Genomic DNA, 57,671 nt, shown 5'->3' with positions numbered 1-57,671 from the left:
CTGGTGATGCCGAGGGCATCGTTGAGCAGGCGAATCAGGCGCACCAGCACCCCCATGGCGATGGGGTCCTGGCCGACGAACGGCTCGTCGTACATGAGAATCTGCGGGTCCAGGGCGATCGCGCGAGCCAATGCCACGCGGCGCTTCATGCCGCCGGACAGCTCATCCGGCATCAGCTCGACGGCGCCACGCAGGCCCACGGCCTGCAGCTTCATCAGCACGATGTCGCGAATCATCTCGTCGGACAGCTGGGTGTGCACGCGCAGCGGGAAGGCCACGTTCTCGAACACATCCAGGTCGGTGAACAGCGCTCCGCTCTGGAACAGCACGCCGAACTGCTTGCGCATGTCGAAAAGATCGCTGCGCGACAGGCTCGGCAGGTTCTGTCCGTTGACCCAGACCTCGCCGCTGGCGGGCTTGAGCTGAGCGGCAATCAGGCGCAGCAGCGTGGTCTTGCCACAGCCGGACGGCCCCATGATGCCGGTGACCTTGCCACGCGGTATGCGGATATCGACGTTGTCGAAGATGTTGCGCGCGCCACGTTTGAAGGTCAGCCCCTTCAACTCGACGGCATAGGCATTCTCGGCGCTCATCCAAACTCCTTGTTACACAGCCCTTCCTGGGTCAGACGCCATAACCCGCGACGGGGATACCTGGCGCCGCAGTCAGGGCCGAACAGGGCGCGGAATATAGCATCGGCGGGCCCTGCAGCCCAAGCCGCTGCAACCTTTTGTCACAAGATGCAGCGATCACAGCGCGCGTCAGGTGAGCCGAGGCGGCTTTGTCGTTATACTCGCTTCCTTTTATGTCGAGTCCCGCGAAGCATCCATGAGCCAGACCAGCGACCTGATCCAATCCGCGCAGCGCACCATCCGCCTCGAAGCCGAGGCCGTCGAGAGCCTGCTGACTCGCATCGACGCCGATTTCGTACGCGCCTGCGAAATGATCCTGACCTGCAAGGGCCGCGTCGTGGTGGTCGGCATGGGCAAGTCCGGGCACATCGGCAACAAGATCGCCGCCACCCTGGCCAGCACCGGCACGCCGGCCTTCTTCGTGCACCCGGCCGAGGCCAGCCACGGCGACATGGGCATGATCACCAAGGACGACGTGGTGCTGGCCCTGTCCAACTCCGGCTCCACCGCGGAAATCGTCACCCTGCTGCCGCTGATCAAGCGCCTCGGCATCCAGCTGATCAGCATGACTGGCAACCCGGAGTCGCCACTGGCCAAGGCCGCCGAAGTCAATCTGGACGCCCGCGTTGCCCAGGAAGCCTGCCCGCTGAACCTGGCACCGACCTCCTCCACCACCGTCTCCCTGGTAATCGGCGACGCCCTGGCCATTGCCCTGCTGGAAGCTCGCGGCTTCACCGCCGAAGACTTCGCTTTCTCCCACCCGGGCGGCGCCCTTGGCCGACGCCTGCTGCTCAAGGTGGAGAACGTGATGCACGCCGGCGCGCGTCTGCCGCTGGTGTCGCGCGGCACCTCGCTGCGCGATGCGCTGCTGGAAATGACCCGCAAGGGCCTGGGCATGACCGTGATCATCGAAGCCGACGGCAAACTGGCCGGCATCTTCACCGACGGCGACCTGCGCCGCACCCTGGACAAGAGCATCGACGTGCGCGAGGCCAGCATCGACCAGGTGATGACCCTGCACGGCAAGACCGCCCGCGCCGAGATGCTCGCCGCCGAGGCGCTGAAAATCATGGAAGACCACAAGATCAACGCGCTGGTGGTGGTCGATGACGAGGACAAGCCGGTTGGCGCCCTCAACATGCACGACCTGCTGCGCGCCGGAGTGATGTAAATGACTGCCAACCTACTGCAACGCGCCAAGGGCGTGAAACTGGCCATCTTCGACGTCGACGGCGTGCTCACCGACGGCCGCCTGTACTTCCTCACGGATGGCAGCGAGTTCAAGACCTTCAACACCCTCGACGGCCACGGCATCAAGATGCTGATCAACTCTGGGGTGCGCACCGCCATCATCAGCGGACGCAAGACCCCGGTGGTCGAACGCCGCGCGCAGAACCTGGGCATCCAGCACCTGTACCAGGGCCGCGAGGACAAGCTTGTCGTTCTGGATGAACTGCTCGGCGAGCTGGGCTTGTCCTATGAGCAGGTCGCGTATCTGGGTGACGATCTGCCCGATCTGCCGGTGATCCGTCGCGTCGGCCTGGGCATGGCCGTGGCCAGCGCCGACGACTTCGTCCGCCAGCACGCCCATGGCGTGACCGCCGCCCGCGGCGGCGAAGGCGCCGCCCGCGAATTCTGCGAGCTGATCATGCGCGCCCAGGGCACGCTGGAAGCCGCCCAGGCTGCCTACCTCTAGGAATCGCCCCATGAACGGCAAACTGCGCAATTACGTCATCGGCCTGCTGGCGGTAGCCCTGGTCGGTGCCCTTGGCTACTGGAACGTCCGCCCGGAAAGCTTCATGGAGCGCCAGGCGGCCGCCGAATCCGACACCACCATCGACTTCTACGTGGTCGGCGCCAGCGCCCAGCAGTTCCAGACAGACGGCCAACTGCAGTACGAAATGACCGCCACCAAGCTGGAGCACATCAAGGCCAGCGACATCACCCTGGTGGAAAAACCCGACCTGCAGCTGTACCGCGGCACCCAGTACCCCTGGCATGTGCGCAGCGACAAGGGCGAGGTCGCGCCGGAGGGCAAGCAGGTCGAACTGATCGATAACGTGCGCATCGCCCGCACCGATGCGCAGAACCGCCCCACCGTGATCACCACCAGCCGCGCCACCGTATTCCCAGACAAAGAATATGCGCAGACCCAGCAAGCCGTTAGAATCGAGGCCGCCAATGGGGTGACCACGGCACAGGGAATGAAAGCGTACATGAACGACGGCAAGATCGACTTGCTGTCCAACGTAAGAGGCCAGCATGAGGTTCGTTAAAACCTTCCCCCTACTGCTCAGCCTGGGCGCCGCGCTCGGAAGCGCCAGTGCCTGGGCCCTGCCCAGCGACCGCGACCAACCGATCCGGGTGCAGGCAGACAGCGCAGAACTGGACGACAAACAAGGCGTGGCGGTCTACCGCGGCGGCGTGGTGATCACTCAGGGCACCCTGAAGATCACCGGCGACACCGTGACCATCACCCAGGATGCCAATGGCGAAATCGAAGTCTTCACCTCGGTGGGCAAACCGGCCTATTACGAGCAGAAGCCTTCCGCCGACAAGGACATCGTCAAGGCCTACGGCCTGACCATCCAGTACTACGCGACCAACGAGCGCATCGTCCTGATCGACCAGGCCAAGGTGATCCAGCAGGGTAATACCTTCGAAGGCGAGAAGATCGTCTATGACACCCAGCGCCAGATCGTCAACGCCGGCCGCGCCACGGGCAGCAACGTCTCGATGCCGCGCCCGCGCATCGACATGATCCTGCAACCGCGCAAGAAAGACGGCCAAGCGGGGCAGGCGCAGTAATGGCGACCCTCAAAGCACAGCACCTGGCCAAGAGCTACAAGGGCCGCCAGGTGGTCCGCGACGTCAGCCTGTCCATCGACAGCGGCCAGATCGTCGGCCTGCTCGGCCCCAACGGCGCCGGCAAGACCACCTGCTTCTACATGATCGTCGGCCTGGTCCAGGCCGATCAGGGTCGCGTGCTGATCGACAGCCAGGACCTCAGCCACCAGCCCATGCACGGTCGCGCCCGCTCCGGCATCGGCTACCTGCCGCAGGAAGCCTCGATCTTCCGCAAGCTGTCGGTGGCCGACAACATCATGGCCATCCTCGAGACCCGCAAGGACCTCGACCGCGCCGGCCGGGAGAAGGCCCTGGAAGCCCTGCTGCAGGAATTCCACATCAGCCATATTCGCGACAGCCTGGGCATGAGCTTGTCCGGTGGCGAACGGCGCCGCGTGGAAATCGCCCGCGCCCTGGCCACCGAACCGAAGTTCATCCTGCTCGACGAACCCTTCGCCGGCGTCGACCCGATCTCGGTGGGCGACATCAAGCAGATCATCCACCACCTCAAGGCCAAGGGCATTGGCGTACTGATCACCGATCACAACGTGCGCGAGACCCTGGACATCTGCGAAACCGCCTACATCGTCAACGACGGTCAGCTGATCGCCGAAGGCGACGCCGAAACCATCCTGGCCAACCAGTTGGTCAAGGAAGTCTATCTGGGGCATGAATTCCGCCTGTGAGCCGAGCCCCGTGCGGGGCTTGCGCAAAGGGCTAGAATCATTCAAGGTCAGGCATATAATTTGCTTCCTAAGGCGGTTCGCCGCCCTGCAGTGGATGGCGCCGCGCGCCGGCAAGTGAACAAGGTACCCAGCCCCATACCATGAAACCGTCGCTAGTCCTCAAGATGGGCCAGCAGCTGACGATGACTCCGCAGCTGCAACAGGCTATCCGTCTCCTCCAGCTCTCCACCCTGGACCTGCAGCAGGAAATCCAGGAGGCTCTGGAATCCAACCCCATGCTGGAACGCCAGGAAGACGGCGAAGATTTCGACAACTCCGACCCGATGGCCGATGCCGCCGAACAGGCCGGAACCACTCAGCAGGACAATTCGAACTTCCAGGACAGCACGGTCGCGGTCAACAACAACGAAAGCGCCGAAGACGGCGACTGGCATGATCGCATCCCCAGCGAACTGCCCGTCGACACTGCCTGGGAAGACGTCTACCAGACCAGCGCCAGCAGCCTGCCCTCCAACGATGACGACGAGTGGGACTTCACCACCCGCACCTCCGCCGGCGAAAGCCTGCAGAGCCATCTGCTGTGGCAGCTCAACCTGGTGCCGATGTCCGACAAGGACAAGCTGATCGGCGTCACCATCATCGACTGCATCAACGACCAGGGTTACCTGGAAGAGAGCATCGACGAGATCGTCGAGTCCTTCGACCCGGAACTGGAGGTCGAGGCCGACGAGGTCGAGGCCGTGCTGCATCGCATCCAGCACTTCGAGCCGGCCGGCATCGGCGCCCGTGACCTACGCGAATGCCTGCTGCTGCAACTGCGCCAGCTACCCGCCAGCACGCCCTGGTTGAGCGAAGCACAGCGCCTGGCCAGCGAATACCTCGATGTCCTCGGCAGCCGCGACTACAGCCAGCTGCTGCGCCGCATGAAGCTCAAGGAAGACGAGCTCAGGCAGATCATCGAGCTCATTCAGAGCCTCAACCCGCGCCCGGGCTCGCAGATCGAGGCCAACGAACCCGAGTACGTGGTACCGGACGTCATCGTGCGCAAGCACAACGAGCGCTGGCTGGTCGAGCTGAACCAGGAGGCAGTGCCGCGCCTGCGCGTCAATCCGCAGTACGCCGGCTTCGTCAAACGCGCCGACTCCAGCGCCGACAACACCTTCATGCGCAACCAGCTGCAGGAAGCGCGCTGGTTCATCAAGAGCCTGCAGAGCCGCAACGAGACGCTGATGAAGGTGGCGACGCAGATCGTCGAGCACCAGCGTGGCTTCCTCGACTACGGCGACGAGGCGATGAAGCCGCTGGTCCTGCACGACATCGCCGAGGCGGTGGGCATGCACGAGTCGACCATCTCGCGCGTCACCACGCAGAAATTCATGCACACCCCGCGTGGCATCTACGAGCTGAAGTACTTCTTCTCCAGCCACGTCAGCACCTCCGAAGGCGGCGAATGCTCGTCCACCGCGATCCGCGCCATCATCAAGAAACTGGTGGCCGCGGAAAACGCGAAAAAGCCGTTGAGTGACAGCAAGATCGCTGGTTTACTGGAAGCACAGGGCATTCAGGTAGCCCGCCGCACTGTCGCCAAGTACCGCGAATCGCTCGGCATAGCGCCGTCCAGCGAACGCAAGCGACTGATGTAAGCGGCCCTGAGCGGAAGGCTTCTGCACCACCGTACCGAGCGCCAGATACCCTGCATGGGGGAAGCATGGCCCGCAGTGCACCAGCCCTTTCAGCCAACGTGTTACGGCGGCAGGCAAGCTAGTCTGTCTCTTACACCAGGCAACAAGGAGAAGCGGTATGCAAGTCAACATCAGTGGACATCAACTGGATGTGACCGACGCTCTGCGTGACTATGTCGGCGAGAAGTTGAGCCGGCTGGAACGCCATTTCGACAAGATCACCAATGTGCAGGTCATCATGGAGGTCGAGAAGCTGAAGCAGAAGATCGAAGCGACCCTGCACATTGCCGGCGGTGAAATCGTGGCCAACGCCGAGCACGAAGACATGTATGCGGCCATCGACCTGCTGACCGACAAACTCGACCGACAACTGATCAAGCACAAGGAAAAGCAGCTGGGTCGCCTGCAAGGCGCCACGGCTCGCTGACACCACCTCCCTCATGATCCGACTCGAAACCATTCTGACTCCCGCACGTTCCCTGGTGAACGTGCCGGGAGGCAGCAAGAAACGCGTACTCGAACAGATTGCCAACCTGGTTGCCCGCGATCTCACCGATCTGGACGCCCAGGACATCTTCGAAAACCTGATTGCCCGCGAGAAGCTCGGCTCCACCGGCTTCGGCAACGGCATCGCCATCCCCCACTGCCGCCTGCCGGGCTGCCAGGCGCCGATCAGCGCCGTGCTGCACCTGGATGCGGCGGTGGACTTCGACGCCATCGACGGCGCACCGGTCGACCTGCTGTTCGTCCTGCTGGTGCCGGAAGCGGCGACCGACGAGCACCTGGAGCTGCTGCGCCAGATCGCCAGCATGCTCGACCGCGCAGAGGTGCGCGAGCGGCTGCGCCAGGCGCAGAGCAACGAGGGCCTGTACCAGGTCGTGGTCGACGTCCAGAGCGGCCACTGAACACGGGGGCGTAATGCGTCTGATCATCGTCAGCGGTCGTTCCGGTTCGGGCAAGAGCACTGCCCTCGACGTGCTGGAAGACAACGGTTTCTACTGCATCGACAACCTGCCGGCCGGCCTGCTGCCGGACCTGGCCGAGCGCGCCCTGCTGCAGACCGAGCTGCTGCACCCGCAGGTCGCCGTGTCGGTGGACGCACGCAACCTGCCCAGCCAGCTCAAGCGTTTTCCCGAGCTGCTCGACGAGGTGCGCGCCCGCCATATCCAGTGCGACGTACTGTATCTCGATGCCGACGAGGAGACCCTGCTCAAGCGCTTCTCCGAGACCCGCCGGCGCCACCCGCTGACCAATGAAGATCGTGCCCTGGCCGAAGCCATCCGCGACGAGGCCCAGCTGCTGGCGCCGATCATCGATCTGGCCGACCTGAAGATCGACACCACCCACCTCAACCTCTACCAGCTGCGCGACAGCATCAAGCTGCGCCTGCTGAACAAGCCGGAACCGGGTACCGCCTTCCTGGTCGAATCGTTCGGCTTCAAGCGCGGCATGCCGGTCGACGCGGACCTGGTGTTCGATGTGCGCTGCCTGCCCAACCCCTATTGGAAGCCGGACCTGCGCGACATGTCCGGCCTGGAAGCCCCGGTGGCTGAGTATCTGGCGGCACAACCGGATGTCGAGGAGATGTACCAGGACATCCAGGCCTACCTGAACAAGTGGCTGCCGCGCTTCGCCGCCAGCAACCGGGCCTACGTGACCGTCGCCATCGGCTGTACCGGCGGCCACCATCGCTCGGTGTACCTGGCCAACCGCCTGGGCGAGGCCCTGAAACCCGTACTGAAGAACGTCCAGGTTCGCCATCGCGACCTCGGCTAAGGACTGCAATGCCCACCCGCGAGATCACCATCATCAACAAGCTCGGCCTGCACGCGCGCGCCGCCGCCAAGTTCGTCGGCGTGGCCAGCAGCTTCCCCTGCCAAGTCCGCGTGGGCCGCTCGCTGGAAGCGTTGGTGGACGGCAAGAGCATTATGGCGGTGATGATGCTGGCCGCCGGCAAGGGCACCAGCCTGCACCTGTCCAGCGAGGGCGAACAGGCCGAGCAGGCGCTGGACGCTCTGGTGGCACTGATCGACAACAAGTTCGACGAAGGCGAGTGAACGCCGACGCATGAAAAAAGGGGCCCACGGGCCCCTTTTTCGTTACGCAGCCGGTCAGCTACCGGCGACGGTCATGCGCTCGATCAGCACCGAGCCGGTGCGAATATTGCCGCGCAGTTCAAGGTCGCTGCCGACCGCGACGATCTGGCGGAACATGTCCTTGAGGTTGCCGGCGATGGTCACTTCCTGCACCGGGAACTGGATCTCGCCGTTCTCCACCCAGAAGCCGGCGGCGCCGCGCGAGTAGTCGCCAGTGACCAGGTTGAGCCCCTGCCCCATCAGCTCGGTGACCAGCAGGCCACGCCCCATACGCTTGATCAGGGCCTGCTGGTCCTCGTCGCCATGGCTGACGAACAGGTTGTGCACGCCCCCGGAATTGGCCGTGCTGGGCAGGCCCAGCTTGCGCCCGGAATAGGTACCGAGGACGTAGGAGACCAGCTCGCCACCGGCGACAAAGGGCTTGGCATAGGTGGCCAGACCATCGCCATCGAAGGTCGCGCTGCCCATGGCCCGCGGAATGTGCGGGCGCTCGTCGAGGTTCAGCCACTCGGGGAACAGGCGCAGGCCCAGCGCCCCTTCGAGGAACGAGGAATGGCGGTACAGGTTGCCGCCGGAAATGGCCGCGAGGAAATGCCCGAACAAGCCGGTGGCCAGCTCCGCGGCAAACAGTACCGGCACCTCGCACGTCGGCACCGGACGCGCCCCGAGGCGCGCCACGCTGCGCTCGGCGGCCTTGCGCCCGATCGACAACGGATCGGCGAGCAGCTCACCCTGGCGGTTGACGTCATACCAGTAGTCGCGCTGCATCTGCCCCTCGCCTTCGGCGATCATCACGCAACTGAGGCTGTGCCGGGTGCTGGCATAGCCGCCGACAAAGCCATGGCTGTTGCCATAGACGCGGCAGCCCTGATGGGTGCTGAGGCTGGTACCGTCGGCGTTGCTGATGCGCTTGTCGGTAGCGAAGGCTGCCGCCTCGCAGGCCAGGGCCAGTTCCACCGCCTGCTCCGGCGCGATGGCCCAGGGGTGATAGAGGTCCAGGTCCGGCAGTTCGCGCGCCATCAGCGCGGCGTCGGCGAGGCCGGCGCAATCGTCTTCCGAGGCATGCTTGGCGATGGCCAAGGCCGCCGCCACCGTTTCGCGAATGGCCGCCTCGCCGCTCGCCGAGGTGCTGGCCGAGCCCTTACGCTGGCCGACGTACAGGGTGATGCCGAAGCCCTGGTCGCGGTTGAACTCGACCGTCTCGACCTCGCCCTGGCGGACCGTGGTGGACAGGCCCTGCTCCATCGACACCGCCACTTCACAGGCGCTGGCGCCCTGGCGGCGCGCCTCGGCGATGATCTGCTCGACCTGCGCCTGCAGGTCCGGCAGGGCCTGCGGGCCCACTGCTTGTGCTGAACTCATGTTGCACTCCAACGACGGGAGGCCGGTCCGCTGCGGACAGGCTCCCCCTGACTGGTTATCATGACAGCGTTTCCATCCGGACCGCCCCCATGGCTGATTCATACGACGAAGACTTCTCCGGCGAGAAGAGCAAGACCCAGATCAAGCGCGAACTGCACGCCCTGCAGGATCTCGGCGCCCGCCTGACCACCCTCAAGCCCGAGCTGATCGCCAAGCTGCCGATCACCGACGGCCTGCGCAAGGCCCTGGCCGAGGCCCCGAAGCACACGGCCAATGCCGCCAAGAAACGCCACGTGCAGTTCATCGGCAAGCTTATGCGCGACCAGGACATCGACGCCATTCTGGCGCTGATCGACCAGGTCGACAGCTCCACCCGCGAATACAACGAGCGCTTCCACAATCTGGAGCGCTGGCGTGACCGCCTGATCACCGGCGACGACAGCACCCTGGAGAGTTTCGTCGCCGACTATCCGGAAGCCGACCGCCAGCACCTGCGCAGCCTGATCCGCCATGCCCAGCATGAAGCGGCCCACAACAAGCCGCCCGCCGCCGCGCGCAAAGTCTTCAAATACATCCGCGATCTGGACGAGGTCCAGCGCGGCCTGCGTTAACCGGGCGCGTCCCGCACCGGCGCCTCAGGCGCCGGTGCCGCCCACGGTGATCGCGTCGATTTTCAGGGTCGGCTGGCCGACGCCCACCGGCACCGACTGACCGTCCTTGCCGCAAGTGCCGACACCGCTATCCAGCGCCAGGTCGTTTCCGACCATCGATACCCGGCTCATCGCCTCCGGCCCGTTGCCGATCAGGGTCGCGCCTTTGACCGGCGCGGTGATCCTGCCGTCCTCGATCAGGTAGGCCTCGCTGGTGGAAAACACGAACTTGCCGCTGGTGATGTCGACCTGGCCGCCGCCGAGGTTGGCACAGTAGATGCCGCGTTTCACCGAGCGGATGATTTCTTCCGGATCGCTCTCGCCGGCCAGCATGTAGGTGTTGGTCATGCGCGGCATCGGCAGGTGCGCGTAGGACTCGCGCCGGCCGTTGCCGGTCGGCGCCACGCCCATCAGGCGTGCGTTCAGCTTGTCCTGCATGTAGCCCTTGAGCACGCCGTTCTCGATCAGCGTGGTGCACTGGGTCTGGGTGCCTTCGTCGTCCAGGCTCAGCGAGCCGCGACGGCCCGCCAGGGTGCCGTCGTCGACGATGGTGCACAGGCTCGACGCCACCCGCTCACCGACCTTGCCGCTGTAGGCCGAGCTGCCCTTGCGGTTGAAGTCACCCTCCAGACCATGACCGACCGCCTCGTGCAGCAGCACGCCGGACCAGCCGGCGCCCATCACCACCGGCAGAGTGCCGGCCGGCGCGGGAATCGCCTCCAGGTTGACCAGCGCCTGGCGCAGCGCCTCGCGGGCATAGCCCTTGGCACGCTCCTCGCCGTGGTGATCGAGTTCGAGGAAGTAGCGATAGTCGCTGCGCCCGCCACCACCGTGACCACCGCGCTCGCGGCGGCCGTTGTGCTCGACGATCACGCTGACGTTGAAACGCACCAGCGGACGGATGTCGGCGCCCAGGCTGCCATCGCTGGCGGCCACCAGCACATGGTCCCAGACTCCGGCCAGGCTCACGGTGACCTGCTTGATGCGCGGATCGAGGCTGCGAGTGAAGACGTCAATGCGCTTGAGCAGCTCGACCTTCTCGGCGCGCTCCAGCACTTCCAGCGGGTTGTCCTGAGCATACAGCGCCACCACCGCTGGGCTGGCGAAGGCCTGCACGCGGCCCTGCTGGCCGGCCCGGGCAATCGAGCGGGCGGCGCGCGCCGCCTGGCTCAGGGCCTCGGCATGGATGGCGTTGCTGTAGGCGAAACCGGTCTTCTCGCCGGACTGGGCGCGCACGCCCACGCCCTGGTCGAGGTTGAAGCTGCCTTCCTTGACGATGCCGTCCTCCAGCACCCAGGACTCGGAGACCTGGCTCTGGAAGTACAGATCGGCGGCGTCGATGCCGGGGCCGGCCAGTTCGCCGAGGATCGCCGGCAACTGCTCGATGGTCAGGTTGCCGGGGCTCAGCAGATGACCGCTGACGCGGCCGAGGATATCGCTCATGGTTGCTCCGTGGGCGCCGGACCGGGTTGTTCCGGCGCGATGAATCGTCTGTGAAGGGCCACCGGCATGCGCTGGCGGATCGCCGCCTGCTCGGCGGCATCGCGGCTGGCCAGTAGCACCGCCTCGCCCTGAGGCTGCTCGGCGAGCACACGGCCCCAGGGGTCGATGATCGCCGAGTGGCCGAACGTCTCACGGCCACCCGGGTGCGTACCACCCTGCCCCGCCGCCAGCACATAGCACTGGGTTTCGATGGCGCGCGCGCGGGTCAGCACCTGCCAATGCGCCGCGCCGGTAACGGCGGTGAAGGCCGCCGGGGCGCTGATCAGCTCGGCGCCCGCCTCGCGCAGGCGGCTATACAACTCGGGGAAACGCAGGTCGTAGCAGACCGTCAGGCCGAGTCGGCCGACCGGGGTGTCGGCCACCACCACGCGTCCACCGAAGGCATAGTCGTCCGATTCGCGATAGCGCCCGCGCGCATCGGCGACATCCACGTCGAACAGGTGCAGTTTGTCGTAGCGGGCGGCGCGCTCGCCGTGCTCATCGATCAGCAGGGAACAGGCATGTGCCTTGGCACTGGGCTGGCCGTCCGGCGGCAGGGGAATGGTGCCGGCGACTATCCACAGGCCCAGGTCGCGGGCGGTCTGCTGCAGCCAGGGCAGGATCGGCCCCCGGCCTTCCGCCTCGGCACGGCCGAGCGCGGCCAGGTCACGGCGACCCATGGCGGCGAAGTTTTCCGGCAGCACGGCAAGGCGCGCACCGGCCTCGGCGGCCTGCTGCAGCAGGCGGCGGGCGGCGGCCAGGTTGGCCAGGACATCGTCCTGGCTGACCATCTGGATTACGGCGAGGGACATGGAAACTTCCGTCCGGTTGATACCTGCATCCTACCGCAAGTCACTCAGCGCGGCTTCTCGAACGGTTTCTCGAAGCTGATCTCGGGCTCCTGCCAGGGCCCCTTGACCTTGTACTGCACGCTGGCGAAGCGGGCCACTCGATCCCCCAGCAGCTTGTCGGCAATGAACAGCGCACCACCGACGGCCGGCGCACCGACGATCAACGCGGCCAGCGGCAGGTTGTTGGTCACCGGCAGGGTCACCAGCAGCTTGGCGTCGATCTGCTCGCGCGCCATGTCCAGGGTACCGTTCAGCTCGAGGGTGCTGGACGGGCCGACCACGCGCAGCGGCTCGCGGGTATCGAACACGCCATCCTGGCCGACCAGCAGGGTCTTGGTGGTGTCGTAGCTGAAGCCCTTGCCAAGCAGGTCGGAGAAGTCCAGGCGCAGGCGACGGCTGATCGAGTTGAAGTTGAGCAGGCCGAACACGCGCAGGGCCGAGGCCGAGCCCTGCACCTCGACGAACTGGCCCTTGCGCAGGCTGGCATCCAGCCGGCCGGACAGCCGTTGCAGGCCGAACCAGGCGGGCGAGCCGGGCCAGCGGGTATCCATGTCCAGGCGGAAACGCTCGCTGGTGGCGCTCGGCGCGTAGCCCCAGGCGCTGAGGATATCGGCCAGATTCTTGCCCTCGATGCGCCCCTTGTACCAGCTGGCACTGCTCCCGGGAGCACCTTCCCAGCCCAGCTCGCCACCAACCTTGAGCCCCTTGAGGTCGAGCTTGAGTTCGCTGAAGCGCACGCCCTGCGCGGTGGGCCGGGCCTTGAGCGACCAGGCGCCGATCAGCGCATCGCCCTGCATCACCCTGGCGATGCGCACATCCACTGCCGGGATCTGCCGCGGGTCGACCGTCGCCAGCGGGTCCGATTTGTCCGGCACCGGCGCGCCAGCCTCGGGCGGCTGGGCCGGCGGGAAGCTGAGACGGGCCAGGTCGAGATCGATGGGCGCGCCTTTGGCATCGGGCAGGCCGACCCGGCCTTCCAGCAGGGCACTGCTCAGGTCGAGCTGCCAGCCACCCTGCACCGGCGCCAGCTTCACGCCCAGGTTCTCGATCTGCGTACCGAAGCCGCTGAAACGATCGATGCGCAGATCGGCACCGGCAAACAGCTTGCGATTCTGCCCGTCACCGGCCAGCGCCTGGTAGGGCTGCAGCGCCGCCTGCCAGGCGCTCCAGTCGAATGCAGCGAGACGCCCGCTGACCCGCAACCCCGCCGTGCTCGGCAGGCGCGCCGGATCGCCGCCCAGACGCAACTCGCCGCGACCATTGCCGAACTGCCCCGGCGGCGTGGCCAGCGCCAGGTTGGCCACGCCGCCATGGTCCAGCCAGTAGCGCCGTTCCGGGCCCTGCAGGGTCATACGCCAGCTGGTGCTGCGCTCAGCCGCGGCAGGCTTGGCGAAGGGAGCCGGCAGGTTCACCGCAAGCCCCTTGAGGTTGGAGTCGACGCGCAGCTGGCTGTCGCCGCCATCGAGGATCAGGCTCAGCTGATAGGGCAGCTCACCGCTGAGTGGCAGTGGCTGCGTCACACCAAGCCAGCTGCTCAGGCGATTCAACGCCACCCGGCCATTGACCTCGATGCGGGTCCGCGCGTTGCCACGCGCGCCCTGCGCCAGGGCCCGCCCACGCACCGCATGCCCGAGCACCTGGGCGCGGATATCCGGCGCACTGAGGCCACTGGCGCTGTTGAAGCGGAAGGCACCGGCGAGCCGGCTCAGCTCCAGTTCCGGGGTACTGATCTTCAGCTGTGCCCCCTGGGTGGCGAAGTCCACCTGGATCTGTGGCTTCTGCCCCTGGCTCAGGGGGATATCCAGTTTCAACTTGCCGCTCAGCGGTCCCTGCCCCTGCCAGCCGGCGAAGGTCTCGGCGGTGCCGATGGGCGCTTCCTGGAGAATCTTCAGGGCATCGGGCAGGCTGCTGTCCAGCTCACCCTCCAGCGCCAGGCGCGGCGACTGGCCGTTGGCGGCCTTGGGAATGCTGACCGTCACGTCGCGGACCCGGCTGTCGAGAATGCTGGCTGCCGGCACGCGCACATCGACACCATCGTCTTCGATCAGCACCTCGCCACGCGCCTCGCGCAGGCTCGGCCAGCCCGGCTGGAAAGCCAGCTCGGCACCGTCCACCAGGAAATACAGGCTGATGCTGCGAGCCGCGTCGTCGGCGCCCTTGGCCAGCGAGCCCTGGTACTGGAACCAGCCATCCTCGATATGCCCGGCACGGATCGCCGTCTGCAGCCAATCGGCCAGGGCCGGACTCAGGCCTGGCGAGCGGGTCGGCAGATACTTTTTAGCCTGCAGCGCGTCGCCGTCCTTGAGACCGACACGCAGGTCCATGTAGTCCTCCTGCGCCGGGTCCTTCTTCAGCCGGACCAGGAAGTCGCCCGCCACCCGGCCCTCGTCGCCCACCACCTGCAGGTACGGGCTCTGCAGGGTGAAACCCTCCTCGTCCAGCTCCCACAGCAGGCGCGCCCCCGCCTGGCGGTAGCGCCACATCTCGGGGAACAGGTTGGGGAAGTGCAGGCCGAAGTTTTCGCTGGCAGCCAGCCCTTCGCCGCTACCGAGGTCGCCGCGCACGCTGCCGCTGGCGTTTTCCACCGCTGGCGAGCCATGCCAGGCGCCAATGCTGACGCGCTCCAGGTTGGCCGAATAGCGCACCCGCGAGGCATCGCTCAGCTGCGGGCGGTAGTCGAGCTGCACGTTGCGCAGGGCACCACTTGGCCGCAGTGCTTCCAGAGCCTCGGTAGCGGCATCGGGCAGCGGTGCCAGGGCCAGAATCACCGGGCTCAGAGGCGTCAGGTCGAGGCGGTCGGCGCTGAGCGCCCAGCGCTGCACCTGCCCCTGGGCATCTAGCTGCTGGCTCAGGGCCAGTTGCACCTCGCCCCAGCGGGTATCACCCAGACTCAGCGCCAGGCCGTCCACCAGCAGATCGAAGCCGTCGGCGCGCCGCTCGAAATAGGCGCTCAGCGCCAGATCGCTGACCTGCACGGCCTTGCGCTTGGCGTAGGCACCGCGTACTTCCGGTGCGTGCAGGCGGGCCGCGCCGCGCTGTACCTGGCCGGCAACCCACTGCAGCCAGAATTCGCCGCCGGCCTGGGCGCGGTCCAGGTGCCAGTCGCGAGTGAGGCCGGCCGGCAACCAGGCGGCCCAGTCGCTCTGCGGCAGGCTCAGGTAGGCATCGGCCTTGCTCGCGCGCCAGTCCTGGCTGTCTAGCTGGACCTTGAGGTCGAAAGCCAGCGGCTGGCCATCGGGCAGCAGCAGGCGGCCATCGAGATGCTGGCGCACGCTGCCGCTGCGCAGCGTCAGGTCGATATAGGTCAGGCTGAGAGGTTCGCGCCCGCGCGGCTCCAGGGTCAGCTGGCTGCCCAGCAACGACACCTTGGTGACCATCTGCAGCGCATCGATCAGCTTCTGCGGCTGCGGCGTTGCGGCCGGCTCGCGCTGCGGCAGGCCCTCGACCGTCCAGCGCCCGTCCTCGGCCTGGCGCAGGCTGAGCTGCAGGCCCTCCAGCTGCAGGTTGGCGATACGCGGCTGGCGGGCCAGCAGGCTGGCGAGCATGTCCGGCACCACCCGCACCTGGTCCAGGCGCACCACAGCGGCGCCTTCGCCGAGCTGCACGTCATGCGCGGTGAGGATCGGGTCGAAGCCACTCCAGCCGCCTTCCAGATGGCCGATCGACAGCGGCATGCCCACTGCCGCCTGGGCACGGGCCTGAACCTCGTCGCGGTACTCGGCGACCAGCGGCACCAGCTCTCGCCCCAGGCTCACATAGAGCGCGGCAAGCACCAGCAGCAGGGCACAGAGACCGAGCGTCGCGCGCAGCAACCGAATCAGCAGGCCCATTCAGCGCAGCGCCTCAGAGCAGCACGACATCGTACTGCTCCTGGGAATACATGCTCTCCACCTGAAACTTGATGGTACGGCCGATGAAGGCCTCCAGATCGGCGACGTTGCCCGACTCCTCGTCCAGCAGGCGGTCGACCACCTTCTGCTCGGCCAGCACCAGATAGCCCTCGGCCTGGTAGGCGCGGGCTTCGCGGAGAATCTCGCGGAAGATTTCGTAGCAGATGGTTTCCGGCGTCTTCAGCTTGCCACGGCCCTGGCAGGCGCTGCAGGGCTCGCACAGCACCTGTTCGAGGCTCTCGCGGGTGCGCTTGCGGGTCATCTGCACCAGGCCCAGCTCGGTGATGCCGATGATGTTGGTCTTGGCGTGGTCGCGCTCCAGCTGCTTCTCCAGGGTGCGCAGCACCTGGCGCTGGTGTTCTTCATCTTCCATGTCGATGAAGTCGATGATGATGATCCCGCCGATGTTGCGCAGGCGCAGCTGGCGAGCAATGGCGGTGGCCGCCTCGAGGTTGGTCTTGAAGATAGTCTCTTCGAGGGTGCGGTGACCGACGAAGGCGCCGGTGTTGACGTCGATGGTGGTCATCGCCTCGGCCGGGTCGATGATCAGGTAGCCGCCGGACTTGAGCGGCACCTTGCGCTCCAGGGCACGCTGGATCTCGTCTTCGACACCATACAGGTCGAAGATCGGCCGCTCGCCGGGGTAGTGTTCTAGGCGATCGGCGATTTCCGGCATCAGCTCGTCGACGAACTGGGTGATCTTGCCGAAGGTTTCCCGCGAGTCGATGCGGATCTTCTCGATCTTCGGGTTGACCAGGTCACGCAAGGTGCGCAGCGCCAGGGACAGGTCTTCGTAGATCACCGTGGGGGTCGATGCGGTCTTCATCTGCGCAGCAATCTGCTCCCACAGGCGGCGCAGGTAGCGGATATCGACCAGGATCTCGTCCTTGCCGGCACCCTCGGCGGCGGTGCGCAGGATGAAACCACCAACCTCCTCGATGCCCTCGGCCGCCACGCAATCGGCCACCACCTGCTTGAGACGCTCGCGCTCGGCCTCGTCCTCGATCTTCAGGGAAATGCCGACATGCGCGGTACGCGGCATGTAGACCAGATAACGCGAAGGGATCGAGAGGTGGGTGGTCAGGCGCGCACCCTTGGTGCCGATCGGGTCCTTGGTCACCTGCACCACCAGGCTCTGGCCCTCGTGGACCAGGGCACCAATGGACTCCACGGCGCTACCCTCGCGATTGGAGATTTCCGCCGCATGAATGAAGGCCGCGCGCTCCAGGCCGATGTCGACGAAAGCGGCCTGCATGCCGGGCAGCACGCGCACCACCTTGCCCTTGTAGATGTTGCCGACGATGCCGCGCTTCTGCGTGCGCTCGACATGCACCTCCTGCAGCACACCGTTTTCCACCACCGCCACGCGCGACTCCATCGGCGTGATGTTGATCAGGATCTCTTCGCTCATGCGTCCTACTCTGCGCGCCGCGGCCTGGGGCCACCGCCATTCTCATTATTGTGGGCCGGCAGGTCAGGCCTGCCAGCACGGAATTCCGAACTCCCCCAGCAACTGCGCGGTTTCGCACAGCGGCAGGCCGACAACGGCCGAGTAACTGCCTTCGAGCTGGCTGACGAACACCGCCGCCAACCCCTGAATACCATAACTGCCGGCCTTGTCGCAGGGCTCACCAGTCGCCCAATAGGCCTCGGCCTCGCCCGCACGCAGCGGGCGGAAGCGCACACGGCTGGCCACCACCCGCGACTCGATGCGCTGCGCGCTGGCCAGCGCCACGGCGGTCAGCACCTGATGCTCGCGACCAGACAGTGCGGCCAGCGTGGCCAGGCACTCGGCCCGGTCGGCCGGCTTGCCCAGAATGCGCCCATCGAGCACCACGGCGGTATCGGCGCCCAGAACCACGGCATCTGTCGGGTCGCTGAGTGCGGCCAGCCCGGCCTGCGCCTTTTCCCTGGCCAGGCGCTCTACATAGCGCTCGGCGGGCTCACCGGGCAATGCCGTTTCATCGATGGAAGCGATTAGCGTGACGAAGGGCACACCGATCTGCGCCAGCAGCTCGCGCCGGCGGGGGGAAGCCGAGGCCAGATGAAGCGAGGCCATGCAGACATCTCCTGGTCTGGAGTAAGGAGGTGCGGCGCCTCAGTAAACCCCGAAGCGCCGTTGCAGCCCCCGCAGAATGGCGAACACCCAGGGCCAGAGCAAGGCGCTGATCAGCGCCGGCAGGACGAACGCCAAGGTCGGGGGACGATTGCCGGTGAGCGCGTTGAGCCATAGCTGCACCAGCTGGGCGATGCCGAACACCACCAGCAGTACCAGGCTCTGCTGCCAGGTGGGGAACATCTGCAGACGCCGCTGCAACGACAGCACCAGGAAGACGATCAGGGTGAGTATCAGGGCGTTCTGCCCCAGCAGCGTGCCATTGAGCACATCCACCACCAGTCCCAGGCACCAGGCAGTGAGCATGCCCACCCGCTGTGGCAGGACCAGCACCCAGTAGGACAGGAACAGGGCCAGCCACAGCGGCCGACCCAGTTCGAGGAAACGCAGCTGCGGATGCTCGCTGAACGGGATGGGCGCCACGCTGAACAGCAGCGCCAGCAGCAGACTGGCCCAGAGCACCCAGAAATTGCGCGGTTTGACCTGGACCATCACTGACTCCCTGCGGCAGCTGGAGCGACCGGCGTTGCCGGCGCCGGCACGGTAGCAGGCGGCACTGCCGGAGACTGCCCGGTGGCGGCCTCGGCTTTGCGGTCGGCGGCTTCCTGGGCCTCGGCGGCCTCGGTGGCGCGCTCTTCCGCCGTGCGGCCGTCGGTAAACACCAGCAGCATGTAACGACTGCGATTGAGCGCCGCGGTAGGTACGGCACGCACGATGGCGAACGGCTGGCCGGAGTCGTGAATCACCTCATTGACCGTGGCCACCGGATAGCCGGCCGGGAAGCGCTGGCCCATGCCGGAGCTGACCAGCAGATCGCCTTCCTTGATGTCCGCCGTGTCGGCCACATGGCGCAGCTCCAGGCGCTCCGGATTGCCAGTACCGACAGCAATGGCACGCAGACCGTTGCGATTGTCCTGCACCGGGATGCTGTGGTTGGTATCGGTGAGCAGCAACACCCGCGCGGTGTAGGGCATGACCTCGACCACCTGGCCCATCAGGCCACGGGCATCGAGCACCGGCTGGCCGAGGAACACGCCATCCTTCTCGCCCTTGTCGATCAGGATGCGGTGGGTGAAGGGGTTGGGGTCGACGCCGATCAGCTCGGTGACCAGCACCTTTTCTTCCACCAGCGCGGCGGAATTGAGCAGCTCGCGCAGGCGCACGTTCTGCTCGGTGAGGGTGGCCAGCTTCTGCAGGCGGCCCTGCATCAGCAGCGCTTCGGCCTTGAGCTTCTCGTTCTCCGCCACCAGCTCGCTGCGGCTGGCGATCTGCTGGGTCGCCTCCTCCCACAGCGTCATCGGCAGGCGGGCCACGCGGTAGGTCGGCTCGACGATCAGGCCGAGCTGCGAGCGCAGCGGCTGCAGCACCTCGAAGCGTGCATCCACCACCATCAGCACGGCCGACAGCACGACCAGAACCAGCAGTCGTACGCCCAGCGACGGTCCCTTGGCGAATAACGGTTTGATGACGGCTACCCTCGACTGACGGCTAGAAAACACAAAGCCGGAAGGACCAGCTTCCGGCTTCGGCTCACCCCTGGGGGGATCACTCGGTGGACAGCAGGTCCATGGAGTGACGATCCATCATTTCCAGGGCACGACCACCGCCACGCGCCACGCAGGTCAGCGGGTCCTCGGCGACGATCACCGGCAGGCCGGTTTCCTGGGCCAGCAGCTTGTCCAGGTCGCGCAGCAGCGCGCCACCGCCGGTCAGCACCAGGCCGCGCTCGGCAATGTCCGAGGCCAGCTCGGGCGGCGACTGCTCCAGGGCACTCTTGACCGCCTGCACGATGGTGGCCAGGGATTCCTGCAGCGCTTCCAGCACTTCGTTGGAGTTCAGGGTGAAGCTGCGCGGCACGCCTTCGGCCAGGTTACGGCCACGCACGTCGACTTCGCGCACGTCGCCGCCAGCGTAGGCGGTGCCGATTTCCTGCTTGATGCGCTCGGCGGTGGATTCGCCGATCAGCGAGCCGTAGTTGCGGCGCACGTAGGTGATGATGGCTTCGTCGAAGCGGTCGCCGCCGACGCGGACGGATTCAGCGTAGACCACGCCGTTCAGCGAGATCAGGGCGATTTCGGTGGTGCCGCCGCCGATGTCGACGACCATGGAGCCACGGGCCTCTTCAACCGGCAGGCCGGCACCGATGGCAGCAGCCATCGGCTCTTCGATCAGGAACACTTCACGGGCACCGGCGCCCAGGGCGGATTCGCGAATGGCGCGACGCTCGACCTGGGTAGATTTGCACGGCACGCAGATCAGCACGCGCGGCGACGGCTGCAGGAAGCTGTTCTCGTGAACCTTGTTGATGAAGTACTGCAGCATCTTCTCGCAGACGCTGAAGTCGGCGATCACGCCGTCCTTCATCGGACGAATGGCGGAGATGTTGCCCGGGGTACGGCCGAGCATGCGCTTGGCCTCAGTGCCGACGGCAACCACGGATTTCTGGTTGCCACTGCTACGAATGGCGACCACAGACGGCTCGTTGAGGACGATGCCACGCTCGCGGACATAGATCAGGGTATTGGCGGTGCCCAGGTCGATCGACAGATCGCTGGAAAACATGCCACGCAGTTTCTTGAACATGAGGAAGAAGCCCTAGACAGAGCGCGATCAAAACGCTGGGTAAAAAAGTGCGGCAAACTCTATCAACGAGCCGCCCTTTGGGCAAGGCGCCAGATATGCTAAATTGCCTGCTTTTCCGGGCCCGATGGCCCACAATTCGCGGCCTTTGACCGCCCCGCGCGGCATCCGTTCCCCGCCCGTTTTTCTGGAGACTCACGATGGCGCTCGAACGCTCCGACGTGGAAAAAATCGCCCATCTGGCCCGCCTGGGCCTGACCGAGAGCGAAATTCCGCAAACCACCGCCACCCTCAACAACATCCTCGGCCTGATCGACGCCATGCAGGCCGTCGACACCACCGGCATCGAGCCGCTGGCCCATCCGCTGGAAGCCACCCAGCGCCTGCGCGCCGACACTGTGACCGAGCAGAACCAGCGCGACGCCTACCAGGCCGTCGCCCCGGCCGTGGAAAACGGCCTGTTCCTCGTGCCGAAAGTCATCGAATAAAAGGAAAGGGTTCCCCATGCATCAACTGACCCTGGCCGAGATCGCCCGCGGCCTGAAGGACAAGACCTTCTCCTCCGCCGAGCTGACCGACGCCCTGCTGGCGCGCATTGCCCAGCTCGACCCGCAACTGAACAGCTTCATCACCGTGACCGCCGATCTGGCGCGGGACCAGGCCAAGGCCGCCGACGCCCGCCGTGCCGGTGGTGAAGACGGCGCCCTGCTCGGCGCACCGATCGCCCACAAGGACCTGTTCTGCACCCAGAACGTGCTGACCAGCTGCGGCTCGAAGATCCTCACCGGCTTCAAGGCGCCCTACAACGCCACCGTGGTCGAGAAGCTGGCTGCCGCCGGCACGGTCACCCTGGGCAAGCTGAACATGGACGAGTTCGCCATGGGCTCGGCCAACGAATCCAGCCACTACGGCCCGGTGAAGAACCCCTGGGACCTGACCCGCGTACCGGGCGGCTCATCCGGCGGCTCGGCCGCCGCCGTGGCCGCGCGCCTGCTGCCGGCTGCCACCGGCACCGACACCGGCGGCTCGATCCGCCAGCCAGCCGCGCTGACCAACCTCACCGGCATCAAGCCCACCTACGGCCGGGTCTCGCGCTGGGGCATGATCGCCTACGCCTCCAGCCTCGACCAGGGCGGCCCGCTGGCCCGCACCGCCGAGGACTGCGCCCTGCTGCTGGGCGCCATGGCCGGCTTCGATCCGAAGGACTCGACCAGCGTCGACCAGCCGATCGATGACTACCTGGCCGCATTGAGCCAGCCGTTGGCCGGCCTGCGCATCGGCCTGCCGCGCGAATACTTCGGCGCCGGCCTCGATGCACGCATCGGCGAGAAGGTCATGGCCGTGGTCGAGGAGCTGAAGAAGCTCGGCGCCACCGTCAAGGACATCTCGCTGCCGAACATGCAGCATGCGATTCCCGCCTACTACGTGATCGCCCCGGCGGAAGCCAGCTCCAACCTGTCGCGCTTCGACGGCGTGCGCTTCGGCTACCGCTGCGAGAACCCGGTCAACCTCGAAGACCTGTACAAGCGCTCGCGCGGCGAAGGCTTCGGCGCGGAAGTGAAGCGGCGCATCATGGTCGGCACCTACGCCCTGTCCGCCGGCTACTACGACGCCTACTACATCAAGGCCCAGCAGATCCGCCGGCTGATCAAGAACGACTTCGTCAGCGCCTTCGCGGAAGTCGACGTGATCCTCGGCCCGACCACGCCGAACCCGGCCTGGAAGCTCGGCGAGAAGAGCGCCGACCCGGTCTCGGCCTACCTGGAAGACATCTACACCATCACCGCCAACCTCGCCGGCATCCCGGGCCTGTCCATGCCCGCGGGCTTCGTCGACGGCCTGCCGGTCGGCGTGCAGCTGCTCGGCAACTACTTCCAGGAAGGTCGCCTGCTCAACGTCGCCCATCAGTACCAGCAGGTCACTGACTGGCACAAACAGGCACCCGCCGGATTCTAAGACATACCCTCCCCTCTCCCATTCATGAGAGAGGGGCCAGGGGAGAGGCTAAGCACCCAGCGCACTCTCCCCAACCCTCTCCCGCCAGCGGGACAGGGGGCAGCCCGCAACAGATTTGAGGGACATTCAAGATGCAATGGGAAACCGTGATCGGGCTGGAAATCCACGCCCAGCTCAGCACCCAATCGAAGATCTTCTCCGGCAGCGCCACCACCTTCGGCGCCGAGCCCAACACCCAGGCCAGCCTGGTTGACCTGGGCATGCCCGGCACCCTGCCGGTGCTGAATGCCGAGGCGGTGCGCATGGCCTGCAAGTTCGGCCTGGCGATCGACGCGCACATCGCGCCGCAGAACGTCTTCGCGCGCAAGAACTACTTCTACCCGGACCTGCCCAAGGGCTACCAGACCAGCCAGATGGACCACCCCATCGTCGGTAAAGGGCACCTGGACATCACCCTGGAAGACGGCACCGTCAAGCGCATCGGCATCACCCGCGCACACCTGGAAGAGGACGCCGGCAAGAGCCTGCACGAAGACTTCCACGGCATGAGCGGCATCGATCTCAACCGCGCCGGCACGCCGCTGCTGGAAATCGTCTCCGAGCCGGATATCCGCTCGGCCAAGGAAGCGGTGGCCTACGTGAAGGCCATCCACGCCCTGGTACGTTATCTGGGCATCTGCGACGGCAACATGGCCGAAGGCTCGCTGCGCTGCGACTGCAACGTCTCCATGCGCCCGAAAGGCCAGGAAGCCTTCGGCACCCGCGCCGAGATCAAGAACGTCAACTCCTTCCGCTTCATCGAGAAGGCGATCAACCACGAGATCCAGCGCCAGATCGAGCTGATCGAGGACGGCGGCAAGGTGGTCCAGGAAACCCGCCTGTACGACCCGAACAAGGACGAGACCCGCTCCATGCGCGGCAAGGAAGAAGCTAACGACTACCGTTACTTCCCCTGCCCCGACCTGCTGCCGGTGGTGATCGAGCAGAGCTTCCTCGACGAGGTGCGCAGCCAGCTGCCCGAACTGCCAACGCAGAAGCGCGAGCGCTTCGAGAGCCAGTACGCCCTGTCCGCCTACGACGCCAGCGTGCTGTCCGCCAGCCGCGAGCTGGCCGAGTACTTCGAGCAGGTGGCCAAGGTCTGCGGCGACGCCAAGCTGGCCGCCAACTGGGTGATGGGCGAGCTGTCCAGCCTGCTCAACAAGGACAACCTGGACATCGACCAGTCGCCGGTCTCCGCCGAGCAGCTGGGCGGCATGATCCTGCGCATCAAGGACAACACCATCAGCGGCAAGATCGCCAAGATGGTGTTCGAGGCCCTGGCCGCCGGCGAAGGCGCCAGCGCCGACGAGGTGATCGAGAAGAAAGGCCTCAAGCAGGTCACCGACTCGGGCGCCATCGAGGCCATGCTGGACGAAGTGCTGGCCGCCAACGCCGAGCAGGTCGAGCAGTACCGCGCCGCCGACGAGGCCAAGCGCGGCAAGATGTTCGGCTTCTTCGTCGGCCAGGCGATGAAGGCCTCCAAGGGCAAGGCCAACCCCGGCCAGGTCAACGAGCTGCTGAAGAAGAAGCTCGAAAACTAAGAGCGCAACGCCGGGGCAACCCGGCGTTCCTTTCTCCGGGAGCCGCCATGCACAAGATCGCGACTTTCATCCTGCCCCTGGCGCTGCTGGCCGGTTGCGCCAGCCAGCCAGAGGCGCAGCGACCCACGCCACCGGTATCGCCCCCCAAGACTGCTCCAGTGGTCAAGGCGCCGCAGCCGGCCGTCAAACCCAAGGCCGAGCCCAGCTACCAGGCCCAGGGCAAGGCCTCCTACTACGCCGCGCGCCACCATGGTCGGCGTACCGCCAGCGGCGAACGGCTGAACAACAATGCGCTCACCGCCGCGCACCGCGAACTGCCGTTCGGCACCCAGGTGAAGGTTACCAACCTGAGCAACGAGCGCTCGGTGGTGGTGCGTATCACCGACCGCGGCCCGCATGGCCGAGGCCGCCTGATCGACCTGTCACAGGCCGCCGCACGCCAGCTGGACATGCTGCGCGCCGGCGTGGCGCAGGTGCGCGTGGAAAGCCTGGACGACTGAAGCAAGGCGCAACACTCAGGGACTGCACGCAATACCCGCACTTGGCTATGCTCTGGCGATTTTGCGCAAGGAGCTCAGCATGACCCTGATGACGTTCGTCTACCTGATCGCCGGCCTGGTGCTGCTGGTGGCCGGCGCCGAAGTGCTGGTACGCGGTGCCGCCCGGCTGGCCGCCCAGTTCGGCATCCCGCCGCTGATCATCGGCCTTACCGTGGTGGCCTTCGGCACCAGCGCGCCAGAAACCGCGGTAAGCGTGCAGGCCGCCCTCGACGGCAGCGGTGATCTGGCCATCGGCAATGTGGTCGGCAGCAATATCGCCAACGTCCTGCTGATCCTCGGTGTCACCGCCCTGATCGCCCCGCTGCTGGTGTCGCGCCAGCTGATCCGCCTCGACGTGCCGATCATGATCGGCGCCAGCCTGGTGACCTGGGCCCTGGCCTGGGACGGCAGCCTGAGCCGCCTCGACGGCGCCCTGCTGTTCGCCGGCATCCTGGCCTACACGGCCTTCCTGATCATCAGCAGCCGCCGCGAGAAGAAGGCCGAGGCGAGTGACGAGTTCGAGGATGAGTACGGTCTGCACGAGGCGCCCAAGCCTTACGCCTGGGCCATCAACGCGGCACTGGTGATCGTTGGCCTGGCTCTGCTGGTCGGCGGCGCCAACTTCCTGGTCGAAGGCGCCGTGCAACTGGCCCGCGCCCTGGGCATGTCGGAGCTGGTGATCGGCCTGACCGTGGTCGCGGTGGGCACCTCGCTGCCGGAGCTGGCCACCTCGGTGATGGCCGCCATCAAGGGCGAGCGCGATATCGCCGTGGGCAACATCGTCGGCAGCAACATCTTCAACCTGCTCTGCGTGCTGGGCCTGGCTTCGCTGGTATCGCCCAATGCCATCCCGGTAGCAGCCAATGCCCTGGCCTTCGACTTCCCGGTGATGATTGCCGTGGCCATCGCCTGCCTGCCGATCTTCTTCAACGGTTACTCGATCAACCGTTGGGAAGGCGCGCTGTTCGTCGCCTATTACGCGCTCTACACCACCTACCTGATCTTCAACAGCAGCGGCGCGCCCTGGCTCGGCGCCTTCCAGCACGCCATGCTGACCTTCGTCCTGCCGCTGACCGCCGTGACCCTGGCGGTGATCGGCGCCCGCGCCTGGCACCGCCAGCGCTGATCTCCGGAGTACCGCGATGAGTGACAACCGCCAACAGGGCGAACAGGTGCGCCGCGAAGTGATGGGCGACGCCTTCGTCGACCGCGCGCTGAACAATGCCACCGACTTCACCCAGCCGCTGCAGGAGTTCGTCAACGAACACGCCTGGGGCGGGGTCTGGACCCGCGGCGTGCTGGAGCGCAAGACCCGCAGCCTGATCACCCTGGCCGCCCTCACCGCGCTGAAGTGCCCGCAGGAACTCAAAGGCCACGTACGCGGCGCGCTGAACAATGGCTGCACGGTGGCGGAAATCCGCGAGGCGCTGCTGCACTGCGCGGTCTATGCCGGTGTGCCGGCAGCTATCGACGCCTTCCGCGCGGCGCAGGAAGTGATCGATGCCTGGCAGGCGCCTGAGGCCTGAGCCGTAGGAGGGGTGCAACCCGCGTGCAATGCACCCTGGGTAACGCGGGTTGCACCCGCCCTACATCGTTCAGGGATAGCTGAAACGCTTTACCAGGGTCAGCTCGCCCGGCGCGCGCATGGGGATGAGGAAGGACTCCTGCTTCTCGTTGGAGCTGCCCTCGCCGCTGATCAGCGTCACCTGGGCCGTGGTCAGGTCCTGCGCCATGTTGCCCTCGGAACCCTGCCCGCCACCGTAGTAATTGACGTAAACCAGGTACTCGCCCTTGAGCGGGGTCGGCGAAGCGATCATCTCCGGGCCGAAGCCGCCGGTCACGTCCACGTCCAGCGCCGCGCCGTTGGCCAGGGCGCGCTCGCCATACCAGACATGGCCGCCATCGGGCGTCACCAGGTGCAGGTCGAGGTCGGTGTTGTCGCTGTCCCAGGACAGCACCACGCGCAGCTTGGCCGGCGTCTCGCCGCTGCCGTTGTTGTAGAACTGCACGCGGCGTACCTGCTGGCCATCCGGGCTGCGCACCTCGACGTTATTGCTGCCGGCCGGGAACACGAAGGGCCGGTCGAAACCACCGCCCTCCTGCACCTTGAGCGGCATGCTCAGGCCGTTGACCACCAGGCGCGCCGGCGCGCCGCTGGGCGCCTTGTCGGTGGCGCTGATCTGCCCGCGGATGCGTGCGCTGTCGCCCTGGTCGGGCGCGCTGTTGACCGCCGAGGCCGGGTAGTTGACCTCCTGCATGAAGTGCGCGCCCTCGTCCGAGCCGGTGCGCCAGCCGGCGCGCGGGGTGTCCAGGGTGATGCCGGCGAACGCGCCGAGCGGCATGGCGCAGGCCAGGAAGGCGACCGAGTAGAAACGATGAGTCATGGCTGAGCTTCCAGCAGCAGATGGCGGGCGAGGCCCTCGATATAGGTTTCATCCTGGCCGTTCGGATGAGCGTCGAAGGCCAGGTGCAGGTATTCGTGAGCCAGGTCGAGGCGATCCTGCAGCGACAGCAGGCCGCGCACGTAGATGCGCCGGCGCTCACGATCGACGTGCGGGTTGCCGCTGTACAGGCGGCACACGGCGAACTCGGCAGTCTCGGCATAGCCCGGTTCGCGGTCCAGCAGCTCGCGCCAGCTGCGGCGCTGCTTGTGCAGCCAGTCCTCGGCGGCGGGCAGCGGCTGGCAGGCGGCCACCGGCCGATCCCAACGGCTCAGGCTGGCACGCGGAAAGGCGCGGGCGAGGATGGCGTCGTAGCGCAGACCGGCCTGGGCCTGCTCGACGGCCTGACTCCAGGCCAGGCGATCCGCGCCAGGCTGGTCGGCGTGATAGGTGACGGGGCTGCCGGCCAGTACCAGATCGGCGGTCCAGGCGGCGATCGCGAGCGCGGCGGCGCTCGCCGGACGCGGCGCCATCCGCTGCTGGGCGCTGCTGTCGCGGATCGCCAGGCATTCGCCACGGCGCTCGCCGTTCTGCAGCAGGTAACTGCGGATGCTCACCGCCAGGGCCTTGGCCGCCTCGGCCGGCTGCGCCGTCGCCTCGCGGTCCAGCACCCGCGCCACGTATTCCTCGCGGCTCAGGCGCGCCACCAGGCGCGGCTGCTCGCCAGCGAGCAGGAACAGCTCACCAAGGCTCTCGATCTCCAGTTCATTGCCGTTGGCGAACGCCACCCGATAGTGCCCGCGCAACGCGCCGGACTGGCTCACCATGTCGCCATTCGCGCGACTGAGGCCGCGCAGCGGATAACGGTCGAACAGCGCCACCTCGACGCAGCCGCCCGGCTCCACCGGCCAGGGTGCCGGCAGCACCTTGCCGAGGGCCTCGGCATGACGCTTGAGCACGCCCTGACTGGTACCGGAGCCGCCGGCCCAGAGGGGCGTGCCATCGGCCAGCCAGCCGGCGAAGCCACCCTGGCGCGCCTGGGCGTCGCCATCGGCCAGCCAGCTCCAGGTCTTCACCCGCAGGCGCCCGCCGAGCGGGCCGAGCAGCGCGCCGTCGGCGGCGCTCACCGGAACATCGAGCAGCACGCGGCGCGCCTCGGCCTGGGCCGGCAGCGTGGCCAGGCTGTCGAGCAGTTCGCTCACCGCCAACCGCCGCTGTGGCTGCAGGCCGTCGAGATCGAGCAGCCAGTCCGGCGCGCGGCGCGCCTGCCAGTAGTCGCGCCACTCGCCGGCCTGCAGGCCGAGGCGCTGCGGCGCGAAGTACAGGCCGCAGGAACGCACCAGCGCCTGGTCGCGATCGATGCGCTCGCCGGCCTTGCAGCAGTACACCTCCTCGCGATCCTGGCCGGCGCAGGCGTAGCCCGGGTCGGGCAGGCCGCGATCGATCTGGTAGGCGTAGACGAACAGCTTCCACAGGCTGCCCAGCGGCGCTTCCAGACCGGCCGGCAACGGCTCGCGGGAGAGTAGCTGCTGCCCGTCCAGACGCAGCAGCTCGGCGCCCTGCGGCGTGTGCCAGGCCAGCTGCAACGGCGCCGGCCCGGCCGACGCCAGCAGCGGCGGCAACAGCGCCAGCCAGGCGAGCGCGCGCATCCTTACTCGACCTTCAGCTCGGCCAGTGCCGGCTTCTGCTCGAAGGCCTGGGCCTGCGGGTCATACATGCGCGAGTAGCGCGCCGGCGGCAGGTGGAACTCGCCCTTCTGCGAGAAGCGCACCAGGTGGCGCAGCACCAGCTTGCCCTGCAGGCTGTCCACCGGTACCGCGTAGAGCAGTTGGCCCGGCTCGTGACGGGCCTTCTCCAGCGGCGCCGCCTCTTCGGAATCCAGGCCACTGACCTGCAGGCCCCAGGTGGTGCGCTCGACGTCCGCCCCCGGCGGCAGCGGCACTTCCAGCAGACCGTAGCGGCGCGGCGTCTCCGCCTCGCTCTCCAGGGTGATCTCGTCGAGATACAGCTGATCGCCGGAGATCGGACCGTCGCCCACTTCCTCGGCACTGAAGCTGAATGCCGCCTCGCCCGGCACCAGACGCAGCAGGCGACGGCTGACCTTCACCTCCAGCGGGCCGCTCGGTGGGGTAGCGGCGCTGTCGTAGCTGAGTGCGGCGACCAGCGGGCTACCCAGCTCGGCCGGCAGTTCCAGAGTGCTCGGCGGCTGGCTGCCCGACCATTGCCACAGGGTTTCGCCGCTGACGCCCTCGCGAGCCTGCCAACCGGCACCGGGTTGCGGTACGGCAACCGCCGGGGCGTCACCCAGGCGGCGCTGCAGCCAGGTCAGCGCCAGGGCGCGCTCCAGAGTGGCCTGGGCCGGGGTCAGGCGCTGCAACAGCGCGTTGATCTGCAGCGGATCGACCGGACCGCGGGACAGGCGCACCGCCTCGGCGAACGGCTGGGTGCTGGCCGCCACACGCTCACGGGCAGCAGCCAGGCCGACGGCGAAGCGTGGCGGCAGGCCGATCTTGCTGCCGGCCATATCGGCGGCGAGCACGCGAGCCAGGTCCAGGCCCTGGCGCGAGTCCGGGTAGGCCATCACCAAACTGGTCTCGCCACTGTCGTCCAGCGCCACCTCCTGACCTTCGTCTGCGTTGGCCAGGTCTTCCAGCAGGCCCTTGAGCAGGGTCTCGGTGGGCAACTGCATCTCGCGGGCGAAGCCGAGGATCAGCGCACGTTGCAGCAGCGGCACACTCGGCGCCTGCGCGGCGTAGATATCCAGCACGCGCTGCCAGTGTTCCGGCGGCAGCTGCACGGCCAGGGCACGGCTGGCGTGCCAGTCGGCGTAGTAGGCATAGGCGGTGAGGAAGGCATCGGCGTTCTCGCCCTCGCCCCACCAGGTGAAGGTCGCTTCCGGGCCGGCCATCTGCACCAGGCGCAGGCGGCTGTTCTGCATGATCAGGCGCAGGCGTTCGCCGATGCGCGCCTCGCCCTGGGCCAGCGTCGGGTAGGCCAGGCTCAGCGGCAGCAGGCGGCTGGAGGTCTGCTCGACGCAGCCGTAGGGATATTCCAGCAGGTCGTCGAGGGCCGAGCGGAACAGTGCCTGAGTGCTGTCACCGAGGCGCAGGCGGATATTGCCGGCGTCCGCCGGCAGGTTCAGCGGGTTGCTGCCCGGGTTGAGCGCCATGTTCTGCACATGCAGGCGCTGCCAGCCTTCGCCGACGACGCGCAGGCCAACGGCCAGGGCGTCGATCCGCTTGCCGTCCCGCACCAGCTCGGCAGTCAGCTCGTCGGCAGCCAGGGCCGTCGGCGGCAGGGCCAGGTAGTTGGCGCCACGGGCCAGTTCCACCTTCTGCCGCTGCTCCTGGCCGGCGAAGCGGGTCACCAGCTCGGCCTCGGTCTCTTCTTCGCCCTGGTTGAAGGCGAACAGGCCCAGCTGCGGCTTGTCGCCGTCGCGGAACAGGGTCGGCCCGCTCCACTTCAGGTACAGCGGTTTCTCGGAGCGGATGAACTGCTTCTTCTGCCCGACTTCGCCGCTGTCGTTGACCGCACGCACGGTGATGCGCCAGCGGGTCAGCGAGTCGGGCATGCGGAAGCTGAAGCGCGCCTTGCCGTCGGCATCGGTGACCAGATCCGGCTGCCAGGCGGCGGTGTCGACTTCCTCGCGGCGCGGCCGCTCCAGCACCTTGACCCCGCGCTCGCTGCGGTTGGCCCGGCCCGGTGCAGTGGCGTCGCCCGGCAGGGCCACGTCGTAGCTGATAAACGACAGGCTGGCGCTGGTGCGCACGTTGTTGCGTCGCGGGTGGTAGAAGAACTGGTCGATGCCTGGGGCAATCTCCGGCTGCAGGGCGTAGATCATCTCGTCCACCACGCTCACGGTCAGGCGGCTGGCGGCCGGCTGGCCCTTGAACTGGGTAGAAAGGTCGACGGTGACCGTCTCGCCCGGCGCGTAGAGCTCCTTGTCGGTACTCACGGCGATCTCGATCTGCGCCTTGGCCACCTTGATCCCGGCGTTCTGGAAGCTGTAGTCGCCTCCCTTGGTGTAGAGCACCGAGAAGGTCAGGTTGGGCGCGAAGTGGTCGTCCACCGGGATGCGCGCGCGGTACTGGGTGTCGTTGAGCTTCTCGAGCTTGAGCCAGTCGCCGCCGCTGGACAGCAGTGCGGTGGCCTCGACCTTGTCGCGCTCCAGGCTCAGCAGCGCGTCGGCCACCGGCTCGGGGAAGGTGATCAGCGCCAGTGCCTCGTCGCCCGGCTGGTACTGCTCGCGGTCGAACACCACTTCGACGGTGCCGGCCACTGCCTTTAGCCCGCTGCCGCTGACCGAGTGGCCGGTGGCGCCGAGGATCAGGCCGTGTTCGTCCTTGAGGGTGATGTTGTAGGTGCCGGGGTGCTCGAAGCTCAGGCTGAAGCCCTGCTCGTCTTCGCCCAGGCTGGCGCTGTGTTTGCTCTGATCCTCCAGACGCACCCACTCGTAGCTGGCCGGTTTCAGCTCGGTCGGCTGCTCGCTGCGGTAGCTGAACTGCACGGCCTCGCCGGCCGCACTGAAGCGCTGCGGCGCCTCCAGGCGGTAGCGGGCGGCGCCGCGCTCGATAAGGATTTCCTTGCTGGTCTTGACCCGGTAGGCAGCGCCGTCGCTGGCGAACAGAGTCAGCAGGTAGCGGCTGGGCTTGTCGGCGGCCGGCAGCTCGAAAGCGGCGCGGCCCTTGTCGTCGGTAGCCAGCTCGCTGCTGGAGAGCTCGACCGGGAACTGGCCGAGGTATTGCAGCTCGTTGTCGATCATCGACAGCTGCTGTGCACGCAGGCTCAGCTGCAGGCGCGCATTCTTCACCGGTTTGCCGTCCGGGTAGAGCAGCACCAGGTTGCCGGTGACCTTGTCGCCAGTGCGGAAGTCCGGCTTGGCCAGGTCGAGGGCGACCTCGAAGTGTGGCTTGATGTAGTCGGCGACGCGGAAGGCGCTGCTGTACAGCTGGTCGCGATAGAGGAAGCGCAGCTCGTAGCCGCCGGCCACGGCGTTGTCCGGCAGCTGGAAGCGGCCCTGGGTGCCGGCCTTGGCATCCAGGTTCAGGTCCAGGGTCTGCAGGGTAGTGCCGTTGGCGTCGAGCACCGCCAGCTTGAGCGGCGCGGCCTCGGCGGCCTTGGAGTCACGCGCGCTGGTGAACTCACGACCGACGATCTTCACCTCGACCCAGTCGCCCGGACGGTACAGCGGGCGGTCGGTGAAGGCGTAGAGCTTGGTGTCGTAGATCTCGCTGTCGTAGTAGAAGTTTTCCGAGACGAACACGCCGCCCTCGGCGTCCTCGCCGAGCAGGTAGGAACGTTCCGGGCTGGCATGCTCCAGGCGTAGCAGGCCCTGTGTATCGGTGCTGCCACTGCGCATCACGCCCAGGCCATCGGTCCACAGCACCTTGGCGCCGGCGACGGCGTTGCCCTCATGCTTGTGCGCAGTCCACACCAGCAGTTCCTTGCCGGCGATCTTGCTCACCGCCACGGTGTTGGAAACGAACAGCACGGTGGTCGCGCGGAACTTGCCGACCAGCGCCTCGACCAGGTACAGCCCCGGCTTGAGCTTGCCCAGCGGAATGTAGACGTTGCCCGGATTGACGGTGACGAACTGGCTGGACGAACCGGCCAACTCCACGCCCTTGGGCGGCTGGATGGCCTTGGCGTCCCACAGCGGGTAGCGGAACTGGGTCACCAGCGGCACGCCCTTCATCGGCGCGTATTGCGGCTGGGCCTCGAAGGGGGTCGGCGCCTTGATCGCGTCGCCCATCTTCAGCTCCGGCGCCTCTTCGGTCACCTGCACCCGCGACTCGTAGGAGAAGGCCCGCTGCATCACCCGACGCGACTTGCGGTACCAGTTGTCCCACAGGTAGGCCAGGGTGTTGGACAGCCCTTCGCCCTTGTACTGCCCCTCGGCCACCACCCGGTGCAGGTTCTTCTGCCGCTTGAGGAACTCCAGCGGCTGTTCGATGCGATACACGCGCACGTCCACGCCACCGTAGGGCTCCATCATGTAGCGCCGGTAGTCGCGACCCGGCGCTTCCAGGCGCACCTTGGCCACCTCGTCGCTGGCGAAGCTGCTGTCGGCCAGGAGGAAGAACGACTGCCCCGCCACCGGCGAGTAGCCACTGGGCTCGACGCTGTCCTCGGCCTGGGCGGCCAGCGGCAGCAGCGTGGCCAGCAGGGCCGTGGCGGCGAGACGCAGCAGGTTCATAGGCATGCTCATCGGCTGACAAAGTGCAGTCGGTAGACGCCAATGAAGTTGGGGTTGGATGCGTCGGGAATCCATCGGGTGTCCTTCCATGTCATCAGTTGCTGCAGGCTCACGGAGCGCATGCCGTTGTCGGTCGGGGTGGTGGTGCCGGTGTGGTAGACGATGTTGCGGCCCATCCAGATCATCAGGTGCTGCTCGTCGCCCTGATCGAAGAAGATCAGGTCGCCGGGGCGCGCCTGGTTGAGGTCACGCCCCACCAGGGTGCTGTTGAACTGGATCAGCTTGATCGCGTTGACGTAGGGGCCGAGCTGGCCGCCGCCCTGCTGCCACTGCTGCGCCAGGCCGCGCTGGGCATCGCTCAGTTCCAGCTCCGGCGGCAGGTAGCGATTGCTCAGGCCGTTGGCGCGTAGCCACTTGGCGTCATGGACCTTGAGCGCCTCGTTGGCGGCGAAGCGCACCAGGCCGGCACAGTCCTGCTGGTGCCAGCGCGGGCTGGGGCCCTGGCGCAGCTGCTCCTGGGCGATGCGCACGAACCAGGCGCGGAACACCTGGGACTGTTGCACGTCCAGCGCGGGCGCATTGGCCCATGCCGGCGCGCCAAGGGCGAGCAGCAGGGCACCGAGCAGCAGGTGTTTCAAAGTGCGCGCCATTCTAACGGTAGCCATTGCCAGGCTTCGTCAGCGGCCGCGTCGGCCGGCAGGCTCAGCGCGTACTTGCCGTGACCGGACAGCGAACGCAGCTTGGGCAGCAGGTTGGCCTGGGCGGCGTTGCGGAACACCGGCTCGATATCTTCCGGCAGGCTGTCCAGGGTCTCGCGTTCGAGCAGCGCGGCCAGGCTGTCCGGGGCCAGGTAGGCCGGCACCAGGGCGTTCTCCGGCAGCACTTCGGCCAGCGGCGGGAAACGCTTGTCGAGGGTCTGGGCGGCCTTGTCGAGCAGGCGGTCGTCCAGCGAGAACAGCAGGGTCGAGCCGTGGCGCGCCAGGCCGACGCGGAAGAAGGCGCGCGAGGCCAGGGCGTCCGGCTGCTCGGCGAGGTCCGCCGGGTATTGACCGAAGTTGGAACCGACCTGACGCTGCCACTTGTGCAGCTCGCCCTGGGCAGTCTCCTCGACCGGGAAGCTGCCGCCCTCGGCATAGGGCTCCCAGGCGCCGATCAGGCGGTCGAACAGCGCGCCCAGCTCGGCGTCGGTCTGCGCGCCGGGCGTGTCCTTGAGGGTGCCGACCAGCAGCGGCGAGTGCAGGCGCGAGTCCGGGTACCAGCACAGGCCGGCACTGCCACTGAGCTGGGCGGCCAGCTCGGCGGCGGCCTTGGGTTCGGCGCCGACCTTGGTCAGCAGCCGCTCCGGCAGGCCCGGTGCCACCGGCAGCGCCACGCAGGCGCTGGCGCCCATGGGCATGGCGCGCCACACCGGGGCGAAGTCGAAGGCGCCCTGCCCCTCCACCTCGTCCAAGGCCAGGAAACTGCCCCAGCCCTGGTCGTTCAGCTCGAAGCGCAGGCCAGCGAAGGCCGGCAGGAAGCGCCGGTAGCCCAGGGCGAGGAAGTCCGCGCCGAGGGTCACGCGCTGCTGCAGGGCGCCGCGCTCACCCAGGCCGAAGCGCTCGGGGAACGGATGCTGGCCGGCCAGCAGGGCTTCGGCAGCCTCTGCGGAGACCTTGGCCAGGCCTGGCGGTGGCGGCTCGATCGGAATCGGCTGGTTGTTTTCATCCACGGCCACCGGGGCGTCTTCATCGACCTCCGGTTGCGGTGCCGGACCGAACAGCATGTCGGTGCTGGACATCAGCAGCAGCTGGTCGCCATGCGAGGCGAACAGGATGGAACGGTCGCCGTTGTAGCGCAGGCGATAGAAAGGCACCGCCGCGCCATCGACCATGAACGCGCCGGCCTGGCTCAGCTGGGTGTCATCCAGCGCCACCTTGGCCAGCGGCTCCAGTACCTTGGCCAGGCCGCCGCGCTGGATCAGCACCACGAAATGGCGCAGACGGCCACCGGCGTCGCGCCACAGGGCCACCTCGGCAGGCTGGTCGAGCAGCTCGTCGAGCAGGTTGTCGCGCAGCTGCAGGTCATGCTCGTAGATGATGCGGCGCAGGCTGCCGGTCAGGCCGAGGCGGTCGGCGTTGTTCTCGTAGTAGAACACCAGGTCCTCGGTGAGGGTGTCGCGCAGAAGCGGCACCTTGAGCACGTCCTTGGGCAGGCGGCCCAGCGAGGCGCTCTCGATCAGCACGTCCGGGCGCGCCAGGTCGAGGCCCAGGTAGTTGGCTTCGACCAGTTGGCGCTCGCCCTGCGGCTCGTACTCGAGCCAGGCGAACAGGCCGGCGGCCGTCACCGGCAGGGCCACGGCCAGGCCCAGCAGCAGCGGGCGCCAGCGGCGCGGGCCCGGCGTGGCGACGGGCTCGACGGGCTCGACGGGAGTGGTGTTCTCGCTCATAGGTAAAGACTCCGCAGGAGCGTTCAGTAGTTGAAGGACTTCACCGGCAGCAGCTCGCCGATGGTGCGCAGCGGCACGACGAAGGTCTCGCGCCGCTCGTTGACGGTGTTCTCGTTGAACACCAGGCTGATCTGCGAGGTGATCACCTCGTTCTGGTTGCTGCCAGCCTGGAAGTTGTAGCCCTGGCTGCCCAGGTTGCCCCAGTAGTTGACATACACCAGGTAGGTGCCGCGCAGCGGCGCGGTCATGCTGAACATCTCCGGGCCGGGACCATCGACGCTGTCCACGTCGAGGCCACCGCCGTTGCTCATCACCGGGTCAGCCCAGTAGGCGTGCTGGCCATCAGGGGTGATCACGTGCAGGTCGAGCTCGGCCTTGGGGTCGTCCCAGCCGAGGACGATGCGCACCCGCGCCGGGGTCTTCAGGTGGTTGGCTTCATAGAACTGCACGCGACGCAGCGGCTTGCCATCGGCACGCAGCTCGACGCTGTTGGAACCGGCGCCGAAGTTGTAGGGGCGGACGAAGCGGCCTTCGGCGTCGGTATACAGAGGCAGGGGATTGCCGTTGACCGCCAGCACATGCGGCTGGCGCAGGCCCTGGGTGCCTTCGAGCTTGCCGGCGATCAGGCTGCGCCCGCGCTGGCCGCCGCGATCGATGGGTGGCGTCGGGTAGGCCACGCGGGCGTCGGCCGAGCGTTCGAGCAGGCCATCGTGACGCCAGCCGGCCGTGGGGCCTTCCAGACTGGCGGAGGGGTCTGCCCAGGCAACCGATGCCAATAGCATCAGGCTCGCCGACAACAGCAGGGGGCGCATGATTAATCCTTTAAAGGCGCTAAGTTGCCAAGGCTAGCGATTGACACGACTCCTTACAATCTCCGGCCAGCAGAACCGCACGGAGTTTGGCAGCCAATCACACTCGTGACGCCCACAGTCGACTGCGGCCGATTTTTCGCTACCCGAGCGAGCGTGACCAGTATCACAAATCGTTCAAACTTCGCCACCGCCCCCGGCGCCGTTCAGGCGGCGGAAAGCGCATAATTTCGCCCGCCGATTGCCAGTACATTCGGTGCCGCTGGCGCAATGCCCGCACTTACCATCTGCAGGGATGCACATGTTCACCTCGCTCATTGCGGCCTGCCGCCGCGCCTTCGCGTTCGTCTCCTTTATTGTTCTCGGTGTGCTGCGCCTGGCACGCTGGCTGCTTTCTGCCCTGGTCGGCAGCTGGCAGCCGCCGCTGTGGCTGCGCAAGCTGTGGCAGGGCCTGTGCGCCTGCGGCCGCTGGCTGCGCGCACGTCCCGGCAAGACTGCCGCCGGCCTGGCCGTGCTGGCCGTGCTCGGTGGCGCCGGCGCCTACGCCTGGCACTGGTACCAGAACCTGCCGGTGCCGCACACCGTGGCCTATTCGGTGCACGCACCGAACCTGACCGGTTACCAGCACGAGCCGATCAGCATCGACACCCTGCGCGTCGACTTCCACGAATCCGCCGCACCGCTGGACGCGATCGGCAAGGAGGTCCACGAGGGCATCAGCCTGCAGCCAGCCACCAAGGGCGCCTGGCACTGGGCCAACGACCGCAGCCTGGTGTTCACCCCGGCCGGCGACTGGCCGATCGACCAGGCTTATCAGGTCACCCTGAATGAAGAAGGCCTGCTGGCCGACGGCGTACTGCTCGACCGCTACCAGTTCGACCTGCGCACCCAGCCGTTCAGCGTCAGCGTGGCCAGCCGCGAGCTGTACCAGGATCCGGTGGTACCGAGCCTGAAGAAGCTGGTGGCGACCATCAACTTCTCCCACCCGGTCGACGAAGAGTCCTTCCGCCAGCGCGTCTCCATCGCCCTGGATCGCGGCCTGGAATACCGTGACAAGGACGTGGCGCCGACGCCGGAGATCAGCTTCGCCAAGAACAAGCTGGCCGCCTATGTGCACTCCGCGCCGCTGGCCACGCCGCTGGAAACCACCGGCGTCAGCCTGCAGGTAGAGAAAGGCATTCAGGCCCGCGACGGCGGCAATGCCAGCGCCCAGCCACTGCAGACATCGGTCAGCGTACCGGGGCGCTATCGACTGACCTTCAGCGCCAGCAATATCCAGTTCGTCGACAACGACCGCGGCGAACCGGAGCCGGTGCTGATGTTCAGCAGCTCCAGCGCGGTGAGCGACGAAGCCATCGCCAAGCAGGTGCAGGTCTGGCTGCTGCCCGAGCGCGATAATCAGGGCAGCGAATACTGGGATGAGTCGGAAGTCGACGAACAGACCCTGGCCCGCGCCGAGCGCGTGAAGCTGACCCATGTGCCCAGCGTCGAGCCGTTGAACAGCCTGCACGCCTTCAAGTTCAAGGCCGAGCCGGGGCGCTACGTCTATGTGAAGGTGGCGGCCAAGGTCGAGGCAGTCGGCGGCTACCTGGCCAAGGACCCGACCTACAGCCTGCTGCAGATGCCCAAGTACCCGCGCGCCCTGGCCTTCCTTTCCGAAGGCGCGCTGCTCAGCCTCAACGGCGAGAAGCAGCTGGGCATCCTCGGGCGCGGCGTGCCCGGCGCCCAGGTGGAGATCTCGCGCCTGCTGCCCGGCCAGCTGCATCACCTGGTGGACCAGAACTACGGCAACTTCGCCCGCCCCGAAATTTCCAATGGCTACTTCGACCGCCTGGTGGAGCGCATGCAGGTCAAGCTGTCACTGGACGCCAGCGATCCCTCGAAGACCCAGTACAGCCATGTCGACCTGGCGCCCTACCTGAATGCCGACGGCGGCCGCCGTGGCATCTTCGTGATCAAGCTCAGCTCCGAGGATGACCCGAGCCAGGACACCTTCGATTACTACTATGACGACAACCCGACCCGCGACCTGCGCTTCGTGGTGGTCACCGACCTCGGCATCATCGCCAAACGCAGCAGCGACGGCAGCCACGACCTGTTCGTCCAGTCGATCAGCCAGGGCGGCCCGGTAGCCGGCGCCGAAGTGCAGATCCTCGGTCGCAACGGCCTGCCGGTGGCCAGCGCCTATACCGACGACAGCGGCCAGGCACACTTCGCCAAGCTCGACGAGCTGCGCCGCGAGAAGACCCCGCTGATGTACGTAGTCAATTACGGCAACGACCAGTCCTTCCTGCCGGTCGCGAACAGCCAGCACCGCCTCGATCTGTCGCGCTTCGATATCGGCGGCCAGTACGAGAACGGCGAGCCGGACCGCCTCGGCGCCTACCTGTTCAGCGACCGCGGCCTGTACCGCCCGGGCGAAACCGCGCACCTGGGCATGATCGTGCGCACCGCCAACTGGAGCGGCCAGCTGCAGGGCCTGCCGGTGGAACTGGACGTACGCGACCCGCGCGGGCAGAGCGTGCTGCGCCAGCAACTGAAGCTCTCCGCCAGTGGCTTCGAGAGCCTCGACTTCCATAGCAGCGAGGCAGCGCCGGCCGGCACCTACACCGCGACCCTGAGCCTGATCGACGAAGACGAGCGGCGCACCGCGCTGGGTAATGTCGACTTCAAGGTGCGCGACTTCGAGCCGGACCGCATGAAGGTCAGCGCCACCCTGGCCAAGGCACCGGTGAAGGGCTGGATCGCCCCCGAACAGGTCGAGGCCAAGGTCAAGGCCATGCACCTGTTCGGCGCGCCGGCCTCCGGCCGTCGGGTCACCGCCGAGATGACCCTGTCGCCGGCCTACGCCGCCTTCGAGCAGTACGCCGACTACCGATTCCGCATCACCAACTCGCTCAGCGACAGCAGCACCGAGGAACTGGCCGAGAGCCAGACCGACGACAACGGCGAAACGTCGCTCGACCTGCGCCTGGACCGCTACGCCGCCAGCACCTATCGCCTGAGCCTGCTGGCCCGGGTGTTCGAGGCCGAGGGCGGGCGCAACGTCGCCGCCCAGAGCAGCCTGATGGTGTCGTCCGCACCCTGGCTGGCTGGGGTCAAGAGCGTTGATTCGCTGGACTACGTGAGCAAGGGCGCCAAGCGCGAAGTCGAGTGGCTGGCCATCGGCCCCGACCTCAAGCCACTGGCGGTGGACGGCCTGTCCACCAAGCTGGTCGAGCACCGCTACGTGTCGGTGCTGGTCAAGCAGTCCAACGGTACCTACAAGTACCAGTCGCGGATCAAGAACATCCCGCTGGGCAGCCAGCCGCTGAACATTGCCGCCAGCGGTACCAAGCTGAGACTGAACACCAGCGAGCCCGGCGACTTCACCCTGACCCTCAAGGCTGCCGACGGCACGCCGCTGAACCAGGTCGACTACAGCGTGGCCGGCCACGGCAACGCCAGTCGCTCGCTGGAGCGCAACGCCGAGCTGCAGCTGCGCCTGAACCAGGACGCCTATGCCCAGGGCGACGAGGTCGAGATCAGCATCCGCGCGCCCTACACCGGCGCCGGCCTGATCACTATCGAACGCGACAAGGTCTATGCCCACCAGTGGTTCAAGGCCGACAGCACCAGCAGCGTGCAACGCATCCGCCTGCCCGCCGGACTGGAGGGCAACGCCTACGTCAACGTGCAGTTCGTCCGCGACAGCGCTTCGCCTGAGGTGTACATGAGCCCGCTGTCCTACGGCGTGGCGCCGCTGCGCATCAAGCTGGACGCGCGGCGCATCCCGCTGCAGGTCCGCGCGGCAGAGCATATAGAGCCGGGCCAGGCGCTGGACATCAGGGTCAGCGCCGACCGCCCAGGCCGCGCCGTGATCTACGCCATCGACGAAGGCATCCTGCAGGTCGCGCGCTACAGGGCGCCGGACCCGCTGGCGCAGTTCTTCCAGAAACGCGCCCTGGAAGTGCAGACCAGCCAGATCCTCGACCTGTTGCTGCCCGAGTTCAGCCGCCTGCTCGACGCCGCTGCCGCCGGTGGTGACGGCGAGGACCTGCTCGGCGCTCACCTCAACCCGTTCAAGCGCAAGCGCAAGCCGCCGGTGGCCTACTGGTCCGGCCTGGTCGACCTGCAAGCCGGCGACAACGACTTCCGCTACAACGTGCCGGACTACTTCAACGGCAAGCTGCACCTGTTCGTGGTGGCGGTGGACGACGCCCGTATCGGCGTGGTCGAAGGCGCCACCGAGGTACGCGGTCCGCTGGTGATCACGCCCAACGTGCCGGCCTTCGTCGCTCCGGGCGACCTGTTCAAGGTCAGCGCCGGGGTGTTCAGCAACCTGGAGCAGCCGACCACGGTCAAGGTCAGTGTGGAGACCAGCGCCGGACTGAAGATGAAGTCCATCGACCAGGCCGAGCTGCATCTGGCGCCACGCAAGGAAGGCGTGGTGGAGATCGACCTGCTGGCCCAGGAGAACCTGGGTTCGGCGGGCATGACCTTCGTCGCCACCCTGCCCGACGGCCGCCGCGTGAAGATCGGCGAGACCACCTCGGTACGCCCGCTGGTCGAGCGCCGCGTGGCACTGACCCTGGGTCGCACGGAAGATGCCAGCGGTGAGGTGCAGGTCAGCCGCGACCTCTACCCGCAGCTGCGTGACGTGCGCTTCGCCGCCGCCGGCTCGCCACTGGTGTGGGCCAGCGGCCTGCAGAGCTACCTGGACGACTACGGTTACAGCTGCACCGAGCAATTGGTGTCCAAGGCCATGCCGGCACTGGTCTGGGGCAGCTCGGCCACGGGCGTCGACCCGCAGGCGGTGCCGTCCTTCGACAACGCCGTACGCATCCTGCGCTCGCGGCAGAACCTGGAAGGCGGCTTCGGCCTGTGGGCGGCCAACCCGCAGGTGGCGCCGTTCGCCAGCCTGTACGCCACCGACTTCCTGATCGAAGCCAAGGAGCGTAACTTCGCGGTACCGGGCGACCTGCTCAACCGCGCCAACGGCTACCTCTCGCAACTGGCCAACGGCCCCAGCGAAGGCCTGGAGGAACTGCGCAACCGCGCCTACGCCGCCTACCTGCTGACCCGCCAGGGCGTGGTCACCAGCGGCGCGCTGGCCGATATCCGCGAGCGCTACGAAACCTTCCACAGCCAGAACTGGCAGCAGGACATCGGTGCTGCGTATCTGGCCGCCAGCTACAAGCTGCTGAAGCAGGACAAGCAGGCCGACAAGCTGTTTGACCAACAAGTGTGGCGCAATCTGGAGCAGGGCTGGAGCAGCTACGGCCTGTACTACGACCCGCTGGTGCACGACGCCGAGCACCTGCGCCTGCTGGCCACGCACTTCCCCACCGAGCTGGACGAGGTGCCGGTGAAGCTGCTCGACGCCATGGGCCAGCGCCTCAGCGAACAGCGCTACAACTCGCTGTCCGCCGCCCTGCTGCTGCGGGCACTGGACAGCTACGGCGAGCGCGCCGAGGACGGCCTCAACCTGCGCGTCAGCGCCTGGCTGGGCAAGCAGGGCGAGCAGCCGCTGGCATTGAGCGGCAAGCCGCCGGTCAGCGACGTGCCGCAGGCGGCCAAGATGCTGTTGCTGCGCAAGGACGGCGACGCGCCGGTGTTCTACATGCTCAGCGAAGGCGGTTACGACCGCGGCGCGCCGGACAAGGTGATCGCCGACGGCCTGGAGGTCACTCACGAGTACACCGACCTGAACGGCGAGCCGGTCAAGCAGGTGCGCGTCGGCGACGAGTTCCTGGTGCGCCTGCGCCTGCGCGCCAAGGACTTCGACCAGGTGCGGCAGGTGGCCGTGGTCGACCTGCTGCCGGGTGGCACCGAGCCGGTGTACAACCAGCCGGCGCCGGTCACCGAGGCCAGCGAGGAAGACGGCGAGTACGAAGAGGAAAGCGAGTACGAAGAACCCAGTTGGCAACCACCGGTGGGCGAGCTGGCGATGAGCGACTGGTCGCCCGAGTTCGCCGATGTGCGCGACGACCGCGTGGTGCTCTACGGCACCGTCTACCGCGACGCCGCCACCTTCGTCTACCGCGTCCGCGCCACCAACGCCGGCACCTTCGGCACACCGCCGGCCTATGCCGAGGGCATGTACGACACTACCCAGCAGGCCCGCGGCAAGGCCGGCCAGCTGACCATCGTCAAACCCTGACGGTCACCTCCCGCCGCTTCGCGCGGCGGGAGGCCCTACACCCATCACATAGGCAGCGCATGAACCGATCACTGCTTTTTCTGCTGCTTGGCACCGTCCTGCCGGCATTTGCCGAGCAGCTACCGGCCGACGTCGCCACCTTCATCTCCGACCATCAGAACTGCGAGCACTTCAGCGGCGAGGAACCTTATGACGAGGAGCGCCGGGCCTTCCTGAACGAGCAGCTGCAGGGCTGCGACCAGCTGGAAAGCCGCCGGGCCGAGCTGCAGCAGCGCTACGCCAGTGACCCCGAGCTGTTGCGCCTACTGGAGCAGCATCCACCGCTCTGACCATGCCAGCCCTCCCCTTCACTTCTCGACGCAGGCATCGCCTCGGCCTCTTTGTGTTGGCCGCAGCAAGTCTGTTGCTGGCCCTGCGCCTATGGCCGCACACACCGCTGCGCGAGGCGGCGCCGCTGTCACGCATGGTGCTGGCGGAAAACGGCGAGCTGCTGCGCATGACCCTGGCCAGCGACGGCCAGTACCGCCTGTGGGTGCCGCTGGAGCGCATCGCGCCGGCCATGGTCGAGGCGCTGCTGCTCAAGGAGGACCGCCACTTCTACCGGCACCCGGGCGTCGACCCCACGGCGCTGGTGCGCGCGGCCATGGCCACCTATGGCGGCGGCATGCGCCAGGGTGGCTCGACCCTGAGCATGCAACTGGCCAGGCGCCTGTACGACCTCAACTCGCGGCAGATTCCCGGCAAGCTGCAGCAGATCGCCCTGGCCCTGTGGATCGAGGCACGCCACAGCAAGCACGACATCCTCGAGGCCTATCTCAACCTGGCGCCCATGGGCGGCAACATCGAGGGCGTCGAGGCGGCCAGCCGCATCTACTTCGGCAAGGCGGCAGCGCAGCTGTCGCTCAGCGAGGCCCTGGCCCTGGCGGTAATTCCCCAGCAGCCGGGCCGCGGCCAGTTCGGCCCGGCGCTGCAGCGCGCGCGCCTGCAGCTGATGGCCCAGTGGCGCCGCGAGCATGCCGACGACCCGCGCAACGAGGGCCTGCTGGAACTGCCGCTGCAGGCCCGCACCCGACGCCAGCTGGCGTTCCGCGCGCCGCACCTGAGCGAGCAGCTGCTGGCCAGCCACACTGACAACGAACTGCACAGTACCCTCGACCCACGCCTGCAGCGGCGCCTGGAACAGCTGGTCAGCCAGTTCGTCGACGACCGACGCAAGCTGGGCGTGCGCAACGCCACGGCGATCCTGGTGGACAGCCGCGACCAGGCGGTGAAGGCGCTGATCGGCTCGGCGGATTACTTCGATGCGAGCATCCACGGCCAGGTCAACGGCGTGCAGGCGCGCCGCTCACCAGGTTCGACGCTCAAGCCGTTCCTCTACGGCCTGGCCCTGGACCAGGGCGTGATCCAGCCGATGAGCATCCTCAAGGACGCACCCAGTGCCTTCGGCGCCTTCCAGCCGGAGAACTTCGACGGCAAGTTCGCCGGCCCGCTGACCGCCCAGGACGCGCTGATCCGCAGCCGCAACGTGCCGGCCGTGTGGCTGACCAGCCAGCTGCGCCAGCCGTCACTGCACGGCCTGCTGCAGCGCGCCGGCATCAAGGGCCTGCGCGAGGAGGAGTTCTACGGCCTGGCGCTGGCGCTCGGCGGTGGCGAGCTGACCCCGGCCGAACTGGCCAGGCTGTACCTGATGCTGGCCGGCGACGGGCGCCTGCGCCCACTGCGCTGGACCCGCGAGGAGCGCAGCGGACCGGGCGCCCAGCTGCTATCGCCGCAGGCGGCCTTCATGGTCCGCGACATGCTGCGCCACAACCCGCGCCCGGATGGCCTGCCCGCCGATGCCCGCGGCCGCGACTGGCCGGTGGCCTGGAAGACCGGCACCTCCTGGGGCTTCCACGACGCCTGGAGCGCCGGCCTGGTCGGGCCCTACGTGCTGGTGGTGTGGGTCGGCAACTTCGACGCCACGCCGAACCCGGCCTTCGTCGGCATCAAGACCGCCGCACCACTGTTCTTCCGCATTGCCGACGCCCTGCCATTGGCCCTGCCGGAAGAGCGCGTTCCAGCCGACCGGCCGCCCTCGGGACTGACTCGCGTCGAGGTCTGCGCCGCTTCCGGCGAGCTGCCCAACCGCTGGTGCCCGCAGACCCGCAAGACCTGGTACATCCCGGGTGTGTCGCCGATCCGCGTATCCGACCTGCACCGCCCGGTGATGGTCGACCGCCTGACCGGCAAGGCCGCCTGCCCGCCCTTCGACCCGGCGACCAGCGAACTGCAGGTGTTCGAGTTCTGGCCGTCCGACCTGCAGCGCCTGTTCGCCGACGCCGGCCTGCCCCGGCGCACGCCGCCGGACGCCCAGCGCGACTGCCAGGTGCAAGCCGCCATCGACACCCGCGAGGCGCCACGCATCACCTCGCCGCTGACCCAGGTGACCTACAGCCTGCGCCTGTCGCAGCCACAGGAAAGCATCACCCTGGCCGCCCATGCTGCCGCCGATGCCCGCCTGCTGTACTGGTTCGCCGACCACACCCTGGTCGGCCAGGGAACACCGCAGACCGCCCTGCAATGGCGGCCCGAGCGCTCGGGGCAATACCGTATTCGGGTCAGCGACGACCAGGGCCGCAGCACCAGCCGGGCGCTGCAGGTGGAATTCCTGCCGTAGAGAAGTAGCCCGGATGCAATCCGGGAACGGCTGCTCAGGTCGTTTACCGGATTACATCCGGGCTACGGCTTTAACGGCGTCAGATCCAGCCGCCCCACTGCAGCACGAGCAGGCCGAGGTTGGTAGTGACCACCGCCAGAAGGGTAGTGATGACGATGATCGCCGCCGCCAGTTCGTGGTTGCCACCGGCGGCACGGGCCATCACATAGCTGGCCGCCGCCGTGGGGCTGGCGAAGTAAAGGAAGAGGATGGCCAGCTCGGCGTTGCGAAAGCCGCAGAAGTAGGCGCCCGCCGTACCCAGCACGGGCAGCCAGATCATCTTCATCAGGCTGGCGCCAATGGCCAGGCCGCTGCTCGCGCGCAAGGAAGCCAGCGACAGGGTGCCGCCGATGCAGATCAGCGCCAGCGGCAGGGTCAGCTGCGCCAGGTACTCGCCAGAGGTGGTCAGCCAGCCGGGCAGGCGCACTTGCCAGTAGGCGAAGGGAATCGCCGCCAGCACACCGAGGATCAGCGGGTTGCGCAGGATGCCCTTGAGGATGCTCCAGGCGCTGGCCTTGGCGTTGGGGTTGTAGACCTCCAGGACGATCACCGAGAGGGTGTTGTAGCTGAGGATCACCACCCCGCCGAGTATGCCACCCAGCGACAGGCCGTAGTCGCCATACAGGCTGGTGGCCAGGGCCAGGCCGATGATGCCGTTGTTGCCACGGAACGAGCCCTGCACGAACACCCCGCGTTCGGCCCGCGGTACCCGCAGCAGGGCCCAGCCCCAGGCCAGCAGGAAACCGATGACCGTGGCCAGCAGGAAGTAGCCGAGCAGCGCCGGTTGCAGCGCGGTACTGAGGTCGGCGTGGAGAATCGCGAGGAACAGCATGACCGGCATGCTGACGTTGAACACCAGCGCCGAGGCGGTACTGATGAACTGCGCGTCGATCAGGGCCAGGCGCTTGAGCGCCACGCCGAGGAACAGCATGGAGAACACCGGCGCGGTGATGGCGAGTGTCTGCTGGACAACGGCGAGCATGGCAGCCCCGACTACTTGATCAGGCGGCTAATGATAACCGCTGTAGTCGGGGAAAGGCTTTCACCGGGCTTTCAATCACCGTAAAGCCGCGTGGCAGCCCAACGCCGGTTGCACCCGCCCTACGCCGTTCACACCAGGTGCTTAGCGACGTACCGGGCGCTTCTGCAGCTTGCGTTGCAGGGTACGCCGGTGCATGCCCAGCGCCCGTGCGGTGGCGGAAATGTTGCCGTCATGCTCGGCCAGCACACGCTGGATATGCTCCCACTGCAGGCGGTCTACCGACATCGGGTTTTCCGGCACCAGGGTGGTCAGGTCGGCATGCTCGGAGAGCAGCGCGGTCAGCACGTCGTCGGCATCGGCCGGCTTGCACAGGTAGTTGGTGGCGCCGCGCTTGATGGCTTCCACCGCGGTGGCGATGCTCGAGTAGCCGGTGAGAATCACCACGCGCATCTCGGCATCCAGCTCCAGCAACTTGGGCAGCAGCACCAGGCCGGAGTCGCCCTCCATCTTCAGGTCGAGCACGGCGTAGTCGGGCAGGTCCTCCTTGGCCAGGGCCAGGCCTTCGTCCGCCGAGTTGGCCACGCTCACGCGCAGGCCGCGACGCTCCATGGCACGCGCCATCACGCGGGTGAAAGTGGCGTCGTCGTCCACCAGCAGCAGGTGCGGATGTTCTTCCTGGTCGTTGAGGTGTTCGTCAGACATGTTGCTCTCCCAGTCTGGGCAGGCGCAGTTCCGTCAGGGTGCCGCCCTCTTCATGGTTGTAGAGTTTCACCGAACCGCCGGCCCGCGTCACGCTGGCCTGGCTGAGGAACAGGCCGAGGCCGAAGCCTTTGCCCTTGGTGGTAAAGAATGGTCGGCCGATCTGCTCGGCAATGGCCAGCGGCACGCCGGCGCCGTGGTCACGGATGCTCAGGTTGACCCACTGCTCGTCCCAGTCGAGGCGGATGTCGAGCTTGTCCGGGCAGGCGTCGGCGGCGTTGTTCAGCAGGTTGAGCAGCGCCTGGGTCAGGTCGGCCGGCGGCTGCAGGCGCGGCACCGCACCGGCCCCCAGGCACTGGAAGCGATAGGTGGCCTCGGGGCGCATCAGGTGCCAGCGGTTGAGGGTGGTCTCCAGCCACTGCACGGCAGTCTGCTCGAACACCGCCTGGCGGCGATCCGCCTCGGCGGCGCGCACCAGCTGCTGCAGGGTGTCCTTGCACAGCTGTACCTGCTCCTGCAGCAGGGCCAGGTCATCCTGCAACGCCGGCTTATCACGGTACTCCTGGCGCAGCTCCTTGAGCAGCACGCTCATGGTCGCCAACGGCGTGCCCAGCTCGTGAGCCGCGCCGGCGGCCTGGGTCGCCACCGCCAGCAGCTGCTGGTCGCGCATGCCTTCCTCGCGACGCAGGGCCTGCAGTTCGTCCTGGCGACGCAGCGCACCGGCCATCTTGGCGGCGAAGAAAGTGATCAGCACCGCCGCCATGGCCACGGAGAGCCACATGCCGTAGATCAGCAGCGACTCGCGCTGGGCCACCGGAATGTTCAGCGGATGCGGCCAGAACAGCAGCACGCTGTAGCCGGCCAGGCCCAGGGCGCACAGCGCCATGGTGTGCAACCAGGGCAAGGTGGCCGCGGCAATGGTCAGCGGCACCAGGTAATAGGAAACGAAGGGGTTGGCCGGCCCGCCCGAGTAGTACAACAGCACGCTGTGGATCACCAGGTCGCAGGCCAGTTGCACCGTGTACTCCAGCTCGGTGACCGGCCACGGCCCGCGCAGGCGCAGCGCGGTAACCAGGCACAGGCCGAGGGAAACGGCGAGCGTCGCGCACAGCGGCAGCCAGGGCAGCGGCACCATGCCGGACAGATAGGCGATGCCCACCGAAGCGGCCTGAGCGGCCAGCACCAGCAGGCGGATCAGCGTCAGGCGCCAGAGATTCTGCCGGCTGGCGGAGAGCAGTTGGACGGGAGCGTACATGGAGGTCTGTGACATGCGGCGAGTATAACCAGAGGTCCGGGGTGGCCGCCTGCCTGCGGCAACCGGCCGCAGCGCGAAGCGGCCAGCAACGGGCAAAAGAAAATCTGCGAACCTGTGTTAACCCGAATAGTCTGACTCCATCGTCAAACCCCAGGACAATCACCCGCAAGGAGTTTCCATGCACGCACTCAATCGTCTCGCCGCCGCCTTCGCCCTCGGCCTGGCCACTGTCGCCAGCCTGCCGGCCATGGCCGAGGAGCCGCGCTACAACCAGGTATCGCTGCGCGCGGAAGTCAGCCAGGAAGTGGCCCACGACCGCATGTACGTCACCCTCTACACCGAGGCACAGAGCGAAGACCCGGCCGCGCTGGCCAGCGACGTGACCAAGACCCTCAACGCCGCCATCGACAGAGCGCGCAAGGTACAGGGCGTGAAAGTCAGCCTGGGCAGCCGGCAGAGCTACCCGGTGTACGAGAACGAAGGCAGCAAGATCAGCGCCTGGCGCGAACGCGCCGAGCTGCGCCTGGAAAGCGCCGAGTTCGCCCGCCTGTCGCAGCTGTCCGCCGACCTGCTGGGCGAGCTGAAGATGGCCGAGATGAGCTTCGCCGTGGCCGAGGACACCCGCAAGACCAGCGAAGACAGCCTGATCAAGGAAGCGGTCGAAGCCTTCAAGGCCCGCGCGCAGCTGGCCACCGAAGCGGTCGGCGGCAAGGGCTACAAGCTGGTCAGCCTGAACCTCAACAGCGGCGGCTTCCAGCCGGTGATGCCGATGCGCGCCATGGCCATGGACCGCGGCAGCTTCAGCAAGAGCGAGGCCGCGCCGCAGATCGAAGCCGGCACCAGCCGTGTGAGCATGAGCGCCGACGGCGTGATCGAGGTGCAACTGCCCTGATAGGGAGCGCAGCGTCGTCATCACCTGATGGCGCTGCGCCAGCTTTTCCTGACCAGACTTTCAGAATTGCGACAACCCGTTACAACCTGGCCACAGCTTCTACACTCCAAGGCGTTTCGCGCTTGCCCACGGCATGTGCCGTGCATAGTTTCACGCAAGGTGCCCACAAGGCATCCCTCACGATGACAACCACAACAAACATGAGGTCAACATGCGTAAGAACGCCGTCATCCAGGCTTTTCTCGCCGCTGGGCTGATCGCCAGCGCCCCGTTCGCCAGCGCCGCCAGCAACCTGGTGTTCTGCTCCGAAGGCAGCCCCGCCGGTTTCGACCCGGGCCAGTACACCACCGGCACCGACTTCGATGCCGCTGCGGAAACCATGTTCAACCGCCTGACCCAGTTCGAGCGCGGCGGCACCGCCGTGGTGCCGGGCCTGGCCGAGAAGTGGGATGTATCGGCCGACGGCCTGACCTACACCTTTCACCTGCGCAAGGGCGTGAAGTTCCATACCACCGAGTACTTCACACCGAGCCGTGAATTCAACGCCGATGACGTGCTGTTCACCTTCAATCGCATGCTCGACAAGGAGCATCCGTTCCGCAAGGCCTACCCCACCGAATTCCCCTACTTCACCGACATGGGCATGGACGCCAACATCGCCAAGGTGGAGAAGCTCGACGAGCACAGCGTCAAGTTCACCCTCAACAGCGTCGACGCCGCCTTTATCCAGAACCTGGCGATGAGCTTCGCCTCGATCCAGTCCGCCGAATACGCCGACCAGCTGCTCAAGGCCGGCAAGGCCGCCGACATCAACCAGAAGCCGATCGGCACCGGCCCATTCGTGTTCAAGCGCTATCAGAAGGACGCGCAGATCCGCTTCACCGGCAACAAGGACTACTGGCTGCCGGAAGACGTGAAGATCGACAACCTGATCTTCGCCATCAACACCGACGCCTCGGTGCGCATGCAGAAGCTGAAGAAGGGCGAATGCCAGATCACCCTGTTCCCACGCCCGGCCGACCTCGAGTCGCTGAAGCAGGACCCGAACCTGAGCATGCCCTCGCAGCCGGGCTTCAACCTCGGCTACATCGCCTACAACGTCACCCACAAGCCGTTCGACCAGCTCGAAGTGCGCCAGGCGCTGGACATGGCGGTGAACAAGCAGGCGATCATCGACGCCGTGTATCAGGGTGCCGGCCAGCTGGCGGTCAACGCCATGCCGCCGACCCAGTGGTCCTACGACGACAGCGTCAAGGACCCGGCCTATGACCCCGAGAAGGCCAAGGCCCTGCTCAAGGCCGCCGGCATCAAGGAAGGCACCGAGATCACCCTGTGGGCCATGCCGGTGCAGCGCCCCTACAACCCCAACGCCAAGCTGATGGCCGAAATGCTCCAGGCCGACTGGGCGAAGATCGGCATCAAGGCCAACATCGTCAGCTACGAATGGGGCGAGTACATGAAGCGCGCCAAAGGTGGCGAGCACGACGCCATGCTGATCGGCTGGAGCGGCGACAACGGCGACCCGGACAACTGGCTGGGCACCCTGTACGGCTGCGACGCGGTCGACGGCAACAACTTCTCCAAGTGGTGCTTCGAGGACTACGACAAGCTGGTGAAGGCGGCCAAGACCACCTCCGACGTGGCCAAGCGCACCGAGCTGTACAAACAGGCCCAGCACGTCCTCAAGGCCCAGGTGCCGATCACCCCGATCGCCCACTCCACCGTGTACCAGCCGATGCGCAAGAACGTGCAGGACTTCAAGATCAGTCCGTTCGCGCTCAACTCCTTCTATGGCGTAGGCGTCGGCAAGTAAGCCGTGCACCGGGCGGAACCTGCGGGTTCCGCCCGTTCGCCCCATAGAAGGAAGAACTCATGCGCAGCCTGTTCATGCCTCTGGCCCTGTGCGCCAGCCTGCCGGTGTTCGCCCAGTCGCAGTCCCTGGTGGTCTGCTCCGAGGCCGCCCCGGAAGGCTTCGACATCGTCCAGTACACCGCCGCCACCACCGCCGACGCCTCGGCCGAGACGGTCTACGAGCGCCTGGTGCAGTTCGCCCCCGGCAGCACCCGCATCATCCCCGCCCTGGCCGAGAGCTGGGAGATCAGCGCCGACGGCCTGACCTACACCTTCACCCTGCGCAAGGGCGTGAAATTTCATCAGACGCCCTGGTTCACGCCGAGCCGCGAACTGAATGCCGACGACGTGCTGTGGAGCTTCCAGCGCCAGCGCGACAAGGAGCACGACTGGCACGAGCTGGCCCCGCGCGGCTTCCCCTACTTCGAGGCCATGGGCTTCGCCGAATTGATTGACGAGATCGAGGCGCTCGACGAGCACCGCGTGCGCTTCACCCTGAAACACCCCGAGACGCCTTTCCTCGCCGACCTGGCCATGGGCTTCACCTCCATCTATTCCGCCGAGTACGCCGAACAGCTGCTCGACGCCGAAACGCCGGAAAAGCTCAACAGCCAGCCGATCGGCACCGGCCCCTTCGTCTTCGAACGCTACGCCAAGGACGCCCAGGTGCGCTTCGCGGCCAATCCGCACTACTGGGGTGGCAAGCCGGCGCTCGACCGCCTGCTGCTGGCCATCACCCCCGATCCCAACACGCGCATTCAACAGCTCAAGGCTGGCGCCTGCCAGGTAGCGCTGTTTCCGCGCCCGAGCGACGTACCGGCGCTGCGCGAGCACAAGGACCTGCAGGTGCTGGAGCTGGACTCGCTGCTCACCGCCTACGTCGCCATCAACACCCAGCACAAGCCGCTGGACGATGTGCGCGTGCGCCAGGCCATCAACCTGGCCTTCGACCGCCAGGCCTACCTGCGCGCCCAGTACGGCGAAGGCAACGCCACCCTGGCGGCGGCACCCTACCCGGCCACCCTGCTCGGCCACGACGAACGCCTGCAGCCCTGGCCCAAGGACCTCGAGCGCGCCCGCCAGCTGCTGGCCGAGGCCGGTCATGAAAAGGGCCTGAAGCTGTCGATCTGGACTCGCCCTGGCGGCGGCCCGACCAACCCCAACCCGGGCATCGGCGCGCAGATGCTGCAGGCGGACCTGGCCGCCATTGGTATCCAGGCCGACATCCGCGTGTTCGAGTGGGGCGAGCTGATCAAGCGCGCCAAGAACGGCGAGCACGACCTGGTGTTCATGGGCTGGGCCGGCGACAACGGCGACCCGGACAACTTCCTCACCCCCAACCTGTCCTGCGCCGCCGCCGAGAGTGGCGAGAATCAGGCCGGCTGGTGTCACCAGGAGTTCGACCAGCTGATCCGCGAGGCCCGCCGGGTCGCCGAGCCGGAGCGCCGTGCCGCGCTGTACCGTGAGGCGCTGGCGATCTTCCACCAGCAAGCGCCGTGGATCGCCCTCGCCCATCCCAAGCAGTTCGCCGTGCTGCGCAAGGATGTCGAGGGCTTCGTGCTCAGCCCCCTGGGCTCCAACAATTTCACCCATGTGAAGCGCAAGCAATGATCACTGCTCCCCTCTCCCTCCGGGAGAGGGGCCGGGGGTGAGGGTCAACCGGGCGGCTATGAGTTGCCTACAACACCCTCACCCTACGCGGGCCGCCCCAGCCCTCTCCCGAAGGGAGAGGGCGTACAAACCTGATGATGCGGAGTACCACAACGCAATGCTGTCCTTTATCGCCAGACGCCTGGGGCTGCTGATCCCCACCTTTTTCGGCGTCACCTTGCTGACCTTCGCGCTGATCCGTCTGATCCCCGGCGACCCCGTGGAAGTAATGATGGGCGAACGCCGCGTCGACCCCGAGATGCACGCCGAGGCCATGCACCGCCTGGGCCTAGACAAGCCGCTGCCGGCCCAGTACCTGGACTACATCGGCAAGCTGGCCCAGGGTGACCTCGGCGAGTCGCTGCGCACCCGCGAGGGCGTGTGGGAGGAGTTCCTCACCCTGTTCCCGGCTACCCTGGAGCTGTCCCTGGCCGCCCTGCTGTTCGCCGGCACCCTGGGCGTGATCGCCGGGGTGATCGCCGCGCTCAAGCGTGGCTCGCTGTTCGATCACGGCGTGATGGGCATATCGCTGGCCGGCTACTCGATGCCGATCTTCTGGTGGGGCCTGCTGCTGATCATGTTCTTCTCGGTGTACCTGGGCTGGACGCCGGTGTCCGGACGCATCGACCTGCTCTACGACATCGAGCCGGTCACCGGTTTCATGCTGATCGACACCCTGCTCAGCGAGGAGGAAGGCGCCTTCCAGGACGCCCTGATGCACCTGATCCTGCCGGCCGTGGTGCTCGGCACCATCCCGCTGGCGGTGATCGCGCGCATGACCCGCTCGGCCATGCTCGAAGTGCTGCGCGAGGACTACATCCGCACCGCCCGCGCCAAGGGCCTGTCGCCGGCCCGCGTGGTGTTCGTGCATGGCCTGCGCAACGCGCTGATCCCGGTGCTGACCGTGTTCGGCCTGCAGGTCGGCGCCCTGCTGGCCGGCGCCGTGCTGACCGAGACCATCTTCTCCTGGCCGGGCATCGGCAAGTGGTTGATCGAGGCCATCGGCGCCCGCGACTACCCGGTGGTGCAGAACGGCATCCTGCTGATCGCCTGCCTGGTGATCCTGGTCAACTTCGTCGTGGATGTGCTCTACGGCCTGGTCAACCCACGCATCCGCCATCAGCGCTAAGAACCTATCCATGACCTGCTGCGCGTCGGCGATACCGCGTCAAAACCAGCTTCGGAATGCTCATGTGCAACAGCACACTCCGCTTCCTCAGCCGCTTTTTCCTTGTCTCGCTCTAGCTCGCGAGGCCATGAACAGGTTCTACGGAGCCCACTATGACAACTGAAATCAATACCACTCTCCGCGACCAGGCACTGTTCTACCCCTCGCCACTGAAGGAGTTCTGGCAGGCCTTCGCCCACAACAAGGGTGCCGTCGCCGGCCTGCTGTTCATGCTGCTGATCCTGTTCTGCGCGCTGTTCGCGCCCTGGGTGGCGCCCTTCGACCCCAGCGAACAATTCCGCGACGCCCTGCTCACGCCGCCGGCCTGGCTGGAAGGCGGGCAGACGCGCTTCCTGCTCGGCACCGACGAGCTGGGCCGCGACCTGCTCTCGCGGCTGATCCACGGCGCGCGGCTGTCGCTGCTGATCGGCCTGGCCTCGGTGCTGCTGTCGCTGATCCCCGGCATCCTCCTGGGCCTGGTCGCCGGCTTCTTCCCGCGCCTGCTCGGCCCCTCGATCATGCGCCTGATGGACATCATGCTGGCCCTGCCCTCGCTGCTGCTGGCCGTGGCCATCGTCGCCATCCTCGGCCCCGGCCTGATCAACACGGTGATCGCCATCGCCATCGTCTCGCTGCCCAGCTACGTGCGCCTGACCCGCGCCGCGGTGATGGGCGAGCTGGGCCGCGACTACGTCACCGCCGCGCGCCTGGCCGGCGCCAGCCTGCCGCGGCTGATGTTCGTCACCGTGCTGCCCAACTGCATGGCGCCGCTGATCGTGCAGGCCACCCTGAGCTTCTCCTCGGCCATCCTCGACGCGGCGGCCCTGGGCTTTCTCGGCCTCGGCGTGCAACCGCCGACGCCCGAGTGGGGCACCATGCTGGCCTCGGCGCGCGACTACATCGAACGCGCCTGGTGGGTGGTGTCGCTGCCGGGGCTGACCATCCTGCTCAGCGTGCTGGCGATCAACCTGATGGGCGACGGGCTGCGCGATGCGCTCGACCCCAAGCTGAAGAATGCGCAGTAAGGAGCCCGCCATGACCCTTCATGTAGCCCGGATGCCATCCGGGAATACCTCCGAGCTGGCCCACCCCGGATTGCATCCGGGCTACGAATCGGAGGCAGCCCTATGAGCCTGCTCGACATCCGCAACCTGTCCGTGCGCTTCGGCGCGGCCGATGCCATACCGGTGGTCGACGGCCTCGACCTGTCCGTGGACAAGGGCGAAGTGCTGGCCATCGTCGGCGAATCCGGCTCCGGCAAGTCGGTGACCATGATGGCCCTGATGGGCCTGATCGACGCTCCCGGCATCGTGCGCGCCGACAGCCTGCGCTTCGACGGCCACAACATGCTCACCCTCAAGGGCCGGCAGCGCCGCCGCGTGGTGGGCAAGGACCTGGCCATGGTGTTCCAGGACCCGATGACCGCGCTCAACCCCAGCTACACGGTCGGCTTCCAGATCGAGGAAGTGCTGCGCCAGCATCTCGGTCTCAAGGGCAAGGCCGCCCGCGTGCGCGCCCTGCAGTTGCTGGAGCGGGTGGAGATTCCCGGCGCCGCCAGCCGTCTCGACGCCTACCCGCACCAGCTCTCCGGCGGCATGAGCCAGCGCGTGGCGATCGCCATGGCTATCGCCGCCGAACCCAAGCTGCTGATCGCCGACGAGCCGACCACGGCCCTGGACGTGACCATCCAGGCGCAGATCATGGACCTGCTGCTGGACCTGCAGCGCAGCGAGGGCATGGGCCTGGTGCTGATCACCCATGACCTTGCCGTGGTCGCCGAAACCGCCCAGCGCGTATGCGTGATGTATGCCGGGCAAGCGGTGGAGATCGGCAGCGTGCCGACCCTGTTCGATGCACCGACCCATCCCTACACCGAGGCGCTGCTCAAGGCCATTCCCGAGCACAGCCTGGGTGCCGAGCGCCTGGCCACCCTGCCCGGCATCGTGCCCGGCCGCTACGACCGCCCCGTCGGCTGCCTGCTGTCGCCGCGCTGCCCCTACGCTCAGCCGCACTGCCGCGAGCAGCGCCCGGCGCTGGAAGCGCACGTGCGTGGCGCGGTGCGCTGCTTCTACCCCCTCAACCTGACCTCGGAGGTGGCCTGATGAGCATCGTCCTCGAGGCCCGCGAGCTGACCCGTCACTACGAAATCTCCCGCGGCCTGTTCAAGCCCAATGCCCTGGTACGCGCGCTGAATGGCGTGTCGTTCCAGCTGGAAGCCGGCAAGACCCTGGCGGTGGTCGGCGAGTCCGGCTGCGGCAAGTCGACCCTGGCCCGCGCCCTGACCCTGATCGAGGAGCCGTCCTCCGGCAGCCTGCAGATCGCCGGGCAGGAAGTGGCCGGCGCCGGCAAGGCCCAGCGCAAGCAGCTGCGCCGCGACGTGCAGATGGTGTTCCAGAACCCCTACGCCTCGCTCAACCCGCGGCAGAAGATCGGTGACCAGCTGGGCGAGCCACTGCTGATCAACACCGGCCTGTCGCGCGCCGAACGCCGCGAACGGGTGCAGAGCATGATGCAGCAGGTCGGCCTGCGCCCCGAGCATTACCAGCGCTACCCGCACATGTTCTCCGGCGGCCAGCGCCAGCGCATCGCCCTGGCCCGCGCCATGATGCTGCAACCCAAGGTGCTGGTGGCGGACGAGCCGACCTCGGCGCTGGACGTGTCGATCCAGGCCCAGGTGCTCAACCTGTTTATGGACCTGCAGGAGCAGTATCAGACCGGCTACGTGTTCATCTCGCACAACCTGGCGGTGGTACAGCACGTGGCCGACGACGTGCTGGTGATGTACCTCGGCCGCCCGGCCGAGATGGGCCCGGCCGATCTGATCTACCAGCGGCCGCTGCATCCCTACACCCGCGCCCTGCTCTCGGCGACCCCGGCGATCCACCCGGACCCGGCCAAACCGAAGATCAAGATCGCCGGCGAACTGCCCAACCCGCTCGATCCACCACCCGGCTGCGCCTTCCACAAGCGCTGCCCGCACGCCAGCGAGCGCTGCCAGGTGGAAGTGCCGGAGCTGCGCCTGATCGACGCGCGCCAGGTGGCCTGCCATCACGCCGAGGCAATCGCCGGCTGAGCGCCTCCCCGCCGGCCTGGCTTGCGGGAAAGCGCCCGGCCGGCCCGACAAGACGCCCATCGCGGCCCCTTGTCGGCAGAACACCCGCGAACAGATCGATAAATTAGATACAAGCAGAGCGGCGACCACCCTCCTCACCAGCCTCTATGGCGCCCCCAGAAAGCCGATGAAGCCCAGCAACCAAAGGGCATACGGAGACTATCGACGGCATCGATAGGCAACATCGAGCGCAACAAGTTCTGTATCAAATTTCTCTGAGTAACATCTGCTCCGTAGTCAACTTTCAGCCCCCACCCGGAGCCAGACAGCATGAAAAAGCAAATCCTCGCCGCCCTGTTCGTATCCACCTTCGCCACCAGCGGCCTGACCCTGGCAGCCGACGGCTTCGACCGTACCGCCAGCCATATCGCCGCCGATGGTTTCGACCGCACCGGCAGCAACATCGCCGCAGACGGCTTCGATCGCACCGGCAGCAACGTCGCCGCAGATGGCTTCGATCGCACT

46 protein-coding genes and 1 pseudogene (1 of these 47 running past the window's edge) are annotated in these 57,671 nt (G+C 67.1%); 28 read left to right on the top strand and 19 right to left on the bottom strand.

Annotation, left to right across the window (positions count from 1 at the left end; genetic code table 11):
* Window positions 1–593, bottom strand: the 5' portion of a protein-coding gene (locus PA6_RS12610; protein WP_021701312.1) for an ATP-binding cassette domain-containing protein. Its footprint begins 217 nt before the window's first position; 593 of the gene's 810 nt are visible here — the first part of the coding sequence; it begins with the start codon at window positions 591–593; its stop codon lies off the left edge, out of view.
* Between the two features lie 235 nt (window positions 594–828).
* Between PA6_RS12610 and PA6_RS12605 the strand changes: the two genes are divergently transcribed.
* From PA6_RS12605 to PA6_RS12560, 10 genes are all read left to right on the top strand, one after another.
* Entirely contained in the window at window positions 829–1,803 is a 975-nt protein-coding gene (locus PA6_RS12605) for a KpsF/GutQ family sugar-phosphate isomerase (protein ID WP_021701311.1), read from the top strand.
* The gene (locus PA6_RS12600; protein WP_021701310.1) at window positions 1,804–2,328 is read left to right on the top strand and encodes a KdsC family phosphatase; all 525 of its coding nucleotides are present in this window, start codon (window positions 1,804–1,806) and stop codon (window positions 2,326–2,328) included.
* A 10-nt stretch (window positions 2,329–2,338) separates the two neighbouring features.
* Window positions 2,339–2,908, top strand: a complete 570-nt coding sequence (gene lptC, locus PA6_RS12595; protein ID WP_021701309.1) for an LPS export ABC transporter periplasmic protein LptC — start codon at window positions 2,339–2,341, stop codon at window positions 2,906–2,908.
* A complete protein-coding gene (gene lptA / locus PA6_RS12590) occupies window positions 2,895–3,440 on the top strand; it encodes a lipopolysaccharide transport periplasmic protein LptA (protein ID WP_021701308.1) in 546 nt (181 codons plus the stop codon). The genes lptC and lptA overlap by 14 nt, the downstream gene beginning before the upstream one ends.
* The gene (gene lptB / locus PA6_RS12585; RefSeq protein ID WP_021701307.1) at window positions 3,440–4,165 is read left to right on the top strand and encodes an LPS export ABC transporter ATP-binding protein; all 726 of its coding nucleotides are present in this window, start codon (window positions 3,440–3,442) and stop codon (window positions 4,163–4,165) included. The genes lptA and lptB overlap by 1 nt, the downstream gene beginning before the upstream one ends.
* 140 nt (window positions 4,166–4,305) lie before the next feature.
* Entirely contained in the window at window positions 4,306–5,808 is a 1,503-nt protein-coding gene (locus PA6_RS12580; RefSeq protein WP_021701306.1) for an RNA polymerase factor sigma-54, read from the top strand.
* Between the two features lie 157 nt (window positions 5,809–5,965).
* On the top strand, window positions 5,966–6,274 hold the full coding sequence (gene hpf / locus PA6_RS12575) for a ribosome hibernation-promoting factor, HPF/YfiA family (RefSeq protein WP_021701305.1): 309 nt from the start codon (window positions 5,966–5,968) through the stop codon (window positions 6,272–6,274).
* A 13-nt stretch (window positions 6,275–6,287) separates the two neighbouring features.
* Window positions 6,288–6,752, top strand: coding sequence for a PTS IIA-like nitrogen regulatory protein PtsN (ptsN, locus tag PA6_RS12570; protein WP_021701304.1), 465 nt, complete (start codon window positions 6,288–6,290; stop codon window positions 6,750–6,752).
* Between the two features lie 13 nt (window positions 6,753–6,765).
* The gene (rapZ, locus tag PA6_RS12565; protein WP_021701303.1) at window positions 6,766–7,623 is read left to right on the top strand and encodes an RNase adapter RapZ; all 858 of its coding nucleotides are present in this window, start codon (window positions 6,766–6,768) and stop codon (window positions 7,621–7,623) included.
* 8 nt (window positions 7,624–7,631) lie between these two features.
* On the top strand, window positions 7,632–7,904 hold the full coding sequence (locus tag PA6_RS12560) for an HPr family phosphocarrier protein (RefSeq protein ID WP_021701302.1): 273 nt from the start codon (window positions 7,632–7,634) through the stop codon (window positions 7,902–7,904).
* A 54-nt stretch (window positions 7,905–7,958) separates the two neighbouring features.
* Here the strand turns inward: PA6_RS12560 and pmbA are convergent, their stop codons facing one another.
* Window positions 7,959–9,305, bottom strand: a complete 1,347-nt coding sequence (gene pmbA, locus PA6_RS12555; protein WP_021701301.1) for a metalloprotease PmbA — start codon at window positions 9,303–9,305, stop codon at window positions 7,959–7,961.
* Window positions 9,306–9,394: 89 nt separating this feature from the next.
* On the opposite strand from pmbA, the gene yjgA reads away from it, so the two are divergent.
* Entirely contained in the window at window positions 9,395–9,916 is a 522-nt protein-coding gene (yjgA, locus tag PA6_RS12550; protein ID WP_021701300.1) for a ribosome biogenesis factor YjgA, read from the top strand.
* A gap of 24 nt (window positions 9,917–9,940) precedes the next feature.
* On the opposite strand, the gene tldD is transcribed toward yjgA, so the two are convergent.
* The 8 genes from tldD to mreB form a co-directional block, all read right to left on the bottom strand.
* On the bottom strand, window positions 9,941–11,398 hold the full coding sequence (gene tldD, locus PA6_RS12545; RefSeq protein WP_021701299.1) for a metalloprotease TldD: 1,458 nt from the start codon (window positions 11,396–11,398) through the stop codon (window positions 9,941–9,943).
* A complete protein-coding gene (locus tag PA6_RS12540; protein WP_021701298.1) occupies window positions 11,395–12,249 on the bottom strand; it encodes a carbon-nitrogen hydrolase family protein in 855 nt (284 codons plus the stop codon). Before PA6_RS12540 ends, tldD begins: the two co-directional genes overlap by 4 nt.
* A gap of 44 nt (window positions 12,250–12,293) precedes the next feature.
* Window positions 12,294–16,118 carry a YhdP family protein gene (locus PA6_RS12535; RefSeq protein ID WP_021701297.1) on the bottom strand — a complete coding sequence of 1,275 codons (3,825 nt, stop codon included), beginning with the start codon at window positions 16,116–16,118 and terminating at the stop codon, window positions 12,294–12,296.
* Window positions 16,119–16,131: 13 nt separating this feature from the next.
* On the bottom strand, window positions 16,132–17,589 hold the full coding sequence (gene rng / locus PA6_RS12530) for a ribonuclease G (RefSeq protein ID WP_021701296.1): 1,458 nt from the start codon (window positions 17,587–17,589) through the stop codon (window positions 16,132–16,134).
* Between the two features lie 63 nt (window positions 17,590–17,652).
* Complete coding sequence (locus PA6_RS12525; RefSeq protein WP_021701295.1) at window positions 17,653–18,237, bottom strand: Maf family protein; 585 nt, start codon at window positions 18,235–18,237, stop codon at window positions 17,653–17,655.
* 39 nt (window positions 18,238–18,276) lie between these two features.
* On the bottom strand, window positions 18,277–18,786 hold the full coding sequence (gene mreD, locus PA6_RS12520; RefSeq protein WP_021701294.1) for a rod shape-determining protein MreD: 510 nt from the start codon (window positions 18,784–18,786) through the stop codon (window positions 18,277–18,279).
* Window positions 18,786–19,703: a rod shape-determining protein MreC gene (gene mreC / locus PA6_RS12515; RefSeq protein WP_021701293.1), complete on the bottom strand. Its 918-nt coding sequence runs from the start codon at window positions 19,701–19,703 to the stop codon at window positions 18,786–18,788. The genes mreD and mreC overlap by 1 nt, the downstream gene beginning before the upstream one ends.
* Before the next feature lie 136 nt (window positions 19,704–19,839).
* Window positions 19,840–20,877 carry a rod shape-determining protein MreB gene (mreB, locus tag PA6_RS12510; protein ID WP_021701292.1) on the bottom strand — a complete coding sequence of 346 codons (1,038 nt, stop codon included), beginning with the start codon at window positions 20,875–20,877 and terminating at the stop codon, window positions 19,840–19,842.
* Between the two features lie 197 nt (window positions 20,878–21,074).
* Between mreB and gatC the strand changes: the two genes are divergently transcribed.
* The 6 genes from gatC (at window position 21,075) to PA6_RS12480 (ending at window position 26,475) form a co-directional block, all read left to right on the top strand.
* Window positions 21,075–21,362 carry an Asp-tRNA(Asn)/Glu-tRNA(Gln) amidotransferase subunit GatC gene (gene gatC / locus PA6_RS12505; RefSeq protein ID WP_021701291.1) on the top strand — a complete coding sequence of 96 codons (288 nt, stop codon included), beginning with the start codon at window positions 21,075–21,077 and terminating at the stop codon, window positions 21,360–21,362.
* Between the two features lie 16 nt (window positions 21,363–21,378).
* Window positions 21,379–22,830 carry an Asp-tRNA(Asn)/Glu-tRNA(Gln) amidotransferase subunit GatA gene (gatA, locus tag PA6_RS12500; RefSeq protein ID WP_021701290.1) on the top strand — a complete coding sequence of 484 codons (1,452 nt, stop codon included), beginning with the start codon at window positions 21,379–21,381 and terminating at the stop codon, window positions 22,828–22,830.
* Between the two features lie 131 nt (window positions 22,831–22,961).
* Window positions 22,962–24,410 carry an Asp-tRNA(Asn)/Glu-tRNA(Gln) amidotransferase subunit GatB gene (gene gatB, locus PA6_RS12495; protein ID WP_021701289.1) on the top strand — a complete coding sequence of 483 codons (1,449 nt, stop codon included), beginning with the start codon at window positions 22,962–22,964 and terminating at the stop codon, window positions 24,408–24,410.
* Between the two features lie 47 nt (window positions 24,411–24,457).
* The gene (locus PA6_RS12490) at window positions 24,458–24,910 is read left to right on the top strand and encodes a septal ring lytic transglycosylase RlpA family protein (protein ID WP_021701288.1); all 453 of its coding nucleotides are present in this window, start codon (window positions 24,458–24,460) and stop codon (window positions 24,908–24,910) included.
* A 79-nt stretch (window positions 24,911–24,989) separates the two neighbouring features.
* A complete protein-coding gene (locus PA6_RS12485) occupies window positions 24,990–26,075 on the top strand; it encodes a calcium/sodium antiporter (RefSeq protein WP_021701287.1) in 1,086 nt (361 codons plus the stop codon).
* A gap of 16 nt (window positions 26,076–26,091) precedes the next feature.
* Window positions 26,092–26,475 carry a carboxymuconolactone decarboxylase family protein gene (locus tag PA6_RS12480; RefSeq protein WP_021701286.1) on the top strand — a complete coding sequence of 128 codons (384 nt, stop codon included), beginning with the start codon at window positions 26,092–26,094 and terminating at the stop codon, window positions 26,473–26,475.
* A gap of 69 nt (window positions 26,476–26,544) precedes the next feature.
* Here the strand turns inward: PA6_RS12480 and PA6_RS12475 are convergent, their stop codons facing one another.
* The 6 genes from PA6_RS12475 to PA6_RS12450 are packed head-to-tail and all read right to left on the bottom strand — an operon-like array spanning window position 26,545 to window position 36,763.
* The gene (locus PA6_RS12475) at window positions 26,545–27,333 is read right to left on the bottom strand and encodes a YfaP family protein (protein WP_021701285.1); all 789 of its coding nucleotides are present in this window, start codon (window positions 27,331–27,333) and stop codon (window positions 26,545–26,547) included.
* The gene (locus PA6_RS12470) at window positions 27,330–28,979 is read right to left on the bottom strand and encodes a DUF2300 domain-containing protein (protein WP_021701284.1); all 1,650 of its coding nucleotides are present in this window, start codon (window positions 28,977–28,979) and stop codon (window positions 27,330–27,332) included. Before PA6_RS12470 ends, PA6_RS12475 begins: the two co-directional genes overlap by 4 nt.
* Window positions 28,980–28,981: 2 nt before the next feature.
* On the bottom strand, window positions 28,982–33,526 hold the full coding sequence (locus PA6_RS12465) for an alpha-2-macroglobulin family protein (protein ID WP_021701283.1): 4,545 nt from the start codon (window positions 33,524–33,526) through the stop codon (window positions 28,982–28,984).
* A gap of 8 nt (window positions 33,527–33,534) precedes the next feature.
* On the bottom strand, window positions 33,535–34,176 hold the full coding sequence (locus tag PA6_RS12460) for a DUF1175 domain-containing protein (RefSeq protein ID WP_043216646.1): 642 nt from the start codon (window positions 34,174–34,176) through the stop codon (window positions 33,535–33,537).
* Window positions 34,161–35,951, bottom strand: a complete 1,791-nt coding sequence (locus tag PA6_RS12455) for a DUF2138 domain-containing protein (RefSeq protein WP_021701281.1) — start codon at window positions 35,949–35,951, stop codon at window positions 34,161–34,163. Before PA6_RS12455 ends, PA6_RS12460 begins: the two co-directional genes overlap by 16 nt.
* A 23-nt stretch (window positions 35,952–35,974) precedes the next feature.
* Entirely contained in the window at window positions 35,975–36,763 is a 789-nt protein-coding gene (locus PA6_RS12450; protein ID WP_021701280.1) for a YfaP family protein, read from the bottom strand.
* A gap of 298 nt (window positions 36,764–37,061) precedes the next feature.
* On the opposite strand from PA6_RS12450, the gene PA6_RS12445 reads away from it, so the two are divergent.
* The 3 genes from PA6_RS12445 to pbpC are packed head-to-tail and all read left to right on the top strand — an operon-like array spanning window position 37,062 to window position 45,558.
* On the top strand, window positions 37,062–42,902 hold the full coding sequence (locus tag PA6_RS12445) for an alpha-2-macroglobulin family protein (RefSeq protein ID WP_021701279.1): 5,841 nt from the start codon (window positions 37,062–37,064) through the stop codon (window positions 42,900–42,902).
* A 59-nt stretch (window positions 42,903–42,961) separates the two neighbouring features.
* Window positions 42,962–43,231, top strand: coding sequence for a hypothetical protein (locus PA6_RS12440; RefSeq protein ID WP_021701278.1), 270 nt, complete (start codon window positions 42,962–42,964; stop codon window positions 43,229–43,231).
* Between the two features lie 2 nt (window positions 43,232–43,233).
* The gene (gene pbpC / locus PA6_RS12435) at window positions 43,234–45,558 is read left to right on the top strand and encodes a penicillin-binding protein 1C (protein ID WP_021701277.1); all 2,325 of its coding nucleotides are present in this window, start codon (window positions 43,234–43,236) and stop codon (window positions 45,556–45,558) included.
* A gap of 79 nt (window positions 45,559–45,637) precedes the next feature.
* Here the strand turns inward: pbpC and PA6_RS12430 are convergent, their stop codons facing one another.
* The 3 genes from PA6_RS12430 to PA6_RS12420 form a co-directional block, all read right to left on the bottom strand.
* Window positions 45,638–46,579, bottom strand: coding sequence for an AEC family transporter (locus tag PA6_RS12430; protein WP_021701276.1), 942 nt, complete (start codon window positions 46,577–46,579; stop codon window positions 45,638–45,640).
* A gap of 141 nt (window positions 46,580–46,720) precedes the next feature.
* Window positions 46,721–47,281: a response regulator transcription factor gene (locus PA6_RS12425; RefSeq protein ID WP_021701275.1), complete on the bottom strand. Its 561-nt coding sequence runs from the start codon at window positions 47,279–47,281 to the stop codon at window positions 46,721–46,723.
* Entirely contained in the window at window positions 47,274–48,533 is a 1,260-nt protein-coding gene (locus PA6_RS12420; protein WP_043216660.1) for an ATP-binding protein, read from the bottom strand. The genes PA6_RS12425 and PA6_RS12420 overlap by 8 nt, the downstream gene beginning before the upstream one ends.
* A 178-nt stretch (window positions 48,534–48,711) precedes the next feature.
* Here PA6_RS12420 and PA6_RS12415 point away from each other — a divergent pair, with 178 nt between their 5' ends.
* The 8 genes and pseudogenes from PA6_RS12415 to PA6_RS12380 form a co-directional block, all read left to right on the top strand.
* Window positions 48,712–49,425, top strand: a complete 714-nt coding sequence (locus PA6_RS12415; RefSeq protein WP_021701273.1) for an SIMPL domain-containing protein — start codon at window positions 48,712–48,714, stop codon at window positions 49,423–49,425.
* A gap of 211 nt (window positions 49,426–49,636) precedes the next feature.
* Entirely contained in the window at window positions 49,637–51,238 is a 1,602-nt protein-coding gene (locus PA6_RS12410; RefSeq protein WP_021701272.1) for an ABC transporter substrate-binding protein, read from the top strand.
* A 59-nt stretch (window positions 51,239–51,297) separates the two neighbouring features.
* Window positions 51,298–52,887 (top strand): ABC transporter substrate-binding protein, encoded by a 1,590-nt coding sequence (locus PA6_RS12405; protein ID WP_021701271.1) that lies wholly within the window; start codon window positions 51,298–51,300, stop codon window positions 52,885–52,887.
* A 157-nt stretch (window positions 52,888–53,044) separates the two neighbouring features.
* Window positions 53,045–54,055, top strand: coding sequence for an ABC transporter permease subunit (locus PA6_RS12400; RefSeq protein ID WP_021701270.1), 1,011 nt, complete (start codon window positions 53,045–53,047; stop codon window positions 54,053–54,055).
* Between the two features lie 152 nt (window positions 54,056–54,207).
* Window positions 54,208–55,119 carry an ABC transporter permease subunit gene (locus tag PA6_RS12395; RefSeq protein WP_021701269.1) on the top strand — a complete coding sequence of 304 codons (912 nt, stop codon included), beginning with the start codon at window positions 54,208–54,210 and terminating at the stop codon, window positions 55,117–55,119.
* 102 nt (window positions 55,120–55,221) lie between these two features.
* A complete protein-coding gene (locus PA6_RS12390) occupies window positions 55,222–56,196 on the top strand; it encodes an ABC transporter ATP-binding protein (RefSeq protein WP_021701268.1) in 975 nt (324 codons plus the stop codon).
* On the top strand, window positions 56,196–57,167 hold the full coding sequence (locus tag PA6_RS12385) for a peptide ABC transporter ATP-binding protein (protein WP_021701267.1): 972 nt from the start codon (window positions 56,196–56,198) through the stop codon (window positions 57,165–57,167). The genes PA6_RS12390 and PA6_RS12385 overlap by 1 nt, the downstream gene beginning before the upstream one ends.
* A gap of 309 nt (window positions 57,168–57,476) precedes the next feature.
* A pseudogene (locus tag PA6_RS12380) lies at window positions 57,477–57,671 on the top strand (heme utilization protein); the annotation flags it as partial.

This window comes from Aquipseudomonas alcaligenes NBRC 14159 (assembly GCF_000467105.1).
Classification (GTDB): Bacteria; Pseudomonadota; Gammaproteobacteria; order Pseudomonadales; family Pseudomonadaceae; genus Aquipseudomonas; species Aquipseudomonas alcaligenes.
Note: the sequence above shows the minus strand (reverse complement) of the source record. Positions and strands in the feature narration are given on the sequence as shown.

Excerpts from the sequence above, each read along its gene's own strand:
- lptC (WP_021701309.1), top strand. The coding sequence starts at position 2,339 with ATGAACGGCAAACTGCGCAATTACGTCATCGGCCTGCTGGCGGTAGCC.
- ptsN (WP_021701304.1), top strand. The coding sequence starts at position 6,288 with ATGATCCGACTCGAAACCATTCTGACTCCCGCACGTTCCCTGGTGAAC.
- PA6_RS12420 (WP_043216660.1), bottom strand. The coding sequence starts at position 48,533 with ATGTACGCTCCCGTCCAACTGCTCTCCGCCAGCCGGCAGAATCTCTGG.
- PA6_RS12580 (WP_021701306.1), top strand. The coding sequence starts at position 4,306 with ATGAAACCGTCGCTAGTCCTCAAGATGGGCCAGCAGCTGACGATGACT.
- mreD (WP_021701294.1), bottom strand. The coding sequence starts at position 18,786 with ATGGTCCAGGTCAAACCGCGCAATTTCTGGGTGCTCTGGGCCAGTCTG.
- PA6_RS12465 (WP_021701283.1), bottom strand. The coding sequence starts at position 33,526 with ATGAACCTGCTGCGTCTCGCCGCCACGGCCCTGCTGGCCACGCTGCTG.
- PA6_RS12605 (WP_021701311.1), top strand. The coding sequence starts at position 829 with ATGAGCCAGACCAGCGACCTGATCCAATCCGCGCAGCGCACCATCCGC.
- rng (WP_021701296.1), bottom strand. The coding sequence starts at position 17,589 with ATGAGCGAAGAGATCCTGATCAACATCACGCCGATGGAGTCGCGCGTG.
- lptA (WP_021701308.1), top strand. The coding sequence starts at position 2,895 with ATGAGGTTCGTTAAAACCTTCCCCCTACTGCTCAGCCTGGGCGCCGCG.
- pmbA (WP_021701301.1), bottom strand. The coding sequence starts at position 9,305 with ATGAGTTCAGCACAAGCAGTGGGCCCGCAGGCCCTGCCGGACCTGCAG.
- PA6_RS12440 (WP_021701278.1), top strand. The coding sequence starts at position 42,962 with ATGAACCGATCACTGCTTTTTCTGCTGCTTGGCACCGTCCTGCCGGCA.
- PA6_RS12390 (WP_021701268.1), top strand. The coding sequence starts at position 55,222 with ATGAGCCTGCTCGACATCCGCAACCTGTCCGTGCGCTTCGGCGCGGCC.
- PA6_RS12400 (WP_021701270.1), top strand. The coding sequence starts at position 53,045 with ATGCTGTCCTTTATCGCCAGACGCCTGGGGCTGCTGATCCCCACCTTT.
- PA6_RS12480 (WP_021701286.1), top strand. The coding sequence starts at position 26,092 with ATGAGTGACAACCGCCAACAGGGCGAACAGGTGCGCCGCGAAGTGATG.
- PA6_RS12425 (WP_021701275.1), bottom strand. The coding sequence starts at position 47,281 with ATGTCTGACGAACACCTCAACGACCAGGAAGAACATCCGCACCTGCTG.
- mreB (WP_021701292.1), bottom strand. The coding sequence starts at position 20,877 with ATGTTCAAGAAACTGCGTGGCATGTTTTCCAGCGATCTGTCGATCGAC.
- PA6_RS12405 (WP_021701271.1), top strand. The coding sequence starts at position 51,298 with ATGCGCAGCCTGTTCATGCCTCTGGCCCTGTGCGCCAGCCTGCCGGTG.
- PA6_RS12460 (WP_043216646.1), bottom strand. The coding sequence starts at position 34,176 with ATGGCGCGCACTTTGAAACACCTGCTGCTCGGTGCCCTGCTGCTCGCC.
- PA6_RS12385 (WP_021701267.1), top strand. The coding sequence starts at position 56,196 with ATGAGCATCGTCCTCGAGGCCCGCGAGCTGACCCGTCACTACGAAATC.
- PA6_RS12560 (WP_021701302.1), top strand. The coding sequence starts at position 7,632 with ATGCCCACCCGCGAGATCACCATCATCAACAAGCTCGGCCTGCACGCG.
- PA6_RS12485 (WP_021701287.1), top strand. The coding sequence starts at position 24,990 with ATGACCCTGATGACGTTCGTCTACCTGATCGCCGGCCTGGTGCTGCTG.
- tldD (WP_021701299.1), bottom strand. The coding sequence starts at position 11,398 with ATGAGCGATATCCTCGGCCGCGTCAGCGGTCATCTGCTGAGCCCCGGC.
- PA6_RS12445 (WP_021701279.1), top strand. The coding sequence starts at position 37,062 with ATGTTCACCTCGCTCATTGCGGCCTGCCGCCGCGCCTTCGCGTTCGTC.
- PA6_RS12395 (WP_021701269.1), top strand. The coding sequence starts at position 54,208 with ATGACAACTGAAATCAATACCACTCTCCGCGACCAGGCACTGTTCTAC.
- gatC (WP_021701291.1), top strand. The coding sequence starts at position 21,075 with ATGGCGCTCGAACGCTCCGACGTGGAAAAAATCGCCCATCTGGCCCGC.
- PA6_RS12415 (WP_021701273.1), top strand. The coding sequence starts at position 48,712 with ATGCACGCACTCAATCGTCTCGCCGCCGCCTTCGCCCTCGGCCTGGCC.
- yjgA (WP_021701300.1), top strand. The coding sequence starts at position 9,395 with ATGGCTGATTCATACGACGAAGACTTCTCCGGCGAGAAGAGCAAGACC.
- PA6_RS12490 (WP_021701288.1), top strand. The coding sequence starts at position 24,458 with ATGCACAAGATCGCGACTTTCATCCTGCCCCTGGCGCTGCTGGCCGGT.
- PA6_RS12455 (WP_021701281.1), bottom strand. The coding sequence starts at position 35,951 with ATGAGCGAGAACACCACTCCCGTCGAGCCCGTCGAGCCCGTCGCCACG.
- PA6_RS12535 (WP_021701297.1), bottom strand. The coding sequence starts at position 16,118 with ATGGGCCTGCTGATTCGGTTGCTGCGCGCGACGCTCGGTCTCTGTGCC.
- PA6_RS12600 (WP_021701310.1), top strand. The coding sequence starts at position 1,804 with ATGACTGCCAACCTACTGCAACGCGCCAAGGGCGTGAAACTGGCCATC.
- lptB (WP_021701307.1), top strand. The coding sequence starts at position 3,440 with ATGGCGACCCTCAAAGCACAGCACCTGGCCAAGAGCTACAAGGGCCGC.
- PA6_RS12430 (WP_021701276.1), bottom strand. The coding sequence starts at position 46,579 with ATGCTCGCCGTTGTCCAGCAGACACTCGCCATCACCGCGCCGGTGTTC.
- PA6_RS12470 (WP_021701284.1), bottom strand. The coding sequence starts at position 28,979 with ATGCGCGCGCTCGCCTGGCTGGCGCTGTTGCCGCCGCTGCTGGCGTCG.
- PA6_RS12450 (WP_021701280.1), bottom strand. The coding sequence starts at position 36,763 with ATGCGCCCCCTGCTGTTGTCGGCGAGCCTGATGCTATTGGCATCGGTT.
- PA6_RS12540 (WP_021701298.1), bottom strand. The coding sequence starts at position 12,249 with ATGTCCCTCGCCGTAATCCAGATGGTCAGCCAGGACGATGTCCTGGCC.
- rapZ (WP_021701303.1), top strand. The coding sequence starts at position 6,766 with ATGCGTCTGATCATCGTCAGCGGTCGTTCCGGTTCGGGCAAGAGCACT.
- hpf (WP_021701305.1), top strand. The coding sequence starts at position 5,966 with ATGCAAGTCAACATCAGTGGACATCAACTGGATGTGACCGACGCTCTG.
- pbpC (WP_021701277.1), top strand. The coding sequence starts at position 43,234 with ATGCCAGCCCTCCCCTTCACTTCTCGACGCAGGCATCGCCTCGGCCTC.
- PA6_RS12475 (WP_021701285.1), bottom strand. The coding sequence starts at position 27,333 with ATGACTCATCGTTTCTACTCGGTCGCCTTCCTGGCCTGCGCCATGCCG.
- gatB (WP_021701289.1), top strand. The coding sequence starts at position 22,962 with ATGCAATGGGAAACCGTGATCGGGCTGGAAATCCACGCCCAGCTCAGC.
- PA6_RS12525 (WP_021701295.1), bottom strand. The coding sequence starts at position 18,237 with ATGGCCTCGCTTCATCTGGCCTCGGCTTCCCCCCGCCGGCGCGAGCTG.
- gatA (WP_021701290.1), top strand. The coding sequence starts at position 21,379 with ATGCATCAACTGACCCTGGCCGAGATCGCCCGCGGCCTGAAGGACAAG.
- PA6_RS12410 (WP_021701272.1), top strand. The coding sequence starts at position 49,637 with ATGCGTAAGAACGCCGTCATCCAGGCTTTTCTCGCCGCTGGGCTGATC.